Raw genomic sequence first — 56207 nt, forward strand, 5'->3', positions numbered from 1 at the left:
AACGCGATTTCGATCACCCCGTGACCGTGGGTGAGATTGCGACGACCATCGGCACAGGGCTTGGCAAGGCAGCCTTGGCGGGCAAGGTCGATGGCAAGCTGGTGGACCTCAGCCACGTCGTGGACCACCATGCCGCCGTGGCCATCGTGACGGCCAAGGACGCCGAGGGCCTGGACCTGATCCGTCACTCGACGGCGCACTTGCTGGCTTACGCGGTCAAGGAGCTGTTCCCCGAGGCGCAGGTCACCATCGGCCCGGTGATCGAGAACGGCTTTTATTACGACTTTGCCTACAAGCGCCCCTTCACGCCCGAAGACCTGGTGGCGATCGAAAAGCGCATGACCGAGCTGGCCAACAAGGACGAGGTCGTCACACGCCGCGTGTTGCCCCGCGATGAGGCGGTGCAGTACTTCAAGGGGTTGGGAGAGCACTACAAGGCCGAGATCATCGCCAGCATCCCCAGCAACGAGGACGTTTCGTTGTATCGCGAAGGCGGGTTTGAGGACCTGTGCCGGGGCCCCCACGTGCCCAGCACCGGCAAGCTCAAGCACTTCAAGCTCATGAAGGTGGCAGGCGCCTATTGGCGCGGCGATCACCGCAACGAGATGCTGCAGCGCATCTATGGCACGGCCTGGGCCAGCAAGGATGACCTGAAGAACTACCTGCACATGCTGGAAGAGGCCGAAAAGCGCGACCACCGTAAGCTGGGGCGCGAACTCGACCTGTTTCACATCGACGAGCATGCGCCGGGCATGGTGTTCTGGCATCCCAAGGGCTGGGCGGTGTGGCAGCAGGTCGAGCAGTACATGCGCCAGGTTTACCGCGACAACGGCTACGAAGAGGTCAAGGGGCCGCAGCTGCTGGACAAGACGCTGTGGGAGAAGACCGGCCACTGGGACAAGTACCGCGAGAACATGTTCACGACCGAATCGGAAAAACGTGAATATGCGTTGAAGCCCATGAACTGCCCGGGTCACATCCTGATCTTCAAGCAGGGCATCACCAGCTATCGCGACCTGCCGATCCGGTATGGCGAGTTCGGCAACTGCCACCGCAACGAGCCGACCGGCAGCCTGCACGGCATCATGCGCGTGCGGGGCTTCACGCAGGACGATGGCCACATCTTCTGCACGCCCGACCAGGTGCAGGCCGAGGTGACGGCGTTCACGTCGCTGCTGCAGAAGGTTTATCGCGACTTTGGTTTCACCGACATCCTCTACCGCCTGTCCACGCGCCCTGAAAAACGCATCGGCAGCGACGAGAGCTGGGACAAGGCCGAGCAGGCGCTGGCCGATGGCCTGCGCGCCTCGGGTTGCGACTTCGAGTACCTGCCGGGCGAGGGGGCGTTTTACGGTCCCAAGATCGAGTACACCCTGAAAGATGCGCTGGGGCGCGAGTGGCAGTGCGGCACCATTCAGGTGGATCCGAACCTGCCCGAGCGGCTGGATGCCGAGTACGTGGGCGAAGATGGTGCCCGTCATCGCCCCCTGATGCTGCACCGGGCCATCGTCGGCAGTCTGGAGCGTTTCATCGGCATCCTCATCGAGCAGCATGCGGGCAGCCTGCCGGCTTGGTTGGCGCCGGTGCAGGTGGTGGTGGCCGGCATCACCGATGCGCAGGCCGATTACGTGCAGTCTGTGGCGCAAACGCTGCGTGCCCAGGGCTTGCGCGTGGCGTCTGATCTGCGCAACGAAAAGATTACGCTTAAAATACGCGAGCATTCGCTGCAAAAAGTCCCGTACATCCTCGTCGTTGGCGACAAGGAAAAGACGGCGGGTACCGTGGCAGTGCGTGCACGCGGGAATGTCGACCTGGGTGTGATGCCCATCGCGTCCTTCGCAGATCGCTTGCAAGACGAGATTGCATCCAAATCCTGACAACGCCCCAAGGCTCCATGTGGAGCCGCTGGCGTTTGTGAGCGCGCATTCCTTTTGATTCAACTTGTGGAGAATTGAACCATCGCTACCGAATTTCGTGATCGCCGGCACCGCGAGGAGCGCAAACACCGTCTGAACCGGGAAATCAATGCGCCCGAAGTGCGTCTATCGGGGCCAGAGAACGAGCCGCTCGGCATCGTGAGCCTGGCAGAAGCACTGCGCATGGCAGGTGAACTGGACGTCGATTTGGTGGAAATTGCCGCCATGGCCCACCCGCCGGTGTGCCGTCTCATGGACTACGGCAAGTTCAAGTATCAAGAGCAAAAGCGCGCTGCCGAGGCCAAGGCCAAGCAGACGGTCATCGACATCAAGGAAGTCAAATTCCGCCCGGCAACGGATGATGGTGACTACAACATCAAGATGCGCAACATCAAGCGCTTCCTGGCTGAAGGCGACAAGGTCAAGGTCACGCTGCGCTTTCGCGGTCGTGAAATCACGCACCAGGAGCTGGGTCTGGCCTTGCTCAATCGCGTGCGCGACGAGTTGAGCGACACCGTGACGGTGGAGCAGTTCCCCAAGCTCGAAGGCCGCCAGATGATCATGATGCTGGCCCCGGCCCGCAAGAAGGTCGTGGCCGGTGCGCCGAAGGGTGATGCACCCGCGGGTGACAAAGCAGAGTAAAATGCCGAGTTTCGCGCCAAAGCGCCGACCTCGCCGGGTCGGCCGCTGTGGCGCCAAAATTTTGCCGCAAGGGCATCCGCGTGCGCGATGTCCGGCCAGGCGAAACGTGGCGGGTGAAAGCCCGCCTCACAAGTGGCTCGGGGCCTTCAAGGCTGCAAGACGGTTTGCAGACGCCTCTCGAGCACAGCAACAGGAGCATGTCACATGCCCAAAATGAAGACCAAGAGCAGCGCGAAGAAGCGTTTTCGCGTTCGTCCCGGTGGCACCGTCAAGCGCGGTCAAGCCTTCAAGCGTCACATCCTGACCAAGAAGACCACCAAGAACAAGCGCCACCTGCGCGGTGCGGTGAATGTGCATGAGACCAACATGGGTCACATGGCACAGATGCTGCCCAAGGCTGGCCTGTAATCACTGACGAACAAGGAGAACATTCATGCCTCGCGTCAAACGTGGTGTAACGGCTCGCGCCCGTCACAAAAAGGTTCTGGCCCTTGCCAAGGGTTTCCGTGGTCGCCGTGGCAACGTCTTCCGCGTTGCCAAGCAAGCGGTGATGAAAGCCGGTCAATACGCCTACCGTGACCGCCGCAACAAAAAGCGCGTGTTCCGCCGCCTGTGGATCACGCGTATCAACGCAGCTGCACGCGAGTGCGGTCTGACGTACAGCCAGTTTGCCAATGGCATCCGCAAGGCTGGCATCGAGATCGACCGCAAGATGCTGGCCGACATCGCTGTGCACGACAAGGCAGCTTTTGCCGGCATCGTGGAACAAGTGAAGGCCAAGCTGGCTGCCTGAAGGTGAGCGAGGGCTGCTGTGAACCAGTGGCCGCTTCACCGAACGATCAAGGGGTTGAGGCTTCGGCGCTCAATCCCTTTTTTCTTCTCCGGGAGCCTTCGGAGGTCGAAGCCGGCACGGCCCAGCGGCCGGATTGCACGGGATGCCGGCCTTCGCCAAGCTCTCACCAACCGAATTTCGTGACGCCATGAACGAGCTCGATGCCCTGGTCGCCAGCGCCCAAGACAGTTTTGCGCAGGCCCATACGGCCGCTGATCTGGAAAACGCCAAAGCCCGCTTTCTGGGCAAGTCCGGGCAATTGACCGAGCTGATGAAAGGCCTGGGCAAGCTCAGCGTCGACGAGAAGAAGACGCGTGGCGCGGCGATCAACGTCGCCAAGCAGGCTGTCGAACAGGCCTTGCAGGCCCGCCGCCAGGCGCTGGCCGATGCCGAGCTCGCCGTGCAACTGCAGGCCGAGGCCCTGGACGTGACCCTGCCGGGCCGCCCGCGCGCGGTGGCTGGCGGCCTGCACCCGGTGCTGCGGGCCTGGGAGCGCATCGAGGCCATCTTCGGCAGCATGGGTTTCGCCGTGGGTGACGGGCCGGAAATCGAGAACGACTGGTTCAACTTCACGGCGCTCAACAACCCGCCCAACCACCCGGCGCGCTCCATGCAGGACACCTTCTACGTCGACCTGAACGACGAGCAAGGCCTGCCGTACTGCCTGCGCACCCACACCAGTCCGATGCAGATTCGCTTTGCCACGGCGCACGCCAAGCGCCACGCCGAGGCGCTGGCACGGGGCGAGATGCACGAGGTGCGGGTGATCGTTCCGGGCCGCACCTACCGGGTGGACAACGACGCCACGCACTCGCCGATGTTTCACCAAGTCGAGGGCCTGTGGCTGGGCGAGAACGTGAGCTTCAAGGACCTGAAGGTCACCTACCTGAATTTCTGCAAGGCTTTCTTCGAGACCGATGACCTGAAGTTGCGTTTCCGCCCCAGCTACTTCCCGTTCACCGAGCCCAGTGCCGAAATCGACATCCAGTTCCAGTCGGGCCCGCTGGCGGGCAAGTGGCTGGAGGTTTCGGGCTCCGGCCAGGTGCACCCCACGGTGGTGCGCAACATGGGCCTGGATCCCGAGCGCTTCGTGGGTTTTGCCTTTGGTTCGGGCATCGACCGCCTGGCCATGCTGCGGTATGGCGTGAATGACCTGCGCCTGTTCTTTGACGGTGACGTGCGTTTCCTGAGTCAATTCAAATGAAACGCTTCACGGAGTATGGCTGTGTTCCCGTTTGAAAATAAACGGTGGTAACACCATACTGCCTGATACCCGTCTTGGCTTCATTCGACATCTTCAATCGCCATGCAATTTCCCGAATCCTGGTTGCGCGAGTACTGCAACCCTGCGCTGAGCACCCAAGAACTGGCCGACGCCCTGACCATGGCCGGTCTGGAAGTGGAAGAACTCGACCCGGTGGCGCCGCCGTTCACCGGCATCGTGGTGGGTGAAATCCTCTCGGCCGAACAGCATCCCAACGCCGATCGCCTGCGCGTGTGCCAGGTCGACGTGGGCGAGGCGCAGCCCCTGTCCATCGTCTGCGGCGCGCCGAATGCGCGTGCCGGCATCAAGGTGCCGTGCGCCACGGTGGGGGCGGAACTGCCGCCCGGTGAGGACGGCAAGCCCTTCAAGATCAAGATCGGCAAGCTGCGCGGCGTCGAGAGCTTTGGCATGCTGTGTTCGGCGCGCGAGCTCGGCATCTCGGACGAGCATGGCGGCCTGCTGGAGCTGGCAGCCGATGCGCCCTTGGGGCAGAACGTGCGCGAGCTGCTGCAGCTGGACGACACGCTGTTCACGCTCAAGCTCACGCCCAACCTGGCCCATTGCCTCAGCGTCTACGGCGTGGCGCGCGAGGTCTCGGCCATCACCGGTTCGCCCCTCAAGCCCTTGGCCAGCGTGCCGGTGCAGCCGCAAACCGACGCCGCGCTGGCGGTGACCATCGCCGCGCCCGAGCTGTGCGGCCGTTTCTCCGGTCGTGTGGTGACGGGCGTGACGACGCAGGTGCAGACGCCGGCCTGGATGAAGGCGCGCCTGGAGCGCTGCGGTCAGCGCACCGTGTCGCCGCTGGTGGACATTTCGAACTACGTCATGTTCGAGCGCGGCCGGCCCAGCCACATCTTCGACCTGGACAAGATTCATGGTGGTCTGCAGGTGCGCTGGGGTCGGGCCGGCGAAACGCTGCAGTTGCTCAACGGCAACTCCATCACGGTTGACGAGCAGGTCGGCGTGATTGCCGATGACCAGGCGGTGGAATCGCTGGCCGGCATCATGGGCGGCGACGCCACGGCCGTGTCGGACAGCACGCAGAACATCTACATCGAGGCGGCGTTCTGGTGGCCCGATGCCATCGCGGGTCGTTCGCGTCGTTTCAATTTCAGCACCGATGCGGGCCATCGCTTCGAGCGTGGCGTCGATCCGGCGGGCACGGCCTCGGACATCGACTACATCACCGCGCTGGTGCAGCAAATCTGTGGCGGTCAGGCTGGCCCTCTGCATGATCAGCAGGTCAACATGCCAGTATCCACCAACGTCCGTTTGCGTGTTGAACGGGCCAACCGCATACTGGGTACCAAGTTGACGCAGGACCAATGCGCAGATGCCTTGGCCCGCCTGGGCCTGCCGCTCACGCAAGAACCCGGTGTCATCACCGTGCAGCCGCCCAGCCACCGCTTTGACCTGCGCATCGAGGAAGACCTGATCGAAGAGGTCGCGCGCATCGTCGGCTACGACAACCTGCCCGAGACGCCGCCGCTGGCGCCCACCGTGCCCAGCGTGCAGTCCGAGTCGCGCAAGGGCCGTTTCGAGCTGCGCCATCAACTGGCGGGCCGGGGCTACCTGGAAACGGTGAACTTCAGCTTCGTGCCGCCCGACTGGGAGCGCGAGCTGGCAGGCAACGCGAACCCGATCAAGCTGCTCAACCCCATCGTCAGCCAGATGAGCGTGATGCGCTCGTCCTTGCTCGGGTCGCTGTTGCAGGTGCTGAAGTTCAACGTCGACCGTCGCGCCGACCGGGTGCGTGTGTTCGAGATCGGGCGCGTGTTCCGCCGCGATGCCCAGGTGGCGACCACCGACAGCACGGTCGCCGGCGTGGATCAGCCCATGCGCGTCGCGGGCCTGGCCTACGGCGCGGTCGAGCCGCTGTCGTGGCGTGGCAAGCAGGCCAGCGTCGACTTCTACGACGTCAAGGCCGACGTCGAGTCGTTGTTGGCACCGCGCCAAGCCGTGTTCGCCGCGGCGGAGCACCCAGCCATGCACCCCGGCCGCTGCGCCAGTGTGTCCGTCGATGGCATCGTGGTGGGCCATGTGGGCGAGCTGCACCCCAAGTGGCGCCAGCAGTGGGAACTGCCGCTGGCACCGGTGGTGTTCGAGCTGGACATGGAGGCCGTGCTGCCACGCGCGTTGCCGCAGGGGCAGCCGCTGCCCAAGCAGTTGCCTGTGGAGCGCGACCTGGCGTTGATCGTCCCCGAGGCGGTCACCCACGCCCAATTGATGCAGGCGGTCACGTCGGTCAACCGCGCCGGCCAGCCGCAGGTGTTGCAGGACGCCGTGCTGTTCGACATCTACCGGCCTAAGCCGGGGCAGGGTGCAAGTGGCCTGGCCGAGGGTGAAAAGAGCTTGGCTGTTCGCCTGACCCTGAGCAAGGGCGATGAAGCCATGACCGATGCCGACATCGACAGCGCCGTGCAAGCGGTGGCGGCGGCCGTCGCCGAGCAGTTGAACGGCCGTTTGCGCGCTTGAGCTTGGGTGCGCAAGTGCGTGATTGGTATAGTGTTTGACCGCCACGCGCGCACCCAGCATGCGCCTCACACCCGGGCCTGATCCCGCCTGATCAGGCCCCACGAGATACCCTCAACCCATGGAACTTTCCGTCGCCAGCATCGACACCACCGCCCTGACCAAGGCGCAATTGGCCGAGCTTCTGTTCGATCAGATCGGCCTGAACAAGCGCGAGGCCAAGGACATGGTGGATGCGTTCTACGCCGTGATCGCCGCTCGATTGGCGGCGGGCGAAGAGGTCAAGATCTCGGGCTTCGGCAATTTTCAGGTGCGCACCAAGGCCCCGCGGCCGGGTCGCAACCCGCGCACCGGTGAGCTGATCCCCATCGAGGCGCGTCGCGTCACCACCTTCCACGCCAGCGCCAAGCTGAAAGAGCTGGTGCAGGATGGCGCCGCGCCTGCCAAGCCGCTTTGAGTCAAGGACCGGGTGTCTGCATGCATACGGCGTCCAAACCGTCCAAAGCCCTGCTGCCGGCCATCCCGGCCAAGCGCTACTTCAGCATTGGTGAAGTGGCCGAGCTGTGCGATGTGAAACCCCATGTGCTGCGCTACTGGGAGCAGGAGTTCACCCAACTGCGGCCCGTCAAGCGCAAGGGCAATCGGCGTTACTACCAGCACCACGAGGTGCTGATGATTCGCCGCATCCGCGAGCTGCTGTATGAGCAGGGGTTCACGATCTCGGGTGCGCGCAACCGCTTGCAGGAGCAGGCCGGGCGGGGCGCTGCCACGTTGCAGCAGGAGCCTGCCGTGGTCGAGGCAGACAGCGCTGCGCAAGGGCACAAGGCCGCCGATGAGGCGGCTCGTGCCGGGGCCACGCTCAATGCGCAGCAGGCGCAATGGCTGGCCGACGAACTGCGTGCGATCCGTTTTCTACTTTCTTTGCAGTGATTTGGAAAAAAGCAAAAAAACGGTATAGAATACATGTTTTCGGCGTGTAGCGCAGCCTGGTAGCGCACTTGCATGGGGTGCAAGGGGTCGCGAGTTCGAATCCCGCCACGCCGACCATTTATTCCTCTGGAATGCCAAAGACCTAGCTTCTTTCGAAGCTAGGTCTTTTTTTGTCCGCATCTTGTTGATCAGAGGTTGGCTTGAGGGGCGGCTCAGCGGGCAGGCGGTCGGGCTGGCAGTTGATTTAAGCCATATTGATGCAGGCAGTATGGGGATGCTTCCGATTTAAAGCCAAAGGAGACTGACACATACTGCATTGAACAATGGTGAGCACGTGTGCTGGCTTGCGGGGGTTGTATGGCCCCTGTCTGTGCACCGCTGTACCCATGCTCGCGTGCGCTTTGCCCTGGTACGCCCACGCAAGCGGACACCGTGAGCGATGCGGGCCTGCGCAGACGCCGATGCCGACGGCGCTGTGGACCGAGGCAGCCGCGGGCGATTGCGTGGATGCTGTTGCGGACCTTGGTGAGGAGCGCTCGGCCAACTGATGCCGGTTGGGGCTCAGGGCGCTGCGAGAGAGGGCTGAGTGGGCAGCACCGCATGCATGCCAGCCACGCAACGGAGGCGGCCATGTTGAAGGGCTGATGTGTTTTGCGAGGTGCCGGTAGCCTTGAGGGCAGTACGGGCCAGACTTCAATTCATTCACATCGACAACTACGCCATACTGCCCATCTTCACCGCCGCACCGATCCCCGCCATTGCATGCACACCATGCCCCCCATCGCCATGGCGCCGCCGAGCAGCAAGGAGGGGGTGAGGGGTTCGTCCAGCCACAAGCCGGAGAACAGCATGCCAAACAAGGGCACCAAGGCCATGTAGGCGGCAGCAGCGCCAGCGCCCAACACCTTCACCCCGCGCAAATACCAGGCATAGGCGAGGGCCGTGGCGCCCAGTGCCAATGCCAGCAGGCTGCACCAAGCCACCTTGGGTGCGTGGGCAAGCGTGATCCAGGCTGCAGGGCCCTCTGCAACCCAGCTGGCCCCCAACAGCAACACGGCCCCCATCACCGCAGTGACGGTTGAGGTGGTGAGTGCATCGAGGGTGGTCAGCACCACGCGCCCCACCAGGGTGTAGGCGACCCAGCAGCCCGCACACCCCAGCAACAGCACTTCTCCGCTGCCGGCGGTACCCGGCCTCAGTGCATTCAGGGAGCCGCCCGTCAGCGCCCAAAGCGCCCCCGCGACGGCCAACAGCAGTCCCCCCACCGTGCGCCAGTTCAGCGGCTCACGAAACAGCCACGCCGCACACAACAGGGTCAGTACCGGATTGAGGGCCACCACCAGGGTCGCCTTGCCAGCGGGCACGCGCTGAAGCGCCAGCAAGAAGAAGATCGAGTAGCCCAGCACCCCGCACGCTGAGGCGCACGCCAGGCCCCGCCACTGCGGCCCACGGATGGCCCGCAACGTAGCCATGCGGCCGCTGCCGAACAGCCACAGCACAAGGACGAGGCTGGCCAGCGCGAATCTCACACAGGCAGCAGCCAGCGGCGGCATGGACAGGGCCACCACCCGGCCCCAGGGCCACGAGGCGCCCCACAAAGCCGCCATGCCAAGCAAACCCAAGTGTGTGGTGTATCGAAGAGAGGTCATGGCAGTACTATCTGCTTGATCTCTTTCATAGTCGAATGAGCAATTACTCATGACCTTCACGCAACTGGACGTGTTCGCCACCTTGGCTCGGGTGGGGAGTTTTTCTCGGGCTGCCGCCGCCCTGGGCATCACCCAAAGTGGTGTCAGCCACACCATCAAGCAGTTGGAAACCGAATTGGGGGTGAGCCTGCTGAACCGTGACGGTTCGGCGCCTGCGCTGACGGAGGTCGGCGCCAGGTTGCTGATTCGGGCCAATGACATGCTTCAGCAAAAGGAGGCCTTGCTGCAAGAGGCGAATCTCGAGCGCGGCGTGGCCCGAGGCAGCTTGCGCATCGCCTCGTTTGGCACCACGTCATCCCTGCGTTTGCTGCCCGCTTTGATGGCCCGCTACCAACGTGCTCACCCGTTGGTGGACGTGCAAATCGACGAGGTAAAGGATGACGCGGTGGTGCAGTGGCTGCTAGAGCGTCGGGTGGAGCTGGGCTTTGTGGTGTTGCCCGAAGCGCGTTTGGACACACTCCATGTGCTCACGGATGAGTTGGTCGCTGTGGTGCCCGCCGCCCACCCCTTGGCCGCTCGCTCGGGGATTCGGGCACGCGATCTGGAAGGCGAGTCATTCATCCGGACGGCCGCGGGCTCCGGGCCTCAGATTGACCAGTTTCTGACCGCTGAAGGTGCGGTGCCTCATGTTCGGTATCGATTCGAACAGCTGTCATCCATGTTGGGCTTTGTCGCGCAGGGCTTGGCCATCACCGTGGCCGCACGACTGGCCTTGCCCGAGCCTCCTGAAGGGGTGGTGTACCGCAGCCTCAAGCCCGCCAAACCCAGAGAAGTGGCCTTGGCGGCATTGAGTTTTGCCAAGCTTTCTCCCGCTGCTGCCGCGTTTGTCGAGGTGGCCAGGAAGATGGGCAAGAGGCTGCTGGGCTGATTCGCAAGATGCTGGCCAATGGGGGCGGACTGAGCCCCACGTCCCTCAGGGGGCGTCTTGCGAACCTCGTCCAACGTCCGGTGGCCTTCACCGGCCGGCCAGCGCGGGTGCCTCAGCCACCGGTCTGGGCCGTCACGGGCCTGGCCGGCTTGCCAGGCCATCCCCCGGCCAAGGTGGCGTAGAGCGCAAGGCTGGCCCGAACTGCGCTGATCTGGCTGTCCGCTGTGGCTTCTTGGGTGGTCAGCTGATCGCGTTGCGCCTCCAGAACTTCGAACATGCTCAGGGTGCCGCCGCGGTACATCCGCTCGGCCAGATGCGCGGCCTCGTCGCGCTGCTGCATGGCGGCGAGCTGGGCGCGCCATGTTTCCTGGCTGCGATGTGCGCGAACGAGGGCGTTCTCGGTTTCTTCCAGCGCCAGCAGGACCGTCTGCTGGTACTGCGCCAGGGCTTCCTGGGCGCCGGCTTCACTGGCGGCAATGCGGGCCCGCACGCGGCCCACGTCCAGGAAGGACCAGTCGATGCCCAGCACCACCTGACGGGTCGCCCTGTCGGCGTCGAACAGGCGCGACCCCTCGAAGGCAAAGCTGCCGAGCAGGCCACCGATCGATAGCCGGGGAAAGAGGTCGGACGTGGCGACGCCGATGCGCGCCGTCGCGGCGTGCAGCCGCGCCTCTGCGGCCGCCACGTCGGGCCTGCGTCGCAATACATTGGCAGGGGTATCGGGCTGTACCGATGGTGGGATGATCGGCAGCGGTTTGATCTCCTCCAATTGAGCGATGAGGTGTTCAGGTGACAGGCCTGACAGCACGGCCAGGCGGTGCTGCAGCTGCGCCACCTGGGCCTGCAGCTCGGGCACCCGTGCCTGGGTGCTGCGCAGCAGGGCCACGGATCGTCTGGCATCGAGATCGGTGCCCATGCCGGCATGCAACCTGCGCGCCACGAGCTCGGCGGTGTGCTGCTGGTTCTGCGCATGGGTCTGGACGATCTTCAGACGCAGTTGCGTGCCGCGCAGCTGGGTGTAGGTGTCTGCCACCTGCACGGCGATGGCCACTTGCAGGGCGACCAGGTCTGCTCGCGAGGCCTGCGTCTGCGCCTCCTGGGCTTCGATGCTGCGTCGCACGCGGCCGACCAGATCAAGCTCCCAACTGGCGGCCAGGCCGACGCTGTGGCTGCGGGTGGATGGGGCCTGACCGGCACCCAGCTGGTCTGCGCTCAGCCGTTGCTGCGTGAGCTGGCCATTCAGGGTGACGGTGGGCAACCGGTCCTTGCGCACCAGGCTCAGCATCGATTCGGCGGCCTGCAGCCGCGCCAGCATCCCCGCCACGTCGTGGTTGCTGCGCAGGGCTTGTTGCACCAGCGCGGTCAACTCCTCATCGCCGAACTGCCGCCAGAAGGCTGCGTCGCGGACGTCGGTGATGGTGAGCGCAGCCGCGCCGGGCCCAGGCTCGGGCGCTTGGCGCGCGAACGCGGCAGGCACCGCGTCGATGTCGGGCCGCTGAAAGTCGGGCCCGACCGCGCAGCCCGTCACGAGCAGGCAGGTGGCGGCGGCGACGGCGTGCCATGTGGCGGCCTTAAGCATGGTGGGTCTCCTCACGAGGGTGGGCGTTGTGGGTGGCCGGGTCGACAGCCTGGCGGGGTGTGAGTTGGGTGCCGCTGAGCTGGCGCAAGGTCACGTAGAACACCGGCGTGAGGAACAGGCCAAACAAGGTCACGCCCAACATGCCGGAGAACACGGTGATGCCGGTGGCGGCACGCACTTCCGCCCCGGCGCCATGCCCGACCAGCAGGGGCACGGCCCCCGCGATGAAGGCGATCGAGGTCATCACGATGGGACGCAGGCGCAGCCGGCAGGCTTCGCGTGCCGCCGCCAAGGTGCCGACCCCTTGCATTTCCAGCTCGCGCGCAAACTCCACGATCAAGATGGCGTTCTTGCATGCCAGACCCATCAACACCACCAGACCGACCTGCACAAAGACGTTGTTGTCGCCCCCTGCCAGCCACACCCCGAACAGCGCTGCGCAGATGCACACCGGCACGATCAGGATGACGGCGAACGGCATGGTCCAGCTTTCATACAGGGCGGCCAGCACCAGGAACACCAGCACCACGGCCAGGACGAAGACGATGGCTGCCGAATGGCTTTGCTCGACCTGCTGGTGGCTCATTTCCGTCCAGGCCAGCTCGATGCCGGTCGGCAAGGTGCGATCGGCGATTTCGCGCAAGGTCGTCAACACCTGACCAGAGGACAGCACCCGCGGGTCGGCATCGCCGATGAGGTCGGCGGCGGGGAAACCGTTGTAGCGCAGCACCGGGTCGGGACCGAAGCTGGGCACCACGGTGACCACGGAGGCCAGCGGCACCATGTCGCCCTGGGCGTTGCGGGTTTGCAGCCGGCCGATGTCTTCGGCCGTTTGGCGGTGGTCGGCGTCGGCCTGCAGCATCACGCGATACACACGGCCAAAGGCATTGAAGTCGTTGACATAGACCGAGCCCAGGTAGGCCTGCAAGGTCTGGAAGACGTCGTCCAGGGCCACGCCCTGCGCCTTGGCCTTGAGGCGGTCCACCTTGACCTCGAGCTGCGGGATGTTGGATTGGTAGGCGCTGACGGGGTAGTGCATGCCCGGCGTCTTGGCGATCTCTCCCTGGAAGGCACTCAGGGCCTGCTGCAGCGCCGCATACCCCAGGTTCCCGCGATCCTCCAGGAACAGCGAGTACCCCGAGCCGTTGCCCAGGCCTTGAATGGGGGGCGGCATCAGGGCGTAGCCAAAGCCGCCCGCCATGCCGGCCAGGCGGCTGTTCAGTTCCGCGCTGATGTCGGTGGCGCTGCGTTGCCGTTCCGAGAATGGCTTGAGGATGACGTAGGCACTGGCCAAATTGGGGGTGTTGGTGCCTTGCAGCGCATTGAGCCCCGCAAACGCAGGCACCGAGGCCACGCCCTCGACGGCCAGGGCGCGGTTCGTCAACTCCTGCGTCACCTCGTTCGTGCGCTGCAGCGAGGCGCCCTCGGGCAGTTTGGCGCCCGCAAAGAGGTAGAGCTTGTCCTGCATGGGGATGAAGCCGCTGGGCACCTGGTTGAACAGCAGCACGGTGCCGGCCAGCAGGGCGGCATACACGCCGAACACCGTGCCCCGCAGCGAGAATGACCGACCCACCACGCGCTCATAGCCCTGCGCACTGCGGTCGAACAGGCGGTTGAAGCGCTTGAAAAACCGGCCCAGCACGGCGTCCATGGCGCGCGCCAGCCCATCCTTGCGGGTGCCACGGCCCTGCAGCAGCCTGGCGGCCAAGGCGGGCGACAGCGTGAGGGAGTTGATGGCGGAAATCACCGTGGAGATGGCGATCGTCACCGCGAACTGCTGGTAGAACTGGCCCGTGATCCCGTCGAGGAAGGCCATGGGGATGAACACCGCGCACAGCACCAAGGCAATGGCGACGATGGGCGCCGAGACCTCTTGCATCGCCCGGTGGGCCGCCTCGTGCGGGCTGTGCCCCTGTTCGATGAAGCGCTCGACGTTCTCCACCACCACGATGGCGTCGTCCACCACGATGCCGATGGCCAGCACGAGGCCAAACAAGGTCAAGGTGTTGATCGAATAACCCAGCAGGTACAGCCAGGCGAAGGTGCCCACGATGGACACGGGCACGGCCAGCAGGGGAATGATGGAAGCGCGCCAGGTCTGCAGAAAGACGATCACCACCAACACCACCAACACCACCGCTTCGATCAGCGTGTGCTGAACAGCCTGGATGGAGTCACGCACGAACACCGTGGGGTCCCACAGGTATTCGAAGGCGGTGCCCTGGGGCAGATCGGCCGACAGGCGGTCCAGGGTGCGGTAGACCTCGTCGGCGACGCCCAGGGCATTGGCGCCGGGTGTCAGGAAGATGCCGATGGCCGCCATGTCCCGGTTGTCGAGCGAGGCGCGCAGGGTGTAGTCGCTGGCCCCCAGCTCAAGGCGGGCCACGTCGGACAGCCGCACCACCCGGCCATCGCTGCCGGTCTTGAGCACGATGTCGCCAAACTCCTCGGGGTTTTTCAGTCGGCCCTGCACGTTGATGGACAGGAGCTTGTCCGTGTGCTGGGTGCTGGGCTCTGCCCCCAGCTGGCCGGCCGACACCTGCACGTTCTGTTCGCGCACGGCGGCGATCACCTCACCCGCGGTCAGCTGGCGGGCGGCCACCTTGCTGGGGTCGAGCCAGATGCGCATGGCGTAGTCGCCCGAGCCATAGACCTGCACGTTGCCGATGCCGGGGATGCGGGCCAGCTCGTCCTTGACCTTGAGCGTGACGTGGTTGCGCAGGTACAGCGTGTCCAGGCGACCGTCCAGAGACGCCAGACCCACGTACATCAGCGGGGTGGCCGATTGCTTCTGGGTGCTGATGCCGTACTGCCGCACGTCCTCCGGCAGCCGGCTTTGTGCCTGGCTGACGCGGTTTTGCACGCGCACGGCGGCGTCGTCGGGGTCGGTGCCGGGGCGGAAGGTGGCGATGACCTGCAAGCTGCCATCGGACGCCGCCACCGACTTCATGTACATCAGGCCCTCCACCCCGTTGATGGCTTCTTCGAGGGGCACGGCCACCGATTCGGCAATCTCCTTGGGGTTGGCACCGGGGTAGGTGGCGCGCACCACCACGCTGGGTGGCACCACCTCGGGGTACTCGCCAGAAGGCAGCTGGGGGATGGCGAGCAGCCCTGCTGCGAACAGCAGGACCGACAGGACGACCGCAAAGATGGGGCGGTCGATGAAGAATTTGGAGACGTTCATCTCAGCCCCTGATCACTGCCGGGATGCGGAGGCCGAGGCCGCCGCGGGCTGGGCTTCGGTCGAGGCGGCTTGGCCGGACACCTGGGGCGCCAACGGCATGCCGGGGTAGTGGATGCGCTGCAGACCGGCCACCACCAGCAGGTCGCCGGCTTGCAGGCCGGCGGTCACCACGCGTTGGCCCTCGTGCAGGCGACCAAGCGTCAACTCGCGCCGCTCCGCCCGGTTGTCGGCGCCCACCACAAAGGCGTACTTGCGGTCCTGGTCCGTCAACACGGCCTTGTCGTCGATCAGCACCGCCTGGAACGGCGTGCGATCTTGCATCTGCACGCGCGCGAACATGCCCGGGGTGAACAGCCCACTGTCGTTGCGCAACGTGGCCCGCACGCTGATCGTGCCCGTCTGCGGGTCCAGGCGGTTGTCGAAGAAATTCGCCTCGCCCGCATGCGGAAAGCCGGCATCGCTGGCCAGGCCCACCCGAACTGGCACCACGCGGGACGGCGCGCCTGCCTCCGCCGGGGTGGTTTGCCGGTGGCGCAGCAGGCTTTGCTCGTCGGCGTCGAAGTAGACGTACACGGGGTTGTCCGACACCACCGTGGACAGCACACTTTGATTGGCCTGTGCCAGGTTGCCGGGTGTCAGCAGCGCTCGGCTGGCGGTGCCGTTGATCGGGGCGCGCACCTCGGTGAAGCTCAACTCCAGTTGCGCGGACGACACCGCCGCTTCGGCGGCCTGCACGTTGGCCAGGGCTTGCGCGAGGGTCGCGGCACGGGTGTCTGCTTCCTCGGTCGAGATGGCGCGGTCCACCAGCAGGTCGCGGGCCCGCTGGTCCTGCGTGCGGGCCAGCGCGGCCGCGGCCCTGGCCCGCTGCAGCTGTGCCTGGGCGTTGGCCAGCGCAGCCTGGTACGGGCGGGCGTCGATGGTGAACAGCACCTGGCCCTTGCGCACCGCTTGTCCCTCGCGAAAGCTCACGCGGTCGATGTAGCCCGTGACCCGGGGCCGGATCTCGACGCTTTCCTGTGCGGCGATGCGGCCATTGAAGGTGTCCCATTGCTGCACCTCGTGCACGGCCACCCGGGTGACGGTGACCTTGGCCGGGGGCGGTTCAAGCGGGGGGCTGGCGGGCTTGTTGCCGTTGGCCTGGCCGCAGGCGGCGACGGTGAGCAGAACGGCCGCGGCGGCGGCGAACGAGGCCGCGCGAACGATGCCGCGCGGCGGGGGTGATGAGGTCATGGTGAATCCCGTGAAGTGAAGGCATCGCCCACCGAGGCGCGCATGGGCGCGGGTGGGGGAGACGTTGCAGACCGATATTCTTCAAGTTAAAGTAAACTTTAAGTCAAGCACGCACGGAGAATGACACCATGGACCCTAGGGATGATGACCTGCTGGTCATTGGCGCGATTGCACAGCGCAGCGGCGTCAAGGCCTCGGCCTTGCGCTACTACGAATCACTGGGGCTGATCGAATCGGTGCGCAGCAGCGCCGGGCATCGCCGCTACCACCGCTCCACGCTGCGGCGTGTGGCTTACATCGTGTTCGCGCAGCGGCTGGGTTTCCAGCTGGACGAAATCGCCTCGCACCTCGAGGGCCTGCCCAAGCACCATGCGCCCACCGGCGCGGACTGGAGCAGTCTCTCGACGCTGTGGGTCAACCGCGTCGATCAGCGCATCGAGGAGTTGATGCACCTGCGCCGCAGCCTGGAGTCCTGCATCGGCTGCGGCTGCTTGTCGATGAAGGTGTGCAACGTCTTCAACCGCGCCGATCACATCGGGCAGCATGGCCCCGGCCCACGCGTCTGGCTGGGCGACACGCTGGATGCCCAGGGGGACGAATGAGGCGTTGGGTCGGCGCGGGCCGACGGGTCTTCAGCCCGCCACCAGCGGCGCGGCACGCTGGGCCATGGCGCGGCGGAACAGCTGCATGAAGCGCGGGGCGACGTTGGCGATGTGGTAGCGCTGGCCGGTGGCGATGGCCGCCTGCGCATAGCGGGCCCGACGCGCGGGATCGGCCCGAAGCTGGCGGATGGCCTCGATCCAGGCGTCGTCCTGGTCGGGCACCAGCAGCCCGTTCACATCGTGCTGCACCAGCTCGGGCACAAAGCCCCAGTTCGAGGCCACCACGCAGCCGCCGCGGGCCAAGATCTCCATCAACCCCCAGTTGGCCACGCCGTGTCGCAGCGGGTAGAGGAAGAGGTCGACATCGGCCAGCAAGGCGGCGAACTGGGGGTAGGGCAGGTGACCCGGAAACGCCACCACGCTGGCGGCCGGGTAGACCTTCAGCAGGTGGTCCCGGAAGCTGGCCACCTTGCCGTTGTAGCGCCGCTCCACCCACTGCTGCTCATAGCCGTAGGTGCTGGCAGTCGGATCGCCAATGGCGACGAAGCGGGCCCCCGCGCCGTCGCCTTCGCGCACCAGGCGGTCCACCAGGCGCATGTAGGTTTCAAACCCCTTGGCGCTGGACAGGTCGCGCGCGGAGAACGCGATGGTGAACGGGCGCTCGCCCGTGGGCGGTTCGGCCGGCTGGCCCGCCTCGCGCAGCGGCGGCGCGATGTCGAAGCCCTCGAACTGCACCGCGATCCGGTCTTGCAGCAGCGGCGGAAACATCGCCCGGGCATGGGCGCTGGGCACGATGGTGAGGTCGCTGCACAGCACCTGGTGGAAGTTCAGCATCTCCGTGTTGCGGTCGCTCAGGCGCTGCGCCATGTCCGGCGGGTAGGCCGCGTCCCAGCCGTGGGCCAGGTAGCTTGGAAACTCGATGTAGCTGACGATGGCGGCCTGCAGCTCGCCATACAGCCAGTTGGGCGCGCCCCACAGCGAATGCGCCACCACCACGTCGATGGGGCGGCCCTGAGCCTGCTCAAAGGCCTGCAGCGCCGGCAGCACCCCGCGGCAGATGCGCGCCGAGCGCTCGACCTTGCTGGAGTAGTAATAGCTCTGAGGCCCGACGATCTTGCCGTCGGGCTGGAAGGCGAGCAGGTGGTCGCAGTGCTGCTCGTGGTTGGCCTTGTGGCCTGGCGTGGTCATGAACCAGGCATCGGCCTGGCCGGTGGCCCGCAGGTGGCTGCAAAGCAGGCTGTACTGGCTCGGGTAGACCGCGCCGACGAAGACGATCAGGGGTTTGTCCATCGTGCTCGGGGAGTCGTGGCTGGCGCGGGGCCAGCCTAGGGGTGAAGGCGGGTCGGGGGCCCGCTCGGTGTGTCATCGTTCAGCATGCAGCGGTGTGTTGGAGTATGGCTTCACTACCGTTTCATCCACAACAGGAATGGTTGGATACTGCTTGAAATTTAGGCATTGACTGTGCAGCCGATCATGGCCGCGGTTGGCGGCCAGCGGCCTGCCGGGGTGTCGATCCGGCTGCCGCAGGCCAGGCTCAGCCGTCCTCCAGCGGTGCGGGCACGGTGGGCTCGCCATCGCTGATCTGGTACTTGCGCATCTTTTCCCACAGCACCTTGCGGCTGATGCCCAGCTGCTGCGCCGTGTTCTGGCGCTTCCAGTCGTTGGCGTCCAGGGCGTCGATGATGCGGTTGCGCTCATCCAGGTCCCAGTTGCTGCGGTTGGCCAGTTGCGGCTCGGTGGAGCTGACCTCCACCGGAAACGTCGCCGCCGACAGGCTTTGCGCCTGCGACAGGATGCGCTCGGTGGCGCCGTCCGCGCGCCAGTCCCGCGTCTGGCGCACCGCCACGCCGATGCGCTCGGCCAGGTTGCGCAGCTCGCGCACGTTGCCGGGGTAGTACATCTCGGCCACCGCGTCGTGGATGAAGAACGGGGGCTCGCCCAGGGTCTGCTCCAGCTCCTGGCCCACCACCTTGCGCAAGATGGCGTAGAAGATGGCGAGCTTGTCGGCTTCCCCGCGCTCTTCCAGGCTGGGCACCTGCAGCTCGATCACGGCCAGGCGGAAGAACAGGTCGGCCCGGAACTGGCCGGCATGCACCAGTTCGCGCAGAGGCTTGTTGGTGGCGGCGACGAGGCGGAAATCCAGCCGCACCGCCGAGGTCGCGCCCAGCCGCGTGACCGTGCGCTCCTCCAGCACGCGCAGCAGCTTCACCTGCTGGTACAGCGGCAGGTCGGCGATTTCGTCGAGGAACAGCGTGCCGCCGTTGGCCTGCTCGAAAAAGCCCTTGTGGGCCGTCACCGCGCCGGTGAAAGAGCCCTTGGCATGGCCGAAGAACAGCGACTCGAACAGCCCATCGGGAATGGCGCCGCAGTTCACCACCACAAAGGGACCTGCGCCGTAGTGCGTGTTGCGCTCGTGCAGGCGTTCGGCGATGCGCTCCTTGCCCGTGCCGGTCTCGCCAAAAATCAGCACGCTGTGCTCGCAATCGGCAAAGGTGTCCACGTCGCGCAGCAGGCGTTTCATGCAGTCGGCCTCGGCGATGATGTCGTCCGAGGCCTGCACCTGGCGCTGCGTGCTCTGCAGGCGACGCAGGATGTGGACCAGCATGGCGCGCAGCTCCGCGCCCGTGAAGTCGAACGGCAGCACATGCGAATACTCGGTCGCGTAGGTGCCGGGGTTGGTGCAGCGCCCATTGGCGCTGACCCACAGCACCGGCAGGCCGCCGAAATTGCCCTCGACCCCCTGACGCGTGAAGCGCGCGCCTTCGAGCACCGTGACGCTCACCACGGCAATGGCGGCGCCCCCGGCCGCATCGCCCGCGCCCGGTGGCAGACCCAGGCCATCGGCGCGCACCACGTCCACGTCCATGCCGAGCATGCACCGCTCCACCCGCTCGGCAATGTCGGCTTGACCTTCCCAGACGTAGATGACCAGATCGCTTGGATTCACTGCAACGGTTTCCTTGGCTTGTGTTGTGTAGAGGGTTGTGGGTTCAATGGACGAGTTGGGCGGTGTCGCATTGGATGTCGAGGACTTCTATCGTCGTGCGCCCCAACTGGATGCCCAAAATCTCCTGAAGGACGGTGCCAGAGAGGAAGCTACCTAACCCGTTCAGTATGGGAACCAAAGCTGGTTTCAATATGGCGCCAACCAGATCTGTCACAGGGGCCAGGTTGATTCCAATGAGCCTAAGTTCCAGGTTGTCGATGAGGCTGCTGACCGTGCTTCCGATTTGCAGGTTATTGGCTTGGCTGTCTTTGGGCGTGTCAACGGGGATGTCGGTGATTGTTTCACTGGATGCGGGCAGCAAATTGGCCTCTGCTTTCACAGTTACCAAACCCAAGAGAACTTGAGTTGGTTCGCAATTCGTGCCATTACGTTTACCGAGGCAGATTTTTCCGACAGAAGATTGAACGCTGATGTCCGCCGTTTTTGGCGTCTGCTGGCAAGAGATTTTTTCCAAGGTGCCTTCGCCGTTCACCAAGTCGACAGACAAGTCGAGGGGCAATAGGCTGCCCAGCACAGGAAGCCCGCCCATGCTGAGAAGCTGTAGGTTTAGACGAACCTGCGCGTTATATGCCTTGGTAATCGCTGGCTTGGCTGGCCCAACAGCCAGAGCAGGCGGTTCTACGATGGTCAAGTTGATTTCGGCAAGGCCGGGAATACCGGTGTTCGTCAACGCCACGCTGTTCGTCCCATTTGCAATCGCCAGCTGGGTGCGCACCAAGTCGGCCAGGTCAACGACGGCATCCAGCCCGGCGCCGATGGGCGAGGCGTTGCCACCGGCAGAGATCATGGCCAGCAGGCCGTTGTCGCCTCCCAGAGGCACCTTGACGTTGGCGAGCTGAAAGGCGGCCAGGTAGGCCCGCAGGTTCACGAGCTCCGCGAGGTCCACGCCGGCGTTCAGCAGGTTGTCGCCAGCGTTGATGGCGGCGTCGATCAGGTCCAGCACCGACGCATCCACGTTGGCCAGGTCATTGGGCGTCAGCAGCGCCAGGTCGTTCACGCCCACGGGCAGGCCCAGAAACTGAAGCAGGCCGGCGGGCGTGATGCGCGCGTTGGCAATGCCGTCCTTGTCCAGCACGGTCAGGCGCGTGATGTCCAGGCCCACCCGTTGTGCGATTAGCCCCAGCACGCTGTCGCTGTTGAACCGCAGCAACTGCGAGCCCACGGTGAATGCGGCCACGGGTTCGTCGTTTTTGGCCGCCGTGGCCGTGGCCGCCACCACGCGTGAGCCGGTGAAGGGCAGCAGCTGCAGGGTTTCGCCCTGCAGCGTCACGCGGGTGGCGTTCAGGGGCCGGGTGGGCGCGTCGCCGTAGTTGGGGTTGAAGCGCGAAGCGTCGGCGAGGCTGGCGTTCCAGTGGCCGCAATCGATAGTGCGCACCTCGTCGTCGAGCGACAGGCGCTGCTGGGCGTTCAGGCTTTGCGTGGCAGCGGCCTGGGCGTCGGGGCAGGTGCTGGCCACGCCGTAGGCCAGGGCATTGGTGGCTTCCAGCGCGGCGATGTCGGCCATGCGCTGCAGGTCGCGCTTGGCGTAGTACATGTAGCCGATCTGCACAGCGCCCAGCACAGCGATCAGCAGGGCGGCCAACAGCGCGAACTGCACCAGCACGGCGCCGCGCTGTGCAGCCGGCCGAGCGGCGAACGGCCGAACCGGGGTTGTCCCGGGGGAAGCGGTGCGGTGAGACGGCATGGCGGTGCTCCTCCTTACAGCAGGGTCGCGAAGTGCAATTCGCTGGCTTCGTGCAGCGTGCAAGGCTCGCTGAACCAGGCGTTGCTGCAGTTGCCGCCCAGCAGCGGGGTCAGCGTGTAGGTCAGCTCGAAACGGGCGCTGCTTTCGCCGCCCGAGGGGCAGCTGCCCCATTGCAGGGCACCCACGGTCAGCTGCTGCAGCACATCGCCGGGCATGGCACTTTGCTGCAGGCTGCGCGAGACGGTTTGGGTCACCCGTTGCTGAATCGCGGCCTTGTTGGCCGCCGCGGTGGTTGGCGTGGGGTGGCAATGCGTGATGCCGGCGGCAATCAGCGTGTGCGCCGCGCGCGCGCCATCGCCGGCGGCGCGGGTCAGCGACTGCTGGGCCTGAAAGGCGCGCCAGTACACCAGGCCGCCCAGCAGCATGACGACCATGACGATGGCGATCAGGGCGAACTCGATCGCGGCGAGCCCGCGTTGCGCGCGTTGGGGTGGGCGTGGCGTGATCACAGCATCCTCCGGTCGACGAGGATGCTGGCGTGGGCGTCCAGCGTGGCCGGCAGGATCAGGCCCAGCCCGGGGATGGCTGGCGCGATGGCGTTGCTGGCGTAGTCGTCGATCTGGTAGGACACCAGCACCACGCAGGGCATGTTCATGTCACACACCAGCGTCGTGTCCAGCGCCGTTTGCGGGGTGCAGGCGGTGTCGTTCAGGCGGCAGACCGTGAACGTGATGTCGCTGGCACTGGGCTGGAGGCCGGCAGGCAGCCAACCCAACGCCTGGGCAGCGGTCTGGCGGGCTTCGGTGCTGCGGTGGGTCCAGGTGGGCGCAGGTGCGCCGGCGAGGGTCGCGGTGCTGGGGTGGCGCAACGCCGCCCGCGCGCCTTCCTCGACCGCGAACTGCATGGACTCGCGCACCAGGAAGGTCAGGCCATAACAGATGATGGCGTACAGCAGCGCGAAGAACACGGGGAAGATGATCGCCCACTCCAACGCATACACGCCGCGCTGCAGCTGGCGTCGGGTGGTCCGATGGCGGGGTGGGCGAGGGGGCGCAATCATGGCGTTCTCCCGTGAAGGGCGGATCACTGCTTGACGTTCAAGCCAGTCTCGAAGCGCTCGGGAATGGTGGTTTCGAAGCTCTTGAGGTAGCGCTGGTAGCTGCGGCTGGCCTGCTCGCCATCGATGGCGCGCGGGTGGGCGCTTTGGGCCGTGCGCTGGGCCTGCAACAGCGCCTCGGTCGCGCTGCCGATGTCGATGCGCCGCTCGAAATAGGGCTCGCCGGAGGGTTCGCCGTAAGGCTCGCCGGCCGCATCCACAGACGCCTCGGTCGCCGGCGCACCCGCGCTCGGCGCGGGCGCCACCTGGGCTTCGACCTGCGATTCAGCAGCTAAAGCGGCGGCCGGCGGATTGGCCGCTGCGGCAGCCTGGGCCGCGCCGGCGCAGGCCAGCAGCAACGCCGCGAACAAAGGGGGGGCAACGAGGCGGAGGAGGGACATGGTGAACCTCATGGCTGGGGGGCGGGTGGGGTGGCGCCGTGCGGGGCGGCACTGGCGGTCTCGGTCACCGGGGTGGTGGCGCCGGCCATGCGCTGGCGCATGGCCTGCTGCACCACGGCGAGTTGACCGTGCAGGGTCTGCACCGAGCGGTCGTCGATCAGGGGCGGGGCGTTGCGCGCCTGCGGCTGGCGCAGGCGCGCCAGCAACTGCTGGGCCTCGGCATCGCGGCCGCTGGCCAGCAGGTACAGCGCCAGGTTGAGCTGCACGCGGGGGCTGTTTGGGGCCAGCTGGGCCGCCTGCATGACCGGCAACTGGCTGCCGGCCAGATCGCCCTGGAGCAGGTGGGCATAGGCCAGGTCGCTGAGCACGTCGGCGTCGATGGGGTTGAGCTGGCGGGCCTGTTCGAGCTGGGCAATGGCTTGCGGGTAGCGCCCCTGCTGTGCGTGCAGCAGGCCCAGGCCGCGCCGTGCGCGGGCCACGGTGGCCGTGTCCGCATCGCCCAGCAACGCCTGGTAGCTCTGCTCGGCCTGTGTGCGCTGACCGGTGTTGCGCTGGGCATCGGCCCGCAGCAGGCGCACCGTGGGCGTGCTGCCGTGCTGGCGCTCGAAGGCATCGGCATGTGCCAGCGAGGCATACCACTGGTTGGCCTCCTGCATCTGCCGGATCAGGTTGAGGTAGGTCTGCTGCGAATCGACCTGGTTCAGCTGCTCGGCCTTGTCCATCTGCTGCTGCGCCTGGGCGGCGGTGTCCTGCTGCGCGGCCACGCCATAACCTTGCGGGGGGCTGATGCAGCCTGCCAGTATCAGCGGAATGGCGATGATGGATGAACGGAAAATGGTGGATACTGCTGTAGTCATCAGCGACCTCCCAGGGACGACAGCGAACGGATCACGGCGGTGAAGCCCGGGCCGGCGGTGATCACCAGCAGCGCGGGCAGCAGGGTCAGCACCATCACGCCGGTCATCTTCACGGTGATGGTGCCGATCTTTTCCTTGAAGCCGGCCTGACGCTTTTCGCGCAGGCGCACGCTGAACTCCCGCAGTGGCTCCTGCACGGCGCCGCCATGCCGATCGACCTGAACCAGCAGGTTCACGACCGCGTTCATGTCGTCGTCGGCGCCCAGGGTGGCCAGCCGCTGCAGCGACTGTTCGCGCGTGCGGCCGCTGCTGTAGAGGCGGTTCGCCAGCCCCAGCTCGCTGCTGATGATGCGCAGCACGCTGCCGAATTCGCTGGCCAGGATCTGCAGGCTCTGGTCGATGCTGAGGCCCACCCCCTGCAGCAGGCGCAGCAGGTCGACGAACAACGGCAGCTCTTCGACCACCTGCGCACGGCGCTTGCCGGCCTTGGCGCGCAGCCACCATTTCGGCCCCATGATCCCCAGCGCCAGGCCGAAGAAGCCATAGCACAGGGCCATGACGCCCTTGGGCTGAAGCAGCGCGATGAGCAGGATGGGCAGCAGCACCGCCAGCAGCGTTCGCGTGACGACGAAGGTCAGCCCGCCGCGCACCAGCTCGAGGCCGGCCTGGTCCAGCAGCTTGCGGTCTTCGTCGGCCAGCAGGGCCTTGGCGATCGGCGACTCCAGCCAGGCGGGCGGGCGCAGGCTGTCGGCCACGGCCTGCTGCTCCGCTGCCGCGCTCGGGCCGTTGTCCGACGGGGTCAGGCCGGCCAACGAGGCCGAACCCATGGGGAAGGGCAGGCTGGTCGCCGCGGCGCGCGCCTGCTGCACCTGATTCAGGCGCGCCTCGGCGCGCGACGCGCGCAGCAGCCGCCACGCCAGCACGCCGGCCAGCAAGGCGATGCCGAGTGCGGCCAGCACCAGGCTCACGGTCCACAGGTGTTGCGGGTTCCAGGAGGCGGGCAGGGACAAGGGCATGGCGTGGCTCCCCGATCTCATTTCAGCCGGGCCAGCCGGTACAGGAAGAACGAGCCCAGCGCCTGCAGCGCGGCGGCGGCCAGGATCATCTTCTGGCCCACCGGGTCGTTCCACATGCGCATGAAGTAGCCCTGGTTGAGCACCATGATCAGCCCGCCCACCAGGATGGGCAGCAGCGCCAGCACCCAGGCCGACAGCCGCACCTCGGCCGACAGCGCGTGCAGTTCGCGCTCGGCGGACTGGCGATCGCGGATGTAGGCGGACACGCGTTCGAGCACCTGGTCGGCCCGCCCGCCATAGCGCGTGCTCATGCGGAACACCGCGGCCAGCAGGCCGAACTCGGGCAGCTTCCAGGTGCGCTCGAGCTGGGCCATGGCCTGGCCCAGGTCGGGCGACACGTTCAGGGCGGCCGACACATCGCCTAGCGCACGGCCCAGGGGCTCGGGCACGTTGCCACTGGCGAACTTGAACGCTGCATGCGGCGAGTTGCCGATGGAGATCAGGCGCACCATGTTGTCCAGGAAGCTGGGCAGTTGCGAGAGCATCTTGGCGCGCCGTTTGCTCAGCCGCAGCCAGATGCCGAAGCAGCACAGCAAGCCATACGCCAGCGCCACCAGGGCACCAATGGCCAGGTCGCCCTGCAATGCAACCAGGGTGGCCAGTAACAGGCCGCCTGCGATCAACAGGCCGATTACCCCGGGCGATACCCCCCATGCGCTGTAACCCAGCCGGTCGTCCAACCATTGCTGCAGCGTGCTGGGCGCGGGCAGCACCGGCGCAGCGGATGCCATCAGCGGCGGCGCGGCGCCCGTCACGGGCAGGCTGGCCGGGGCGGCGGCCGCCTGCATCTCGCGCTGGATGTCCAGGCTGCGTTGGAGGTTGCTGGCGATGGCCTGCTGGGCCTGCTGGCGCTGCGCGCGGGCAAACAGCCACAGCGCCAGGGCCAGCAGCGCGCAGGCCAGGGCGCCCAGCACCAACATGGCGGCTGTCATCGCGGGCCTCCGGCGGTGTTCTGCTGTGCCTGGTGGGCACGCCACCAGGCCAGCAGCTTGGGCGAATGGGGCGAGATGCCCATGGACACCCATTGGTCGATTTCCTGGCCGTCGGGGCCGATCTGGGGTTCGTAGCGGTACAGCTCCTGCATCGAGATCACGTTGTCCGTGATGCCCGTCACCTCGGTCAGCGACAGCAGGCGCCGGCGCCCGCTGGACAGCCGCCCGATCTGCACGATGAAGTCCACGGCATTGGCGATCTGGCGGCGCAGGCTGACCTCGCTGCCCTGAAAGCCCGCGAAGCCGGCCAGCATTTCGGCGCGGTACAGGCATTCGCGCGGCGAGCTGGCGTGGATGGTGCCCATCGAGCCGTCGTGGCCGGTGTTCATGGCCTGCAACAGCTCCAGCACCTCGCCGCTGCGCACCTCGCCCACGATGATGCGGTCGGGCCGCATGCGCAGGCTGTTGACCAGCAGGTCGCGGATGCTGACGTGGCCCGAGCCGTCGAAGCTGCCCGGGCGGGCCTCCAGCCGCACCACGTGGCTGTGGTTGAGCGACAGCTCGGCCGTGTCCTCGATGGTCACGATGCGTTCGCGGCTCGGGATGAAGCTGGCCAGCGCATTGAGCAGCGAGGTCTTGCCCGAGCTGGTGCCGCCGCTGACCAGGATGTTGCAGCGCGCCTGCACCGCCATCTCCAGGATCCGGCAGATGTCCTCGTTGAAGGTGCCCAGCTGCACCAGGTCGCGCGGGGTCAGCGGGTCCTTGCGGAACTTGCGGATCGACACCGACGGGCCGTCGATGGCCAGCGGCGCGATGATGACGTTGATGCGCCCGCCATCGGGCAGGCGGGCATCCACCATGGGGCTGGATTCGTCCAGCCGGCGGCCCAGCGGGGCCAGGATGCGGCGCACGATGCGCAGCACGTGCTCGTCGTCGCGGAAGTGCACCGTCTCGCGCTGCAGGATGCCGCCGCGCGACACGTACAGGTCCTGGTGGCCGTTGACGAGGATGTCCTCGACGTGGGGGTCGTCCAGCAACGGTTGCAGCGGCCCCAGGCCCGTCAGCTCGCGCGTCAGGGCGTTGGCCACCTGCTGGGCTTCGCGCTCGTTGACCGGCACCGCGTGCAGGCGGATGAAGCTGTCCAGCTCCAGGGTCACGAACTGGGCGATGGCCGCCTGCGACCAGCGGCCGAACTCGGCCCCCAGCTCTTCGATGCGCGAGAGCAGGTGGTCGTAGGCGTGGTTCTTGAGCTCGACGAACAAGGGGTTGTGTTCGAACTCGTCGGTGGCGTTGGCCGAAGGCGTCATGGCGTTCGTCATGTCAGCCTTTCGTCAGCCGCCCGAAGGCGATCGAGGCCGGGAACCGCACGAAGCGGCGGGGCGTGGTGGCCATGTCAGGTCCTGCGGATGCGTTGGAACAGTTGGGTCAGCGGGCCGGCCGGGGTCCGGTGCGGTGGCGCGTCCGGGTGGTGGCCGTGCACCAACAGGGCCACCAGCTTCTCGATGGCCTGCACGTAGGGGTCGCCCTTTTGTTTGGGGGCGAGCAGCTTGCCGTGGTTGACGGCGTCGGCCAGCTCGCGCCGGCGCTCGGGCAGGGTGGCCAGCAGCGGCAGTTGCAGCCGGCTGGCGATCTGCTGCGCGTCCAGCGCCAGGCGGCTGTCGTGGCGGTTGACGATGAGGCGCAACCGGTCGCGCGGGATCTGCAGCGCTTCCAGCTGACTCAGCAGCGCCATGGTCCACACCACGCTGACCACGTTCTGGTCGCACACGACCCAGATCTCGCTCGCATCGGGCAGCAGGTCGGCCAGCAGCGGCGCGGGCGTGTGCGCGCCCAGGTCCAGCACGATGTGCTTGAAATACTGGCCCAGGCGGGCCATCAAGGCCCGCACCTCGCCAGGCGGCAGGGTCGGCACCTGACGTGGCTGCGGCAGCAGCCGCAACCCGCTGTCGTGCCGCGCCAGCGCCGTTTGCGCCATGCGGCGATCCAGGCGGCGCTGCTGGGCCACCGCATCGGTGAAGCTGAACTCCCCCGGGGTGTTCAGGTAGATCGCGCAGTCGCCCCCTGAGCCGCCCGAGCCGCCCAGCTCGACCAGCAGGCCGGCCAGCACATCGTCGCCCGCCGGGCCCGCCAGCGCCTGCTGCAGGTACCAGGCCAGGTGGGCCGCGAGCACGCTGCACCCCAGACCGGCACGCGCGGACAGGATGGCCAGCTGCGGGGCCGGGCTGTGGTGCGGCTCGGCCTCGGTGTGCTGCGGCCGGCTCAGCAGGCCCTGCACGATCTGTTGGCTGGTGGCGATGGCTTCGTCGATGTCGAGGAAATCGTGGACGCCCGCGCGCAGCGCCGCCAGCATGCACTGCGGGTGCTGGGCGCGGCTCACGGCCACGCGCACGACCTCGGGGTACTGCGCCTGCAGTTGCGTCGCCAGCGCCACGGCGGTGTCCAGCGTGTGCAGGTCGAACTCGATGAGGATGGCCTGCGGCTGCAGCAAGCGCACCTGCTCGGCCACGTCTTCCGCCCGTGCGGCGTGCGGCAGCTGGCCGTCGAGCACGCGCTGTGCCCAGGCGAGCAGCAGGGCATCGGAGGAGACGCCGGTCAGGGCCAGCAGCAGCCGCGCCTTGGCGGGCGAGGCGCCACCCGTTTGCGGGGCGGCGTGGTGCACGGCCGCGGCGTCGGAGGCGCGCACCGCCAGCAGCTCTTCGAGGGAAGGCGCGGCGGCGTCGCTCGGGGCGTGAGAGGACTCAGGATGCATGGTGGTGGCCCCTCAGTACGAAAACCCGGGCAGGGCCGAATTCATGTAGGTCGCCCCCAGCGAATAGGGCCACCACACGCCGCCGGCGTTGCGGTGTTCCTGTCGCTCGCCGGGCAGCACGGCCTGCAGGTCGGTGCCGGCCGGCAGCGGCTGCACCAGGCGCGGGGTGACGATGATCACCAGCTCGGTCTCGTCCTGCGAGTACTCCAGGTTCTTGAAGAAGGTGCCCAGGATGGGCAGGTCGCCCAGCAGCGGCACCTTCTTGACGTTGGACATGGTGCTGCGGCTCACGAGGCCGCCGATGATGAAGCTCTCGCCATCGGCCAGCTCGACCAGGGTATCGGCACGACGTGTGCGCAGCGCCGGAACAGAGATGTTGTTGATCGTCACACCCTGTGTGTAGTCCAGGTCGCTGGCTTCCGGCGCCACCTTCAGCGCGATGCGCTCGTTCGAGAGGATGGTGGGGGTCAGCTGCAGCTTGACGCCGAATTCCTTGTACTGGATGGAAATGTTGTTGCTGGCCCCGCTGGGCACGGGAATGGGGATTTCTCCGCCGGCCAGGAAACTGGCGCTTTGACCGGTGTGCGCCACCAGCGTGGGTTTTGCGAGCACCCGCGCCAGGCCATTGCCCTCTAGGAAACCCAGTTGCGCGGTGATGCCCTGACCGCTGAACGCACGGCCAAAGCCCAACACCAGGTTCATCGCGCTGACGATGGCCGACGTCCCGCTGTCGGCACTGCCACCGCTGCCGCCACTGTTGTTGCCTGCTGAACTGCCGCTGCCGTTGCTGCCCGGTGTGTAGACGCCGAATTGAAACCCGTGGTCGTTGGGCCCACCGCTGTTGAGCTGAACACCGGAGCGGCGCAGCGCCGACTTCTTGAACTCCACCACCTGCACGTCGACCTGCACGGTGTTGCTCGTGACCTGGACCTGCGAGCGGTCGTCCACCACCGCGTCCTTGGGCAGCGACAAACGGGCTTCGCGCAGGGCCTGGGCATGCTCGGGCACCGAGGCCAGCCGCCGCGCCAGCACCAGGTGGGGGCCGCGCACGGTCACCTGCCAGTGCCGCGGCGCACCGCCCGATGCGGGCCACACGGCCAGCGTGGTCTGGCCGGCGGCTTTGGGCGTGAGCAGCAGCTCGGCCGCCTGCGTGGCCTTGCCGGCCGACAGGTCGCGCAACACCTTCACGTCGAGCACGGCCGGATCGCCCACCGCGATGCGGGCCACGGCGGTGCCGGGCTGCAGCAGGTGCTGTTGGCCGGCCGAGAGCTCCAGCGCCTGAGCGAGGTGGGCGACCGGGCTGGCCTGCGTCTGGGCCGAGGCGGGCAGGGCACAGGCGAGCAGAGACAGCAAGGCGATCTGCGCGAGTGGCGGTGTTCTCATGGTCGATTCCCTCTGTAAAGCGTCTCCCTGTTCTTATTCTGATGGGAGTATGCTTGTATTGCCGTTTTTATATCAACGGGAATGTACGCATACTCTCATTGAAATGCAGGGGGTTCGAACGTTGTCGGTCAGTAGCTCACGGTCTGCACAGTGGCGCCCTGGTGCACCTCGACCGAGCGCAGGCGCGGTGCTTGCGGGGCGGCGGGCAGGGGCATGGGGGCCACGGCCGGCGGGCGGCGGGCGTTCCGGGCGTCGGCGCCGGTGGCCAGGTCCTTGAACCGCAGGCCGGCGTAGGCGCGGTCGGCGCCCTGCAGCTGCTCGCCCTTGCCCAGCTTGCCGGACACGGGTTGCAGCGCGGTGGGCAGGGCGGCGAACAGGCTGGGGTCGGGCACGGCGGTGTCGTCGGGGTGGCGCAGGGCCAGCGTCAGCTGGCCGTACTTCTCGGCCAGGGTCAGGCGCTCCACGTCTTCCAGCGGCACGGCCAGCACGGCCGTGTTGGCCACCGCGTTGCCCTGGCCCGAGCCGCCGGACTTGCGGGCGGTGGCCACACCGCCCTTGCCGGCCTCGGCCTCTTGTTGCGCCTTGCGTTGTTGCTCCGCCGTGGGGGGCGGGTTTTCGACACTGGCCTGGCCGTAGGCCAGTACGCGGCTGCGGGCCAGCAGCAGCCGCGTCTGGGTGTCGACCTGGGTGTGCTCGTTCTGGTTGTCCAGGGTGAAGAACACGTCCACGAAGTCGCCGGGGCGCACGTGGTGGCCCGCCGCCATGGGTTCCTTCACGGCGATGGACACGGCCCGCTGGCCGGCGTCGATCTGCAGGGCCAGGCCGTGGATGAGGTGCTGCTCGAACACCGGCGCGTCGGCCGCCAGCGCCACCACGGTGGTGCGGTCCAGCAAGGCCTCGGGGCGTTCGAAGCTGCCGGCGATGGTGGCGGGCATGGCGGTCACCTTCAGGTCCTCGGCCACCAGGCGCTGACCCGCGGCAATCGGCCGGGCGGCCACGACCACGGGGTGCTGGGCGACGGGCTGCTGCGCGGTGGGCGCCGGTTGCGCCACCGGGCGCGCGGGCTGCCGGCCCAACATCCAGGCCCCCACGCCCAGCGCCAGGGCCAGCACCAGCAGCAAGATGGCAAACAACTTGGTGAGGTTCATGGCTGAAGGCTCCGGTGAAGGTGGCAAGAGAGAGAGTAGATGGGGGTACAGAGGCTTTGCGATGACCGCGTCTTGCAGTCAGGGCGAAACTCCCGCCGTGTGGTGACGTGCTTCATGCCGTTGTGGCCCAGTGAGGCCCTGCGCGCAGCAGCACCCAGATGGCAGTGATGGCCATGTAGCCGGCGTAGGGCACGCTGCGCGAGATGCCCTGAGGGTTCAGCGTGAGCTGCAGGCTGCCCACCAGCCATTTGCGTCGCGCCAGCACGACCAAGCCGTGCAGGCCGGCCAGCAGGCTGCCGCCCAGCCAGATGACCAGCAGGTCGGGCGAGAGCCCGAACCACAGGCCGACCACCGCGGCGAATTTGACGTCCCCCGCTCCCATCCAGCGCATGGCGTAGAACGGCAGCAGCGCGGCAAACGCCACCGCCATGCCGGCCAGCCCGTTCCAGGCCGAAACCTGCAGGGGCTGTACGCCACCGAACAGTGCCGCCAGGCCCAGGGCCAGGCCCAGCAGCACCATCCAGTTCTTCACCTTGCGGCCGCGCAGGTCCATGACGGCGATGGCGGTGAGCCATAGCGTCAATGCCAGCATGGGAGCGACTGCGAACATGGCTTAGGCAGGAACAGCGCCTGTCAGCTGCTCGTCGATGTACTCGAACACGGCCTTCAACTTGTCGCCGATGTCGCCAACTGCCACGATGATCGCCACCGCAATCAGCCCCGCAATCAGCCCATATTCAATGGCCGTTGCGCCTTCTTCGTCCTTCAGGAAGTTCGTGATGAACTTGGTCATGTCAGTCTCCAGTCAAACAGCCCAGGGAGGAAACAGCGGTGGTCACGGGCCAGTTGCCCACCGCTGGGAAAACGTCTACCAGCGCGCTCGTCCCGACGGCCCGCTGGCCACCGCGGGCAGGGTCATCCCCGGCCAGGAGAGGCCTTGCGGGTCCAGGCGGGTGGCCAGCTTGAGCTGCACCGGCGCCAGGGCCAGGTCGACCGAGGCGGCGGGTGGCTGGTCTGGCCGGGCCTGGGCCTGGGCGCTTTGGGTCGCGGGGGCGAACAGCTGATCCAGCCAGTGCGCGGGCAGGTCGCGCGGCAGCAACTGGCCGGTGGTGCGGGCCAGGCGCAGGGCGTTGATGTGCTGGTCGTAGATGGCGTCGGCCTCGTCGAGCATCAGGCGCTGCATGTCGAGCTGGGCGTCGAGCACTTGCGACAGGCTGCCGCGCCCCATTTCGAGCAGTCGGCGGTAGCCCTCGAAGGCGCCGCGGGCCTCGCGCACGGCCTCGTGCAGCTGGGTTTCGCGCTCGCGTCCGGCCTGCCAGCGGCCCCAGGCGGCGGTGACGGTTTCGTGCACGGCGCGGCGCACGGTCTCCTGCTGGGCGAGCTGCGATTGCAGCTCGTTGGTGGCCTTGAGGATGCGGTCGCGCAGCTCGAAGCCGTTGCCGAAGTTCCAGTTCAGCTCGACGCCGTAGCGCGTGCCTTCGGTGTAGAGCACACCCTTGGGGTCGCGGGCGTGCGAGACCACGGCGGCCACAGTGGGCCAGCGTTCGGCCTTGGCGCGCTCGACCTCGGCCTGCGCGCGTTCGATCTGGTGATTGGCTTCCTGCAGCTCGCTGCTTTGCGCTTCGGCGGCTTGCCGCGCGGCCTCTTCGCTGGCGGGCAGCCAGTGCACGGGCAACTGGGGCTGGGGCAGGCCCTGCTTGCCCGGGTGGTAGTTGAAGTAGCGCACGAAGCGCGCCTGCGCATCGGTGCGCTGGGCTTCGAGGGCGTGCTGCTGCGACAGGGCGCTGGATCGCCGGGAGGCGGCCTGGCGCAGGTCGTTGCGGCCCACGGCCCCCAGTTCGGCGCGGCGTTCCTCGACGCGCGCGAGCTGGCCGATGATGGCCGCCGACTCGGCGGCGATGCGGGTTTTGCGGTCAAAGCGGTGCAGCTCGAAGAGCGCGGTCAGGGCTTCGAGCAGCACGTTCTGGCGCGTGCTGTACAGCACGCTGGTCTGGGCCGATTCCTGCGATTCGGCCGAGCGGATGCCGGCGTTGATGGCGCCGCCATCGAGCAGCTTCATGCGCACTTCGGCGTTGATGCTGTTGTAGGACTCGCGCCGGGCGCCTTGCCCAACCTGGGCGCTGCCGCTGGACGTGCCGATTTTGAGGCTGGGCCAGCGGGCCCCCTTGGCGGTGTCGAGGTCGTGGCCCGCTGACTCCAGCGCGGCGCGGGCGCGCAGCACGTCGGGGTGCTCGCCCAGCATGGCGTGCAGCGCCTGCAGCAGTTGCTGTTGCGCGCTGCTGCTGGCAAGCGAGCCTGGGGTGAGCTGCGGGGCCAGTTGCAGGTCTGCGGACTGGCCATGGGTGGCAGTGGGCAGGGCGAGCGCGGTGGCGCAGACCAGGGTGGGAAGCAGGCGTGCGGTCTGCATCGTCAGGGCTCCCGGAAGGCTTCGCTCTGCACATGCAGCACGGGGCGCAGCAGGTACCAGATGAAGGGCTCGTGCCCGAGCAGCAGGTCGAGGTCGGCCTGCATGCCGGTGGTGATGCGGTTGTCGCTGCGGCCGACCCAGGGCTGGTCCAGGCTGGCCTGGATGCGGAAGTACGAGGGTGCGTTGGGCTGGTTGGGGTCGTGGTCGGCATCGGCCGCCACCAGCGTCACCTTGCCGGGCACGAAGCCGTAGCGCAGGTAGTCGTAGGCGCTGATCTTGGCCTTGGTGGCCTGGCCCGCATGGACATAGCCGCGGTCGGACGGGTTCAGCCTGGCCTCGATGATGACCTCGTCCTTGTCGGGCACGATCTCCAGGATGGCTTCGCCGGGTTTGATGACCCAGCCGGCACCGCCGCTGCGCAGCCCTTTGACGATGCCATCGGTGGGAGCCAGCACCGCCGTGCGGGTGCGCTGGCTCTGCGCCCGGGTGAGGTCTTCGGCAATGCTGGCGAGGTCGCGTTCGGTCTGTGCCAGCTCTTCGGAGGCGCGGCGACGGAACGCCCCTTGCGTTTCCAGCAGCTTGGCCTCGGCCTGTTCGATCTTGGCGCGGTTGCTGACCAGGGTCTGCCGCGCGGCGGCCAGGTCGGTGCGCACGGCTTCGAGGGCGCGTTGCTTGTCGATGACTTCCAGCTGGCCGATGAGCTGCTCCTTGGCCAGCTGGTTGGCGATGTCGGCTTCCTGCTGGTGCAGGCGCAGGCTGGTCTCCAGCCCCGCGATGCGAGCCTGCACCTGCGCCACATCGCCCCGGGCCTGCAGCAGCAGGGCCTGGGCAGAGGCGATGGTGCCCTGGTACTCCAGCGTGCGCGCGGTGAAGGCGCCGAGCTCGGCCTGCACGATCTTGGCTTCGAGGTCGGCCGGGAAGTCGCGCGCCTGGAGCGTGCGCCCCTCGCTCTCGGCCGCCAGCCGTGTCTTCACGGCCTGCGCGGTGGCACGCCGGGCTGTGAGCTGTTCCAGGTTCAGGCTGGTGCCGCCGAGGTCGATGTCGAGCAGCGCTTGGCCCCGCGTGACGGCTTGCCCCTCTTTGACCCGCACGGCGGTGACGATGCCGCCTTCCAGGTGCTGCACGGTTTGAACCCGGTCGGACGGGATGACCTGGCCGCTGGCGACGACGACGTTCTCGACCGGGTAGAACAGGCTGAGCAGCACCAGCGTGGCGACTACGCCGGTGAGCACCTTGCGCCGGCGCGAGGTGGCGGCCACCTGGGCGGGCGGCAGGGCGTCGTTCAGCTTGTCGCCGTAGGCGTCGCGCAGGACTTGAGGCAGGTCGCGCTGGGTCATGCGGCCTCCTGGGTCTGCACCGCAGCGTTGGCGCTGGGGGCGCTGCGCAGCGTGATGCCGAAGAGCAGCGGCAGCATCTTGTCGGGCAGGCCTTGATCGACGCCCCCATCGCCGCGCACGTGGTAGACGTGCTGGGCCTGCGAGGCGACGCGCGCCGAATGGGTGACGACGATGACGGTGTGCTTCTGTGCGATGTGGCGCAGGGTTTGCAACAGGGCGGTTTCGCTGTCGAAGTCGAGGTCGTTGCTGGGCTCGTCGAGGATCAGCACGGACGGGTTGCGCAGGAACAGCTGCGCGAGGCCAAGCTTGCGCAGCTCACCCGCCGACAGGCCTGCGCCGCCTTCGCCCAGCTCGGTCTGGTAGCCCTGGGGCAGGCGGCTGATGAAGGCGTGGGCGCCCGACAGCTGACTGGCGGCCAGGATCTGCTTGTCATCGGCCTCGGGGTTGACCAGGCGCAGGCCTTCGACGATGGGGCCGCTGAACCAGTAGGTCTGCTGCGCGAGGCAGCCGATCCAGCGCCCCAGGTCGGCGCGGGCAAACTGGGCCAGGTCGTACTCGTTGAGGGCGATGCTGCCCTGCGTGGGCTGGTACAGCCCGGCCAGCAGCTTGGCGAGCGTGGACTTGCCCGCCCCGTTGCGCCCCACGATGGCGTGGATGCCGCCGGGACCGATCTGCAGGGACACGTTGTCCAGCGCCATGTGGCCGTTGGGGTACTGGAAGCTGACCTGGTCGAGCCGGAATGCGCCGCGGGGCCGCGGCAGTTCCAGGGTTTGGGCTTCGGGCTCGACGGGTTCCTGCAAAGCCGCCTGCAGGCGCGCGGTGGCTTCGTTGGCACGCGCCAGCGAGCGCCAGTTGCTGGCAAGCTGGGCAATCGGCCCCAGCGCTTTGCTGGACAGCAGGTTGACGGCCATCAGGCTGCCGATGCTCATCCACTGCGCGTTGATGGCAATGGCCCCATGGTGATCACCGCGACGGAGAACAGCGTGAGCAGCACATGGCTGGTCTCGCGGGCGTTTTCCATCTCGCCGTTCTTGCGAAAGCTCTCGGCCAGCCAGTGGTCGTAGCCCGACTGCCACGCGTCCCGCGCGGCACCGTCATGGCCCAACACCTTGAGCGTGGCGCGGGCGTTGCAGAGTTCAGCCGTGCCGCGGTCGAGCAGGCGGGCTTGTTCGATCTCCTCGACGCGGCCGCTGCGGACCTCGTCGGCCCACCACCAGGCGAGCACGCCCAGGATGACCATGGCCCCGAAGATCACGGGCAGCACGGGCCAGGCAATGATGCCCACGACGACGAGGGCAAACAGCGCCATGGGCAGGTCGAGCATGGCGGTGGCGAGCCCGCCCGCAACGCAGGAGCGCATGGCGCCGACGTCGCGGAACAACTGCAGCCATTGGCTGGCGGGACGTTGCTCGAGCGCGATCAGGGGGCGGCGCAGCATGGCATGCATCAGCGCCTGGCTGACGTCGCGGTCGATGGTGGCGCCGGCCTCGCGCAAGGCGCGGGCGCGTCGTCGGCGCAGCCAGATCTCCAGCCCCAGAAAGCACAGCACGCCCGCCACCATGGCGATCAGGGTGGCGTTGCCACCGCGCGAGATGACGCGGTTGTAGACCTGCAGCAGGAAGATGGATGGCAGCAGGCCGAGCAGGCTGATGGGCAGCGACAACCAGGCGGCCTGATGCAGGTGACGCGAGGCACGGCTGAAGGAGCGCGCAATCGCGGAGGAATAGCCATGGCCTGCATCGCCCACCACGTTGCCGCCTGTGAGCGCCTGTTGGGCGCTCGCAGACAGCAGGTGTCGGGGAAGCAGGTACTCGATCATGGCGAACACATGGCGGTGCGGTGGAAGGAAGGGGTCGGGCTCGCTGGGTTGATTGCTGATTTCAATTGGTAACAATAAAAATTAGCCATTAACGCAGTTTTTGGAGTTTTATTGATACCGCGCAAGCAGATGTGAAGAAAAGTGTAATTCAAAAGCCGTACTTTTAGACGCTTGTTAAGAAAGTTACGCAGAAGCGAGGCCTGATCCTGTAACACGTGGTGCATCAGGTCCGCGCCAGGTGCTGAAGCGCCAGCGCGGCGAGCAGAACCTGCACGGTGGCGCGCCGGGATGTCACCACCTCGGCCGTTGAGGGGGCGGTCAGGAATGCGGCCCGATGGCGCCAGGACGGGGGCAGGAACAAGCCGAGCTCGGGCACCACGATGCGCTGGGCGATGTCCGTGAGCAGGTGGCGCGCCGTCGCTTGTTGGTGGGGCAGGGGCGGTGACAGGACACTTTGTTCGATCGCGGCGATGGCAAGGCAGGCGACCACCTCCAGCGCGCGGCCGTCGCCGTGGCTGGCCATGTGGGGCTGCAGCTGCAAAAACGCGTCCACCAGCGCGTGGGCCTGTCCTTGGCAGGAAGGCTGACTGTGCTCAAGCGCCTGCTTGGTGAGTGCGTGCCAGGGGCTGTCACCCGTGCTCGCGGCGTTGCGCAGGTCGCGGTTCAGCATGTCCAGGTGCGCCGAGCTGAGCGTGCACGGGGTGTCGGCGTGCATGCGGGCCGTGCAGCGTGTGAGCGTGAGCAACCGCAGCGCGGGCGCCATGTGCCAGCCCAGGTCGGTGCGCTCAAGCGGGAAGCCGGTCGAATGCAGCAGGTGGACGGTGGCTTGGTCAATGGCCTCGACGAGCGCTTCGGTGGCCAGGCCCGAGAGCATGGCATGCTGGTGCAACAACAGCAGGGCATAGGTGGCACACACGTGGTCGAGGCCATGGGCGTCCGGCCAGCTGCCATGGTCCAACGGGCTCAGCTGATGCCAGATCGCCTGAAAGGCCAGGGGCAGGGGGGCGCGTGCGGTGGTCCAGCGCGGCAGCAGGGTGCGTTGTCCCTGAGGATCGATGTGGATGCCGTGCAGGTGCAGCTTGCGGGTGAACAAGGGCCCCGGACGTTGTAGCCGTGTGGGTTCCAGATGCTCGTGCAGGGTGCTGGCTCGAGTGGGCAGCACCAGCTCGGCCTGTTCCAGGTCGTCGTCGGCCAGTGCCCAGGCCACGCTGCCGGCGCCGGCTTGGCTGGCTGGCGCCCACGGGGTGATGTCGCGGGCCCAGTCGATGCGCAGGTCGACCGCAGGGAGCTTGCGCGCCCACGCCCATTGCCGCACCCGCGTGGCCCCTTCGCGCCATGCGGCCTCGAAGGTGGTTCGGCGCACAAAGAACGTTGCGACGTCCTGGTCCGGCGCAGCCACGCTGAAGAACAGCACACAGCTGGCGTACGGCTCGGCCAACGGCAGGACGAGCGGTTCCAGATGCTCCAGGCAGGCGGCCAGTTGCTGGGACAGCGTCACGCCAAACCCGGGAGGTGTCTCCCTGGCGCCGCCGGCGAGGGGCGGGAATGGGGCAAGGCGTGCTTTCATGGCGCAGTGGAGCGAGGTGCAGGCGTCAGCGGTAGTCGAACTCCACGCGGCGATTGAGCTGGTGAGCCGCTTCGCTGGTGCCTTCATCGGCCAGGCGCTCTTTGCCGTAGCTCACGGCTTCGACGCGTTGGGGGTCGATGCCAAAGACCTGCAGGCTTTGACGGACGGCCTCGGCGCGCTTCTGGCCCAGAGCCAGGTTGTATTCGCGCCCACCGCGGACATCGGTGTGGCCCGGCAGACGCAACGATTGCCCAGGGTGCTGGCTGAGCCAGCGGGCATGGGCTTCGACGATGGCGCGGTCCTCTGGCCGCACGGTGTAGGCGTCAAAGTCAAAGTACACGACGTGTGCCACAGCGGCGGGGCCGCGCCGTGCCGCGGGCGGGTTGACGACGACAGGCGCCACACCGGCGGCGGCGGTCTGGGGAGCGCTGGGCTTGCCAAAGGCGTATTGGTGCTCGTCGCGCTTGCTGGAGGTGCTGGTGCCGCAGGCCGCAAGGCTGGCCGTGAGCAGCAGGGCGAGGAGGTGGTGGTGCCGGAACATGGCGAGCTTCCTTGGAAAAACAGGGGTGTGGGGAGTCCAGGCGCTTCGGCCCTTGACCAAAGCGCCTGGCGCCCACGCGCTGGCAGTCACGCGGGGGCGTGCCCTCAAGCGGCTTGCTGGTGATGCAGCAACGCGCTCAAGGTGTCGACCAGGCCCTCGTTGCCGGCGTCTGCATGGCTGCTGATGGCGGCTGCCACCGGCTGCGTGTCCGCCGTTGCGGTCACGGTCGACGTACCGAGCAGGCCACCACCGAGCAGACCGCCCAGCAGGTCCTGGACGTCGGTGGCGATGAGGCCATCCTCGCCGAGCAGGTGGCCCACCAGGTCGGACACCGCACCCTCATCGCCCAACAGGTTGTCGAGCAGGCCGCTGTCGCCGGTGAGGCCAGCCAGCAGCTCGTCGGTGGCGCCGTCGCCGAGCAGGCCATCCACCAGGTTGGCGACGCCGTCCGTCACGAAGTCGACCTGCGTGTTGGCGTGGGCCAGCACGGTGTCGAGCGCGTGGTCGCCCAGCAGGCCATCGACCAGTGGCGAGGCCACGTCGCTCACGCCCTCGGTGAGGTGGGCGACCGCGTGGTCCACTCCGTCGAGCGCGTTGTCGGCATCGGGCTCGAATGCACCGCCCACCAAGGGGGCGAGCCCGTCGCTCAAGGTGTCCGTCAGGTGGGCGACCAGGTCGCTCACCGTGGTGAGCGTGGCGTCGAGGCCCAGGTCCTGAACGAGCGGCAGGTCGCCCAGGGTGTCCGTCAGGTCGGCGGCCAGGTGATCCGCGGGGGCCAGCAGGCTGCCGTCGCTGTCCAGGCCAAGCGCGGATGTGACGCTGTCCACCTGGGCGGCCAGGGTTGGGGTGCCACCGGAGAGGCCGCCCAGCAGACCACCGAGCAAGCCACCCACCAGGCCATCGTTGCCCACCAGGTCATCCAGCAGCCCGGTGACGACCTCGCCCAGGTCGCCGCTGCCGGACCCCGGCGTGCCGCCCAGCAGACCGCCAAGCAAGCCGTCGTCGCCCAGCACGCCATCGAGCAAGCCGTCCTGGCCGCCGAGCAGGCTGCCCAGCAGTTCGTTGACGAGGCCGTCCTCGCCCAGCAGGCCATCCAGCAGGCCGCTGTCGCTGCCGACCGCCAACAGGCCGCCGAGCAAGCCGTTCAGCAGGTCATCGTTCACGGTGCCATTGCCGCCCAGCAGGCCGCCGATCAAGCCGCCGTCGCCCAGCAAGCCATCGAGCAGGCCCTGATCCCCCAGCAAGCCGGACAGCAGACCTTCGTTGCCGCCGAGCAGACCGCCCAGCACGCCGCCCTCGCCGCCGAGCAGGCCGCCCAACAAGCCATGGAGCAGGTCATCCAGGCCGCCGCCGTTGCCACCCAGCAGGCCGCTGAGCAGGCCGTCCTCGCCGAGCAGTGCGCTCAGCAGCCCGTCGTGGCCCAACAAGCCATCCAGCAGCCCATTGCCCAGCAGGCCGCCAAGCAGACCTTCGTCGCCCAACAGGCCCGCCAGCAGACCCCCTTCGGTCAGGCCGCCCAGCAGTCCCCCGCCGCCGAGCAGGCCACCGAGCAGACCCTCGTCGCCCAGCAGGCCTTCCAGCAGGCCGCCCACCAGGTCGCCGTTGTCACCCCCCAGCAGGCCACCGAGCAGACCGCCGTCGCCCAGCAGGCCGCCGAGCAAGCCGTCCTCGCCCAGCAGGCCGGCGAGCAGGCCGCCATCCGTCACGCCGCCCACGCCCTGGCTCAGCAGGCCGGTGAGCAGGCCGTCCTGACCGATCAGCCCCACCAGCAAACCGCCGATCAGGCCCTGATCGCCCAGCAGGCCTTGCAGCAGGTCACCGCCCAGCGCACCGCCCAGCGCGTCGTCACCCAGCAAGCCGGTGAGCAGACCGTTTTCGCCCACCAGGCCACTCAGCAGCTGGCTCACCGGCCCCTCGTTGGCGAGCAAGGCGCCCAGCAGCGCATCGCCGGTCAGGCCGTCCTGGCCCAGCAGGCCGGTCAGCACACCGTTCTCGCCCAGAAGCTCCTGCAGCAGGCCACTGGCCAGGCCGTCCTCGCCGAGCAGACCGTCCAGCACGCCGTCGAGCACGGGATCCAGGCCCAGGGAGCCGGCCAGCTCGGACACCAGCGGGGTCAGCAGGTCGGCGAGTGCATCCGTCACGCCGCCCAGCAGACCTTCGGAGCCGATGAGCGCGGCCAAGAGGCTGCCCTCGTCGAGCAACAGGCCGTTGAGCGCGCCGTTGTCCCCCAGCAGGCCATTGAGCAGGTTGTTGTCACCCAGCGCATCGCCCAGCACGTTGCCCAGCAAGGTGTCGTCCGCCAGGATGGCACCGAGCAGGCCGTTCAGCACACCGCCTTCGGCGAGCAGGCCGCCGACTGCGCCGTTCTCCCCGAGCAACTGCCCGACCACGCCGTTCTCGTTCAGCAACTGGCCCACGACACCGTCATCGGCCAGCAAGCCACCCACCAGGCCGTGTTCGGCCAGCAGGCCACCCACCAGGGCGTTTTCGCCCAGCAAGCCGTTGAGCACACCATCCAGCGCACCCCCTTCGCCCACCAGGTGACTCAGCGTGCCGTTCAGTCCCAGGCCTGCGAGCAGACCGCCCAGGAAGCCATCGGTCAGCAGGTTCGCCACCCCATCGGTGAGGTAGTCGACCTGCAGGCCCAGCAGATCGGTCAGGGTCTGCGACAGGCCGGCGGGCAGGAGGCCGGACAGCAAGGGATCCAGCAGCTCTCCCACGCGATCGGCAACGCTGCCGATGGTGTCGTCCAGCTTGTCCAGGCCGTTCGGGTCATCGGGCTGGAACTCGAACCCCAACAGGTTGCCCAGCGCATCGCTGATCAGGTTGGACACGTCGCCGGTGGTCGCCACCAGGCCGCTCAGCTGGCCATCCAGGCCCAGCAGGTCGTCCAGGCTGTTGATCAGCTCGGCCGCCAGCTCCTGGCTGGGCGAGAGCAGGGGATCCCCCGGCGAGTCGGTGGTGTCCGTGGGGTCGGTCGAGTCGGTGGGGTTGGTGGTGTCTGTGGGATCCGTCGTATCCGTCGGATTGGTCGTATCCGTCGGATTGGTCGTATCCGTCGGGTTGGTCGTATCCGTCGGGTTGGTCGTATCCGTCGGGTTGGTCGTATCCGTCGGGTTGGTCGTATCTGTCGGGTTGGTCGTATCCGTCGGGTTGGTGGTGTCCGTTGGATTGGTCGTGTCCGTGGGATTGGTCGTGTCCGTCGGATTGGTCGTATCCGTCGGGTTGGTCGTATCCGTCGGGTTGGTCGTATCCGTCGGGTTGGTCGTATCCGTCGGGTTGGTGGTATCCGTTGGATTGGTCGTGTCCGTCGGGTTGGTCGTATCCGTCGGGTTGGTCGTGTCCGTCGGGTTGGTGGTGTCCGTTGGATTGGTCGTGTCCGTTGGATTGGTCGTGTCCGTTGGATTGGTCGTGTCCGTTGGATTGGTCGTGTCCGTCGGATTGGTCGTATCCGTCGGATTGGTCGTATCCGTCGGGTTGGTCGTATCCGTCGGGTTGGTCGTGTCCGTGGGATTGGTCGTGTCCGTCGGGTCGGTCGTATCCGTGGGGTTGACCGGCCGCGAATCGTCGTCATCGTCGTCGCTGTTGGCCAGGGCGGCCACCAGCCCGGCGCCGCCCAGGCCGACCAAGGCGCCCAGCAGGAAGTCGCCCGCGGTCATGCTCTGGCTCTCCTGGCTGACGACCACACCGGCGGCCGAGTCGGTATCGGACTGGGCGGGCTGAACGTCGACGTGACCGGATGCCAGGTCCAGTTCCATGGCACCGCCGGCTTCGGCGGAGCGCTGCGTCAACGTGGCCTCGGTGCCCCCGGAGAATGTGCCCACGAGCGCCTGGCCACCGTTGCCGACAAACAGTGCTTCGGCGCTGCCATTGGCGGGGACGATGACTTTGTCGCCGGGCAGCAGCTGGCTGCCAGGCTGGGCTGCAAGCGCTTCGCCATTGCGCACGATCTGCACGCCCGGGCTCGCTTTGGACAGTTTGGCGGCGGTGGCGCCAGCGGGTGGTGTTGCGGGATTGGTCATGGCTTTCTCCGGGAATGAGGGTCTTGGGGCAGCCTGGAAACCGCCAGGCGGCCTGCGCCCCACATGTGTGCAACATGTGTGCCACATGTGCGCAGCACCTCTTTGTTACAAATATTTTGGATAAGCCGATGTTTTTGAAGCAGTTTTTTTTCAGAGTCGGCCGAGCGGCCGGGTTTTTGTTGCGTGTTACGTCCGGTGTTACGGTCGATGTAACGTAACGTGGGCCGCTTGTTGCCGTAGCCTCAGGCCGCCGCGGAGGACACCGGATCTGCCACGAATGAGGCTGGTGTTCGCGAGCGTGCTCGATACAATCAATTAACCGATTCGGGTTAATGCATCGGCCACGCACTTGAGGGTGCGCTCCCATCGAAATGCGGCGCCGTGTGTACCCATGGGCTCGAGTCTTGCTGCCGCTGCTCGCTCTTCTTTCTACCAGTATCCTCTTATGCCGATTGCGCCACGTGCCTTGCCACGCGTATCCTTGTATACCTGCTCCCGGGTGATCCGATCGGCGACCTTGGGCTGGATGGCGCTCCACCTGGCGTCGGCGCACGCCTTGAGGCCGGTCGATGAAGTGTCTCAACTGCTCGAGCAGGGCAAGATGGACCAGGCGGCCAAACAGGCCGACGGCTACCTGAAACAGAACCCCGGCGATGTGGAAATGCGTTTCCTGCGCGGCGTGATCGCGACCGAGCAAAAGCAGAACGCACAGGCCATCAAGATCTTCCAGGGCTTGACGCGGGACTACCCCAGCCTGCCCGAGCCCTACAACAACCTGGCCGTGCTGTATGCCGCCGAAGGCCAGGAGCGTAAGGCGTCCGAGGTGCTGGAGCAGGCCATTCGCACCAGCCCCAGCTACACCACGGCCTATGAAAACCTGGGTGACCTCTATGCGCGCATGGCCAGCGAGGCCTATGCCAAGGCGCTGCAGTTCGATGGTTCGCGGCAGGCCATCAACCCCAAGCTGGCGCTGATCACGCAGATCGTCCCGACGCAGAACCGCACCGTGGGGGCGGATGCCACCCCGGCCCCCAAGCCGCTGGCAGCCCCGAAGGCCGAGCCCAAGCCCGAGTTGAAAGCCAGGCCCGAGCCGGCCTCGGTGGTCCGCCTGCCCGAAGCCGCGCCGTTGGCCCGGGTGGCTTCGGCGCCCAAGCTCGATCCCAAGGCAGAGGCCAAGCCTCGGCCAGATCCTCAACCGGTCGCCAAGGCTGCCGAGCCGGTTGCTGCTGGGGGCAAGGTGGCGTCGGCCCCCAAGGTGGAGGCCAAACCCAACCCCAAGCCCGAGCCAACACCCGCGGTGCAGGCCAAAGCCGCCGAGCCGCCCAAGCCGGCCCCGCAGGTGATCGCCAAGGCTGCGGAACCGGCCAAACCTCAAACCCCACCGGCCGCGAAGCCGACCGAGCCCACGACACCAGCGGCGAAGCCGGCGCCCCAAGCCACCGCGAGCGAGACCAAGGCAGCTGTGGCCAACGCCGAGGCGCCCGTGGAGGCCGCCGTCAAGGCCTGGGCCGATGCCTGGGCACGGCAGGACATGACGCGTTACCTGGCGGCCTACAGCGACGCCTTTGATCCGGCCGATGGCAGCAGCCTCGCGGCCTGGAAAGAGACGCGCCGCCAGCGCATCGTGGGCAAGAGCCAGATCAAGGTGGGCGTGCGCAACCTCAAGGTCTCGGTCCAGGGCGATCAGGCGACGGCGGTGTTCCGCCAGGACTACGCGGCCGGCAGCCTGAAAACGACGACCCGCAAGACGCTGACGCTGCGCCAGGAAAAAGGCCAGTGGCGCGTCGTGCGCGAGGTCACCGGCGGGTGAGCGGCGCCATGCGGTGGGATACGCTCGGCCCGTGGGCCGTGGCCACACTCCTGATGGTCGGTGGGGCGGGGCTGGCGGAGCGGGCCAGTGCCCAGCCGCGCAAGGAGACAACCCGGCCGCCTGTGCAAGCGGGCAAGCCCGACGGTGCGTCGGGTCCGACGAAGGTGGCCCGCGCGCCGCGCCCGGCCGATCGGCAGGCGGCGGCACAAGGCGGCCCCGCAAGCACGCGCTTTGCCGCGGCGAGCCCTGCGAAAACCGGCGCGGTCGGCTGGCCCAGCGATGCCGAAGCCCGCTTGCTGGCCGTGATTCGCCTGGTCGAAAACCAGCAGCTGAACGCCGCGCTGTTGGCCGTGGCCAGCCTGACCCACGACGTGCCGAACTTTCAAGCGGCGCAGCTGGTGTATGCCGACCTGTTGCGCTTCAAGGCCGGCAAGGTGGGTGATGCGCCGGCACGCAGCGGTGGCATGCGGGTCAGCTACCACCCGGCGCCGAAGGCTGCCCAGGGCAAGGAGACCCAGGAATGGCAGACCCGCCTGCATGCGCTGCGCGACGAGCTCGTGCGCCGTGTGCATGGCGCCAATGGCCTGCCGGAGCCGGGCCGCATGCCAAGCGAGTTCCTGGCCATGCCCTCAACGGTCCGCCACGCCATCGCGGTGGATGCGAGCAAATCCAGGCTCTACCTCTTCACGCAGGAGGGCGGCACGCTGCGCCTGACGGGCGACTTCTACGTCTCCATCGGCAAGCTGGGCATGGGCAAGCTCGAAGAGGGCGATCAACGCACGCCGCAGGGCGTGTACTTCGTCGGCCGGCAGATCGAAGGCGCCCGCTTGCCCCACCTCTATGGCAAGGGCGCCCTGACGCTCAACTACCCCAATGACTGGGACCGGGCGGCGGGCCGGGGTGGCAGCGGCATCTGGCTGCATGGCGCACCGCCCGAGCAGTTTGCCCGTGTGCCGCAGGCCAGCGACGGCTGCATCGTGTTGTCCAACCCCGACCTGTTGCTGCTGATGGGCACCGTCGATCCCCAGACGCCGGTGCTGGTGCGCGAGCGCCTGCACTGGGTGGCGGCCGACGACGCCAAACGCCGCCAGGCCGCACAGGCCTTTCAGCCGGTGCTGGCTGCCTGGCAGCAAGGCTGGTCTGGCGCCGACCCGCAGGCCCGCGCGCGCCTCTACAGCGACGAGCTGGCCGCGTCGCCCGCGCAGCAGGCGCCGCAACGCCGCCTGGCCGCGCTGTTCCGGCATGGCGATGCCGCCGTGGAGGACGTGTCGGTGTTTGCCTGGAAGGATGCGCAGGGCGAAATCCGCATCGTCAACCTCAAGGTGACGGCCCGCGCCGCGTCCGCTCTGACCTTGCGGCAGTACTGGCGCAAGACCGGCGACCGGTGGCAGCTGTTTTCCGAAGACATCCTGAGCTGAATCGGGCTGGGCTGGGTGGCGAGCCGCTCGGGCACGGGCCGTTTTGGCGCCCTCTGCATGCAACGGGTCGGGGCGGCGGGGCGGCCGTGCAGCGCCGCCGCCAACGTCCGCATCGGTGCTCAGTCCCAGCCATCCGGGGTCGCCGCTGCACGACGCAGACATCCGGCGCTTTCGTCCTCGCTCTCACCAAATCGAAAGCTCATTCAATGGGGTATGCGGCCATTTCCATTGAAAGAGAAGCGGGAGTGGCTGCATACTCTATCCATCACACCACGATGGGCATCAGCGCGCCATCCATGGCGAGCACCGCGCCGCTGATGTAGCTGGCGCGCGCCGAGGCCAGGAACAGCACGGCGTCGGCGATTTCTTCGGGCGTGGCGATGCGGCCCAGGGGTTGGCGGGCGGTGGCTTCCTCCAGCGCCTGGTCGGGCGACACGCCGCGCAAGCGGGCATCGGCCGCCATGCCTTCGGACAGCCGCTCGGTCAGCGTGGCGCCGGGGTTGACCACGTTCACGCGCACGCCGTGCTTGGCGTAGGCATTTGCCAGGCCGACGCTGGCCAGCATGAGGGCGGCATTGGCCGCGCCGCCCGCCAGGTGGATGGGCGAGGCGACCTTGCCGCCGGCGCCGACCACGTTGACGATGGCGCCTGTGCCGCGCTGCCCCATGCGCTTGATGAGCGGGTCGATGACGTGGATGTAGGTGAAGTACTTGGCGTCCATGGCGGCGCGCCATTTGTCGGCCGACAGTTCGGGGTAGGGCGTGCGCTGTGCGGCGCCGGCGCTGTTGACCAGCACGTGGATGGGGCCGTTGGCCGCTTCGATGGCGCTGACGGCATCGGCGGCGGCCTCGGGCTGGCGCAGGTCCACGGGCATGGTCGAGGCGACCGAATCGGGGCGCAGCGCCAGCAGGGTTTCGCGCGCGGCATCCAGGGCCTCGCGGTTGCGGGCCAGCAGGCTGACGCGGGCGCCTTCGCGCACAAAGCCCTGCGCGCAGGCCAGGCCGATGCCTTTGCTGCCGCCGGTGATGAGGACGTGTTGTCCGTTGAGGTCGAGGTTCATGGCGCGTGCGGTGTGGTGACGATGGCCACATGCTGCAGCGGTGCGGGCGCTTCGCGCAAGTGCGGGCTGGCGCCTGGGGAACCCCCGGAGTGGGGCGCCTGGATGCGCCGCGCGGCTTGGGATGCGGCATCCGCGTGGCGCCTCAGGATGCAGTTGGCCGCCGTCAGGCCGCGCGGGCCGTAGGCAGGTCGAACACCAGGCAGGTGGTGGTCGCGTGGGCGTACAGCGTGCCGTCCGGCCCGACCAGCCGCGCTTCGGCGGTGGCCAGCTGGCGCCCGCAGTGGATGACGGTGCCGGTGGCGCGCACGCGCGGCACCTGGGGGGTGATGGCCTTGACCATGTTCACGCCCAGCTCGGCCGTGGTGTAGCCGCGGCCGGGCGGCATCAGCGTGTGGATGGCGCAGCCCAGGGCCGAGTCCAGCAGCGTGGCGAACCAGCCGCCATGCACGGTGCCCATGGGGTTGAGGTGGCGCGGCGAGGGCGTGCCCTGGAACACCGCGCGGCCCGGACCCACGTCGACGACGAGGAAATCCAGCGTGCGCGCGATTTCGGCATAGGGCAGCTCGCCCGCCAGCATGGCCTGCATGACGGCCAGCCCCGTCTTGCCCGCGATCTGCGCCGGCGTGGCCACGCCGGGGCCGGCGCCGGCATCCAGCCGGGCCTGGATGCGGGCTTCATCGGCCAGCCAGTGTTCAAGTTCGTTCGACATGTGACCCTCCTTGGGTTGCATATACAATTGTTGCAGGTACAATCATAAACCATGGACACCGTCATTCGCCCCCAGGGGTGCACCCATTTCAAGCTGCGCCAGCTGGCGCGGGTGGTCACGCGCCGCTACGACGCGGAGCTGGCGCAGGCCGGCCTCAAGACCTCGCAGTACTCGTTGCTGACCCACGTCTTGCGGCTGGGGCCGCTGCGCCCGGTCGACCTGGCGCGCGAGATGGAGCTGACCCCCTCGACCCTGACGCGCAACCTGCAGCCCATGGTGGCGGCCGGCTGGCTTGAGCTGACCGAGGGCGCCGATGCGCGCAGCCGCCTGGTGCGCATCACCGAGGCGGGGCGCGACAAACGCAGCGAGGCGCAGCGCCGCTGGCGCGCGGCGCAAGAGGCGCTGAACGCGGAACTCGGTGTGCAGCGCGTGGCGGCGCTGCATGCCCTCATCGACGAGTGCATGGGGCGGATCGCCGGCCCCCAAGGAGAGCGACATGCGAGATGAACGTGCCGTGAAGGGTGGAAGCTGGCCCCCGGTCTGGCTGGTGTTGCTGGCGGCGGCCGGTGCTTTTGCGCTGACCATGGGCGTGCGGCAGACCATGGGCTTGTACCTGTCGCCGCTGAACACCACCACGCAGCTGGGGCTGGGCAGCATCAGCCTGGCGTTCGCGTTCGGGCAGCTGTGGTGGGGCCTCACGCAGCCGTTCGCGGGGGCGATGGCCGACCGCATCGGCACCGGCCGCACCATCCTGGTCGGCGTGCTGCTGGTGGCGGTGGGCACGGTCATCACGCCCTGGATGACCAGCACCGCGGGCCTCATCTTTGCCATTGGCGTGCTCGCCGCCGGTGGCGCCGGCATGGCCGGCCCGTCGGTGTTGATGGGGGCCACCACGCGTCTGGTGCCGGCCGAGCGGCGCGGGTTCGCCACTGGCGTGGTCAATGCAGGCGGCTCGTTCGGCCAGTTCATCATGGCGCCGGTGGCCATCACGCTGACGGCGGCGGTGGGCTGGGCGGCCTCCATGCAGTGGCTTGGCGTGCTGGTGTTGCTGGCCCTGCCGGCCGCCTGGCTGTTGCGCGGCAATGCCAAGGCCCTGCAGGCGTCGGCGGGCGCACCGGCCCTGTCGGCGCGGGCGGCGATCGCGCAGGCGCTGGCCACGCCCAGCTACCGCTACCTCTCGGCCGGGTTCTTCGTCTGCGGCTTCCACGTGGCCTTTCTGGCCACGCACCTGCCGGGCGTGATCGCCGCCTGCGGGCTGCCGCAGGAAGTGGGCGGCTGGGCGCTGGCGATGATCGGTCTGTTCAACATCGTGGGCAGCCTGCTCATGGGCTGGGCCGTGGGCCGCTGGCGCATGAAGTCCTTGCTGGCGGGGGTGTACGCCACGCGCGCCATCGCCGTGCTGCTGTTCCTGCTCTTGCCCAAGACCGCGGCGGTGGTGCTGGTGTTCGCGGCCGTGATGGGCGTGAGCTTCCTGTCCACGGTGCCGCCCACGGCCGGCCTGGTGGCCAAGATGTTTGGCCCGGCCAACATGGCCATGCTGTTCGGCCTGGTGATGCTGGCCCACCAGCTGGGCGGCTTCCTCGGCGCCTACCTGGGTGGCCAGGTGTTCCAGGCCACGGGCAGCTACGACTGGATGTGGTATGCCGACATCGTGCTGGCGGTGGGCGCGGCGCTGGTGAACCTGCCCATCCGTGAGTCGTCGCCGCGCCTTGGCGCGCAGCCCGCTTGAGCCGGCGCAGCAGGGCGCACGCTGACCTGCGCTGATGAGGCACGGCGGCGGGGTTCAACCCTGGGGCTGCTTGTCGCGCGGCACGCGGCCCATCAGGTAGAACTCGGGGTTGGGCTGCATGTCCGTCGCGCTGGCCATGCGGTTGGAGAGGCCGAAAAAGGCCGTGATGGCGGCGATGTCCCAGGCGTCCTCATCGCTGAAGCCGTGCGCGTGCAGGGCCTCGTAGTCGGCGTCGCCCACCTCGTGCGAGCGCTGGCACACCTTCATCGCGAAATCCAGCATCGCCCGCTGGCGCGGCGTGATGTCGGCCTTGCGGTGGTTCACGGCCACCTGGTCGGCGATGAGCGGGTTCTTCTCGTAGATGCGCAGGATGGCGCCGTGCGCGACCACGCAGTACAGGCACTGGTTGGCCGCGCTCGTGGCCGTCACGATCATCTCGCGCTCGCCTTTGGTCAGGCCCGAGGCCTCGTTCAGCATCAGCGCGTCGTGGTAGGCGAAAAAGGCGCGCCATTCGGCGGGCCGGCGGGCCAGGGCCAGGAACACGTTGGGCACGAAGCCCGATTTCTCCTGCACGAGCAGGATGCGCTCGCGGAGGTCGGCGGGCAGCTCGTTCAGGTCGGGCAGGGGAAAGCGGGCGGGCATGGCAGTCTCCAAAGGTGATGAAAGCGCTTCATCTATTGATGGGGGTATGCTTGTATTTCCGTTGTTTGAAAAACGGCAGTGGCAGCATACTTCGATTGAATCCGTCTTGACGCATGAGGTGTGTTCGGCGGCCGCTTCAGGGGCTGGCCTTCAGCCTCGTTTCAGAAAGCCCCGCGCCAGTTCGTAAAATCGGCCTCAAACACGTCTCATTCCCACCCATTGTGCCGCCCGACCCAATACGTCTGCGCGGCTGTTTTGCATGACATTGGATCAATGGCCCAGCCACGTCCCCGCCCGGGTGCGCGAGCTGGCAAGACCGTCCAGCCAGGATTTGCGCGACCTGGTGCTGCGTTTGACGGAAATCGGCTTCGTGCCCGGCGAGGTCGTGCACATCATGGCCACCGGGCTGTTGGGGCGTGAACCCCTGGCCGTGCGGCTGGGCCACACCACCTTTGCCCTGCGCCAGCGCGAGGCGCAGCTGGTCGACGTGGAGGCGCTGGATGCCGGGGTGGCCGGGCCCGGCCGGGAATGGCCATGAACCAGGCCACCGTGTTCGTGCAGGCCGCGGCGACGGCCGCGCCCCCCCAGCGCATCGCGCTGCTGGGCAACCCCAATTGCGGCAAGACCGCCTTGTTCAACCAGCTGACCGGCAGCCGCCAGAAGGTGGCCAACTACGCCGGCGTCACCGTCGAGCGCAAGACCGGCGAGCTGCGCACGCCGCAGGGGCGCAAGCTGGCCGTGCTCGACCTGCCCGGCGCCTACAGCCTGAATGCGGTGTCGCTTGACGAGGTGGTGACGCGCGACGTGGTCACCGGCAAACACCCCGCCGACCAACCCGACCTGCTGGTCTGCGTGACCGACGCCACCAACCTGCGCCTGAACCTGCGCCTGGTGCTCGAGGCCCGCCAGCTGGGCCTGCCCATGCTGCTGGTGGTCAACATGACCGACATGGCCAAGCGCCAGGGCATCGAGGTTGACACGGCCGTGCTGGCGCGCGAGCTGGCCATGCCGGTGGTCGAAACCGTGGGCGTGAAAAAGGGCGGCGCCGCCGCCTTGCTGGCCGCGTTGGATGCGCCCGTGCCGCCCGCGCGGCCGCTGCCCTACGAGCCCGCCACGCTGGACGAGGTGCTGAGCACCCAGCGCGAGGTGCGGCGCATCCTCGACCTGGCCGTGCAGCACCCGCAGGGCAACATGCAGGTGTCCGACGGCATCGACCGCGTGGTGCTGCATCCCGTGTGGGGCCTGCTCATCCTGGCGCTGACGCTGTTCCTGATGTTCCAGGCTGTGTTCACCTGGGCGCAGATCCCCATGGATGCCATTGATGGTGCAACGCAGGCGCTGGGGAACTGGGTGCAGGCCCACATGGCCGACGGGCCGCTGCGCAGCCTGCTGGCCGATGGCGTCATCGCCGGGGTGGGGGGCGTGATCGTCTTCCTGCCGCAGATCCTCATCCTGTTCTTCTTCATCCTGGTGCTCGAGGATTCGGGCTATCTGCCGCGCGCGGCTTTCCTGCTCGACCGCTTCATGGCCAGCGTCGGCCTGTCCGGGCGCTCGTTCATCCCGCTGCTGTCCAGCTTTGCCTGCGCCATCCCGGGCATCATGGCCGCGCGCTCCATCAGCAACTGGCGCGACCGGCTCACCACCATCATGATCGCGCCGCTGATGACCTGTTCGGCCCGGCTGCCGGTGTACGCGCTGCTGATCGGGGCCTTCATCCCGCAGCGCACCGTGGGGCGCTGGTTCAACCTGCAGGGCCTGGTGCTGTTCGGCCTGTATGTGCTGGGCATCGTCGGTGCCATGGCCGTGGCCTGGGTGGCCAAGCGCTGGCGGGGCAAGGCCGTGCAGTCGCCCCTCATCATGGAGCTGCCGCCGTACCGCTGGCCCAGCCTGCGCGACCTGGCGCTGGGCCTGTACGAGCGCGCGGCCATCTTCCTCAAGCGCGTGGGCACCGTCATCCTCACCGTCACCATCCTGCTGTGGTTTCTGGCCAGCTACCCGGGCGCGCCGGCCGGCGCCACCGAGCCCGCCATCACCTACAGCCTGGCCGGCACGCTGGGCCGCGCGCTGGAAACCGTGTTCGCGCCCATCGGCTTCAACTGGCAGATCGCCATCGCCCTGGTGCCCGGCATGGCCGCGCGCGAGGTGGCCGTCAGCGCGCTGGGCACGGTGTACGCGCTGAGCGGTGGCGACGATGCCGCCGCTGCGCTGGGCCCGATCATCGGCGCGCAATGGTCGCTGGCCACGGGCCTGTCGCTGCTGGTCTGGTACGTGTTCGCGCCGCAGTGCGTGTCCACGCTGGCCACGGTGCGGCGCGAAACCAACTCGTGGCGGCATGTGGCAGGCATGGCGGCCTACATGTTCGCCCTGGCCTATGGCGCCTGCTGGGTCACCTACCAGCTGGCGCGGCACCTGGGGGCATGACGATGCAGCAGCTGATGGTGGGGCTCATCGTGGGGGCGGCGGCCATGTATGCGGTGTGGCACTGGCTGCCTGCGCGACTCAAGCGCCGGGCCGCGCAGGCCATCGCACACGGCAGCGAACGCCTGGGTGTGACCGATGCCGCCGGCGCCCGCCAGCTGCAGCAGAGCCTGCAGCAGCCTTCCGGCTGCGGGGCTTGCGCACGCTGCGAGCCCGCGTGCAGCACCCAGCCTCGGGCCGAGGCCGAAGCCGAGGGCACGCGCGACCCTGGCGAGCCACGGCGCAACGCGCCGGTTTGAGGCTGCGCGGCAGGTGGTGCGAGCTCGGGCGCCCAGGTCGGCGTGGGTTTGAGGCAGCGGAACCCGCCGATTGGAGGCGGCGTGGCGCGACGAGGCGGCTTGCGCGTCCTGTCGTTCGTGGCGACCTTGTTGGGCGGGGTTCATGGGGGGCGCCGGCCCATGGTGCTAGGCTGTGGCCTGCTGGCGCCGTCACCGCAGGGCAGGGCCCAGGCCGTCGGGCGCCACCGTTCCCCACCCGTTTTCATCCCCTCTCCGAAAGACTCCCATGCGCATCGTCTTCAGCTTGCTGGGCCTGGTGATGGTGTTGGCCATCGTGAGCTGGTTGGTCACCCGGCAGCTGAACCCGGCGCCTGCCCCGGCCGCGCCGCGCGCAGGCCAGGCCGAAGTCCCCCAGCTGCCCGTGGTGACGCCCGGCAACGCCCGCCAGGTGCAGGATCAGGTGCGTGCCGAGCTGGACCACGTCATGCAGCAAGCCGCTTCGCGCGAGATGCCGTGATGGCCGCGCCGCCGACCCGGTCCGCGGCAGGCCTGCCGCGACTGCGCCGCCCGCACGCTGCGCCGGCCGTGTGAACCGCCGGCTCGCCAATCCCCGTTCATTCCACCTGTCCGTGAGTCCGCCATGAACGACGCCTGCTTCACCCCCGCGCGCTGGCTGCGCCTGTGCGATGCGCTGGCCGTGCCGCCGGCTCATGCCGCGCGCACGCGGTTCGCCGACCTGCAGGCGGCCTATGCCGAGCCGCAGCGCCACTACCACACGGCCCAGCACATCGGCGAATGCCTGACCCTGCTGGACGGGGTGCGTGACCTGCCGCAAGGCGCCGATGCGGCTAGGCCAGGAAAGGCCCGGCCGGGAGCGGCCCAGCCAGGAGCAGCCTTGAACGACCCGGCGTTGATCGAAGCCGCCCTCTGGCTGCACGACGTGGTCTACGACCCGCAGGCCAAGACCAACGAAGCGCAGAGCGCGGCCCTGGCCGCGCACTGGTTGGCCGGCGCCTTGAGCGAGGCGCGCCTGCAGCGGCTGTGCCGCTGGATCGCGGCCACCCAGCACCACGACGCTGCGCCCGACGACGCTGACCTGCAGGCGCTGCTGGACATCGACCTCGCCATCCTGGCCGCGCCGCCGGCGCGCTTTGCCGAGTACGAGGCGCAGGTCGCCCGCGAATACGCCCACGTGCCCGCCGACCTGTTCCGCCAGGGGCGACGCGCCTTCCTGCTCAGCCTGGGGCAGCGGCCGCGGCTGTACCACCACCCGGCTTTCCTCGCGCTGGAGGTGCCGGCACGCCGCAACCTGGCGGCCGCCGTGGCCGGCTGAGGTTGGTCGGAGCCGGTGTGCCCGCATGACTCGGGGCAGGGCACCACGGCCGGCCTTCCGCAGCCGGCTGAACCCGGCGCTGACCTTCAGCACGCTGGTGGAGGGCTCGGCCAACCGCATGGCGCGCGCCGTGACCGTTCCCGCTTGCAGGCGAGGCGGCTTCGGCACGGCTTTCGGCGTGGGCGCGCAGGGTCTGCGGCGGCTGGCCGAAGTCCTCGGCTCGGCCGAATGCCCAGGTGTCAGCAGGCCGGGTTCTGTTCAGATGGCCCGCTCACGGTGTCGCCAAGTGTGTGCAAGTTTAAAGGCAGTATGGCCTGGTTGCCGTTTCAAATGAAACGGCAACCAGGCCATACAGGTCAAAGACAATGTTCCGCTCTCGCGGACGGACGCCAGGCGGTCAGATCACGCCGCGGTCGCGCAGGCCCTGAATCTGCTCGGCCGTCAGGCCCAGCTCCTGCTGCAGCGTGGCGTCGGTGTGCTCGCCCAGCAGCGGCGCCGACTTTTCGTACACCACCGGCGTTTCCGAGAACTTGAACGGGTTGGCCACGCCCGGTGCGTCCACGCCCACGCTGTGCTTGAGCGTGAGCTGCGTGCCGCGGTGCTTGACCTGCGGGTCCTCGAACATCTCGGGGATGGTGTAGATCGGGCCGCAGGGCACGTTGGCCGCTTCCATCAGCGCCATCCACTCGTGCATGGTCTTGGTCTTGAAGATCTCGGCCACCACGGGCACCAGGGCGTCGCGGTTCTCGAGCCGGCCCGAGACCTTGATGAAGCGCTCGTCCTCGGCCAGGTCGGGCCGATTGAACACCTTCACGCACAGGTCGCGGTACTGGGTGTCGTTGCCCACGGCGCAGATGATGTCGCCCTGTTTGCAGCGGAACACCTGGTAGGGAACCATGTTCGAGTGCGCGTTGCCCATGCGCCGCGGCGTCTTGCCTGACAGGAAGTAGTTGATGGCCTGGTACGAGCTGATGGCGGACACGCAGTCGAGCAGCGCCATGTCGATGTACTGGCCCTTGCCGCTTTCGCGCCGGTGCTCCAGCGCGGCCAGGATGGCGGTGGCCGAGTACATGCCGGTCAGCAGGTCCGAAATCGCGATGCCGACCTTCATGGGCTCGTCGCCCGGCGTGCCGTCGGGCTGGCCGGTGATGCTCATCAGCCCGCCCATGCCCTGGAACACGAAGTCATACCCCGGCTGCGGCGCGTAGGGGCCGGACTGGCCAAAGCCCGTGATCGAGCAGTAGACGATGCGCGGGTTGACCTCGGCGATGGACGCGTAATCCAGTCCATAGCGCTTCAAGGTGCCGACCTTGTAATTCTCGACCAGCACGTCGGCCGTCTTGGCCAGCTCGCGCACCAGGTTCTGGCCCTCGGGCGTGGCGATGTCGATGGTGACCGACTTCTTGCTGCGGTTGGCGCTCAGGAAGTAGGACGAGTCGTTGGTGATGTTGCCGTCGGCGTCCTTCAGGAAGGGCGGGCCCCAGGCGCGCGTGTCGTCGCCGATTTTGGGGCGCTCCACCTTGATGACCTCGGCACCCATGTCGGCAAACACC

At 67.7% G+C, this 56207-nt stretch carries 49 protein-coding genes and 1 tRNA gene (2 of these 50 running past the window's edge); 20 read left to right on the plus strand and 30 right to left on the minus strand.

Translation table 11 applies throughout. The features are described 5' to 3' along the window. The 9 genes from thrS to CCO03_RS06335 form a co-directional block, all read left to right on the plus strand. Positions 1–1877: the 3' portion of a threonine--tRNA ligase gene (thrS, locus tag CCO03_RS06295; protein WP_087278698.1), read on the plus strand. It extends 31 nt beyond the left edge of the window; 1877 of the gene's 1908 nt are visible here — the last part of the coding sequence; the start codon falls outside the window, past its left edge; its stop codon occupies positions 1875–1877. Between the two features lie 132 nt (positions 1878–2009). Further along, on the plus strand, positions 2010–2558 hold the full coding sequence (gene infC / locus CCO03_RS06300; protein ID WP_335583042.1) for a translation initiation factor IF-3: 549 nt from the start codon (positions 2010–2012) through the stop codon (positions 2556–2558). A gap of 204 nt (positions 2559–2762) precedes the next feature. After that, positions 2763–2966: a 50S ribosomal protein L35 gene (rpmI, locus tag CCO03_RS06305; RefSeq protein ID WP_087278704.1), complete on the plus strand. Its 204-nt coding sequence runs from the start codon at positions 2763–2765 to the stop codon at positions 2964–2966. Between the two features lie 25 nt (positions 2967–2991). After that, positions 2992–3351: a 50S ribosomal protein L20 gene (rplT, locus tag CCO03_RS06310; RefSeq protein ID WP_087278707.1), complete on the plus strand. Its 360-nt coding sequence runs from the start codon at positions 2992–2994 to the stop codon at positions 3349–3351. A 187-nt stretch (positions 3352–3538) separates the two neighbouring features. Continuing rightward, entirely contained in the window at positions 3539–4594 is a 1056-nt protein-coding gene (gene pheS, locus CCO03_RS06315) for a phenylalanine--tRNA ligase subunit alpha (protein WP_087284304.1), read from the plus strand. A 102-nt stretch (positions 4595–4696) separates the two neighbouring features. Further along, the gene (pheT, locus tag CCO03_RS06320; protein WP_087278710.1) at positions 4697–7129 is read left to right on the plus strand and encodes a phenylalanine--tRNA ligase subunit beta; all 2433 of its coding nucleotides are present in this window, start codon (positions 4697–4699) and stop codon (positions 7127–7129) included. A 118-nt stretch (positions 7130–7247) separates the two neighbouring features. Beyond that, the gene (locus CCO03_RS06325) at positions 7248–7583 is read left to right on the plus strand and encodes an integration host factor subunit alpha (RefSeq protein ID WP_087278713.1); all 336 of its coding nucleotides are present in this window, start codon (positions 7248–7250) and stop codon (positions 7581–7583) included. A gap of 20 nt (positions 7584–7603) precedes the next feature. Continuing rightward, positions 7604–8056 carry a MerR family transcriptional regulator gene (locus CCO03_RS06330; protein WP_087278716.1) on the plus strand — a complete coding sequence of 151 codons (453 nt, stop codon included), beginning with the start codon at positions 7604–7606 and terminating at the stop codon, positions 8054–8056. 40 nt (positions 8057–8096) lie between these two features. Continuing rightward, positions 8097–8173, plus strand: a tRNA-Pro gene (locus CCO03_RS06335). Between the two features lie 617 nt (positions 8174–8790). Here the strand turns inward: CCO03_RS06335 and CCO03_RS06340 are convergent. Beyond that, the gene (locus CCO03_RS06340) at positions 8791–9705 is read right to left on the minus strand and encodes a DMT family transporter (RefSeq protein WP_087278720.1); all 915 of its coding nucleotides are present in this window, start codon (positions 9703–9705) and stop codon (positions 8791–8793) included. A 49-nt stretch (positions 9706–9754) separates the two neighbouring features. On the opposite strand from CCO03_RS06340, the gene CCO03_RS06345 reads away from it, so the two are divergent. Continuing rightward, a complete protein-coding gene (locus CCO03_RS06345; protein WP_087278723.1) occupies positions 9755–10633 on the plus strand; it encodes a LysR family transcriptional regulator in 879 nt (292 codons plus the stop codon). A gap of 112 nt (positions 10634–10745) precedes the next feature. Here CCO03_RS06345 and CCO03_RS06350 read toward each other — a convergent pair whose 3' ends face one another. From CCO03_RS06350 to CCO03_RS06360, 3 genes are read right to left on the minus strand one after another with little or no spacing between them, the layout of a single operon-like run. Further along, a complete protein-coding gene (locus CCO03_RS06350) occupies positions 10746–12212 on the minus strand; it encodes an efflux transporter outer membrane subunit (protein ID WP_087278726.1) in 1467 nt (488 codons plus the stop codon). Continuing rightward, complete coding sequence (locus CCO03_RS06355; RefSeq protein WP_087278729.1) at positions 12205–15399, minus strand: efflux RND transporter permease subunit; 3195 nt, start codon at positions 15397–15399, stop codon at positions 12205–12207. The genes CCO03_RS06350 and CCO03_RS06355 overlap by 8 nt, the downstream gene beginning before the upstream one ends. Before the next feature lie 12 nt (positions 15400–15411). Beyond that, positions 15412–16629 (minus strand): efflux RND transporter periplasmic adaptor subunit, encoded by a 1218-nt coding sequence (locus CCO03_RS06360; protein ID WP_087278732.1) that lies wholly within the window; start codon positions 16627–16629, stop codon positions 15412–15414. Between the two features lie 128 nt (positions 16630–16757). On the opposite strand from CCO03_RS06360, the gene soxR reads away from it, so the two are divergent. After that, positions 16758–17231 carry a redox-sensitive transcriptional activator SoxR gene (gene soxR, locus CCO03_RS06365; RefSeq protein ID WP_087278735.1) on the plus strand — a complete coding sequence of 158 codons (474 nt, stop codon included), beginning with the start codon at positions 16758–16760 and terminating at the stop codon, positions 17229–17231. 30 nt (positions 17232–17261) lie between these two features. On the opposite strand, the gene CCO03_RS06370 is transcribed toward soxR, so the two are convergent. The 22 genes from CCO03_RS06370 to CCO03_RS06470 all read right to left on the minus strand — a co-directional run bounded on the left by CCO03_RS06370 (position 17262) and on the right by CCO03_RS06470 (position 43257). Further along, complete coding sequence (locus tag CCO03_RS06370; RefSeq protein ID WP_087278738.1) at positions 17262–18521, minus strand: glycosyltransferase; 1260 nt, start codon at positions 18519–18521, stop codon at positions 17262–17264. Positions 18522–18765: 244 nt separating this feature from the next. After that, positions 18766–20178, minus strand: a complete 1413-nt coding sequence (locus CCO03_RS06375) for a sigma 54-interacting transcriptional regulator (RefSeq protein WP_087278741.1) — start codon at positions 20176–20178, stop codon at positions 18766–18768. Between the two features lie 43 nt (positions 20179–20221). Continuing rightward, complete coding sequence (locus CCO03_RS06380) at positions 20222–21922, minus strand: TadE/TadG family type IV pilus assembly protein (RefSeq protein ID WP_157667532.1); 1701 nt, start codon at positions 21920–21922, stop codon at positions 20222–20224. Between the two features lie 14 nt (positions 21923–21936). Beyond that, entirely contained in the window at positions 21937–22431 is a 495-nt protein-coding gene (locus tag CCO03_RS06385) for a TadE/TadG family type IV pilus assembly protein (RefSeq protein ID WP_157667533.1), read from the minus strand. Then, positions 22428–22982 carry a TadE/TadG family type IV pilus assembly protein gene (locus tag CCO03_RS06390; protein WP_087278747.1) on the minus strand — a complete coding sequence of 185 codons (555 nt, stop codon included), beginning with the start codon at positions 22980–22982 and terminating at the stop codon, positions 22428–22430. The genes CCO03_RS06385 and CCO03_RS06390 overlap by 4 nt, the downstream gene beginning before the upstream one ends. Before the next feature lie 23 nt (positions 22983–23005). After that, the gene (locus CCO03_RS06395) at positions 23006–23419 is read right to left on the minus strand and encodes a DUF3613 domain-containing protein (RefSeq protein WP_157667534.1); all 414 of its coding nucleotides are present in this window, start codon (positions 23417–23419) and stop codon (positions 23006–23008) included. An 8-nt stretch (positions 23420–23427) separates the two neighbouring features. Continuing rightward, on the minus strand, positions 23428–24276 hold the full coding sequence (locus CCO03_RS06400; RefSeq protein WP_087278752.1) for a tetratricopeptide repeat protein: 849 nt from the start codon (positions 24274–24276) through the stop codon (positions 23428–23430). Beyond that, a complete protein-coding gene (locus CCO03_RS06405; RefSeq protein WP_087278756.1) occupies positions 24276–25292 on the minus strand; it encodes a type II secretion system F family protein in 1017 nt (338 codons plus the stop codon). Before CCO03_RS06405 ends, CCO03_RS06400 begins: the two co-directional genes overlap by 1 nt. 17 nt (positions 25293–25309) lie before the next feature. Continuing rightward, entirely contained in the window at positions 25310–26284 is a 975-nt protein-coding gene (locus tag CCO03_RS06410) for a type II secretion system F family protein (RefSeq protein ID WP_087278759.1), read from the minus strand. Continuing rightward, a complete protein-coding gene (locus CCO03_RS06415; protein WP_087278762.1) occupies positions 26281–27603 on the minus strand; it encodes a CpaF family protein in 1323 nt (440 codons plus the stop codon). The genes CCO03_RS06410 and CCO03_RS06415 overlap by 4 nt, the downstream gene beginning before the upstream one ends. A 74-nt stretch (positions 27604–27677) precedes the next feature. Next, a complete protein-coding gene (locus CCO03_RS06420) occupies positions 27678–29033 on the minus strand; it encodes a CpaE/TadZ family protein (protein WP_157667535.1) in 1356 nt (451 codons plus the stop codon). Positions 29034–29045: 12 nt separating this feature from the next. Beyond that, positions 29046–30416: a type II and III secretion system protein family protein gene (locus CCO03_RS06425; RefSeq protein ID WP_087278768.1), complete on the minus strand. Its 1371-nt coding sequence runs from the start codon at positions 30414–30416 to the stop codon at positions 29046–29048. 128 nt (positions 30417–30544) lie between these two features. After that, the gene (gene cpaB, locus CCO03_RS06430) at positions 30545–31564 is read right to left on the minus strand and encodes a Flp pilus assembly protein CpaB (RefSeq protein ID WP_087278771.1); all 1020 of its coding nucleotides are present in this window, start codon (positions 31562–31564) and stop codon (positions 30545–30547) included. 112 nt (positions 31565–31676) lie between these two features. After that, the gene (locus CCO03_RS06435; protein ID WP_087278774.1) at positions 31677–32174 is read right to left on the minus strand and encodes an A24 family peptidase; all 498 of its coding nucleotides are present in this window, start codon (positions 32172–32174) and stop codon (positions 31677–31679) included. Between the two features lie 3 nt (positions 32175–32177). Next, the gene (locus tag CCO03_RS06440) at positions 32178–32357 is read right to left on the minus strand and encodes a Flp family type IVb pilin (RefSeq protein ID WP_087278777.1); all 180 of its coding nucleotides are present in this window, start codon (positions 32355–32357) and stop codon (positions 32178–32180) included. 75 nt (positions 32358–32432) lie between these two features. After that, positions 32433–33971 carry a TolC family protein gene (locus tag CCO03_RS06445; protein WP_087278780.1) on the minus strand — a complete coding sequence of 513 codons (1539 nt, stop codon included), beginning with the start codon at positions 33969–33971 and terminating at the stop codon, positions 32433–32435. 2 nt (positions 33972–33973) lie between these two features. Then, on the minus strand, positions 33974–35308 hold the full coding sequence (locus CCO03_RS06450) for an HlyD family type I secretion periplasmic adaptor subunit (protein WP_087278783.1): 1335 nt from the start codon (positions 35306–35308) through the stop codon (positions 33974–33976). After that, positions 35305–36237 carry an ATP-binding cassette domain-containing protein gene (locus CCO03_RS20310; protein ID WP_236904051.1) on the minus strand — a complete coding sequence of 311 codons (933 nt, stop codon included), beginning with the start codon at positions 36235–36237 and terminating at the stop codon, positions 35305–35307. The genes CCO03_RS06450 and CCO03_RS20310 overlap by 4 nt, the downstream gene beginning before the upstream one ends. Beyond that, positions 36234–37127 carry an ABC transporter transmembrane domain-containing protein gene (locus tag CCO03_RS20315; protein ID WP_236904052.1) on the minus strand — a complete coding sequence of 298 codons (894 nt, stop codon included), beginning with the start codon at positions 37125–37127 and terminating at the stop codon, positions 36234–36236. The genes CCO03_RS20310 and CCO03_RS20315 overlap by 4 nt, the downstream gene beginning before the upstream one ends. 223 nt (positions 37128–37350) lie before the next feature. After that, complete coding sequence (locus CCO03_RS06460; RefSeq protein ID WP_087278787.1) at positions 37351–38625, minus strand: hypothetical protein; 1275 nt, start codon at positions 38623–38625, stop codon at positions 37351–37353. 94 nt (positions 38626–38719) lie between these two features. Beyond that, complete coding sequence (locus CCO03_RS06465) at positions 38720–39235, minus strand: OmpA family protein (RefSeq protein ID WP_087278790.1); 516 nt, start codon at positions 39233–39235, stop codon at positions 38720–38722. A gap of 104 nt (positions 39236–39339) precedes the next feature. After that, positions 39340–43257 carry a hypothetical protein gene (locus tag CCO03_RS06470; RefSeq protein WP_157667536.1) on the minus strand — a complete coding sequence of 1306 codons (3918 nt, stop codon included), beginning with the start codon at positions 43255–43257 and terminating at the stop codon, positions 39340–39342. Positions 43258–43831: 574 nt separating this feature from the next. Here CCO03_RS06470 and CCO03_RS06480 point away from each other — a divergent pair. Together CCO03_RS06480 and CCO03_RS06485 are read left to right on the plus strand one after the other, a co-directional pair. After that, entirely contained in the window at positions 43832–45067 is a 1236-nt protein-coding gene (locus tag CCO03_RS06480) for a L,D-transpeptidase Cds6 family protein (RefSeq protein ID WP_236904053.1), read from the plus strand. Positions 45068–45105: 38 nt separating this feature from the next. Beyond that, on the plus strand, positions 45106–46485 hold the full coding sequence (locus tag CCO03_RS06485; RefSeq protein ID WP_157667537.1) for a L,D-transpeptidase family protein: 1380 nt from the start codon (positions 45106–45108) through the stop codon (positions 46483–46485). 265 nt (positions 46486–46750) lie between these two features. Here the strand turns inward: CCO03_RS06485 and CCO03_RS06490 are convergent, their stop codons facing one another. Both CCO03_RS06490 and CCO03_RS06495 read right to left on the minus strand, forming a co-directional pair. Further along, the gene (locus CCO03_RS06490; protein ID WP_087278802.1) at positions 46751–47545 is read right to left on the minus strand and encodes an SDR family oxidoreductase; all 795 of its coding nucleotides are present in this window, start codon (positions 47543–47545) and stop codon (positions 46751–46753) included. Between the two features lie 163 nt (positions 47546–47708). After that, the gene (locus CCO03_RS06495; protein WP_087278805.1) at positions 47709–48275 is read right to left on the minus strand and encodes a PaaI family thioesterase; all 567 of its coding nucleotides are present in this window, start codon (positions 48273–48275) and stop codon (positions 47709–47711) included. 30 nt (positions 48276–48305) lie between these two features. Between CCO03_RS06495 and CCO03_RS06500 the strand changes: the two genes are divergently transcribed. Together CCO03_RS06500 and CCO03_RS06505 are read left to right on the plus strand one after the other, a co-directional pair. Next, a complete protein-coding gene (locus CCO03_RS06500; RefSeq protein ID WP_087278809.1) occupies positions 48306–48761 on the plus strand; it encodes a MarR family winged helix-turn-helix transcriptional regulator in 456 nt (151 codons plus the stop codon). After that, positions 48751–49983: an MFS transporter gene (locus CCO03_RS06505; RefSeq protein ID WP_087278812.1), complete on the plus strand. Its 1233-nt coding sequence runs from the start codon at positions 48751–48753 to the stop codon at positions 49981–49983. The genes CCO03_RS06500 and CCO03_RS06505 overlap by 11 nt, the downstream gene beginning before the upstream one ends. Positions 49984–50037: 54 nt before the next feature. Here CCO03_RS06505 and CCO03_RS06510 read toward each other — a convergent pair whose 3' ends face one another. Next, the gene (locus CCO03_RS06510) at positions 50038–50625 is read right to left on the minus strand and encodes a peroxidase-related enzyme (protein ID WP_087278815.1); all 588 of its coding nucleotides are present in this window, start codon (positions 50623–50625) and stop codon (positions 50038–50040) included. A gap of 259 nt (positions 50626–50884) precedes the next feature. Between CCO03_RS06510 and CCO03_RS06515 the strand changes: the two genes are divergently transcribed. From CCO03_RS06515 to CCO03_RS06535, 5 genes are all read left to right on the plus strand, one after another. Beyond that, a complete protein-coding gene (locus CCO03_RS06515; RefSeq protein ID WP_087278818.1) occupies positions 50885–51163 on the plus strand; it encodes a FeoA family protein in 279 nt (92 codons plus the stop codon). Beyond that, on the plus strand, positions 51160–53046 hold the full coding sequence (gene feoB / locus CCO03_RS06520; RefSeq protein ID WP_087284310.1) for a ferrous iron transport protein B: 1887 nt from the start codon (positions 51160–51162) through the stop codon (positions 53044–53046). The genes CCO03_RS06515 and feoB overlap by 4 nt, the downstream gene beginning before the upstream one ends. A gap of 2 nt (positions 53047–53048) precedes the next feature. Beyond that, on the plus strand, positions 53049–53342 hold the full coding sequence (locus CCO03_RS06525) for a DUF6587 family protein (RefSeq protein ID WP_087278821.1): 294 nt from the start codon (positions 53049–53051) through the stop codon (positions 53340–53342). A gap of 265 nt (positions 53343–53607) precedes the next feature. Further along, a complete protein-coding gene (locus CCO03_RS06530) occupies positions 53608–53838 on the plus strand; it encodes a hypothetical protein (protein WP_087278824.1) in 231 nt (76 codons plus the stop codon). A 123-nt stretch (positions 53839–53961) separates the two neighbouring features. Beyond that, complete coding sequence (locus CCO03_RS06535; RefSeq protein WP_087278827.1) at positions 53962–54654, plus strand: HD domain-containing protein; 693 nt, start codon at positions 53962–53964, stop codon at positions 54652–54654. A gap of 397 nt (positions 54655–55051) precedes the next feature. Here CCO03_RS06535 and CCO03_RS06540 read toward each other — a convergent pair whose 3' ends face one another. Then, on the minus strand, positions 55052–56207 hold the 3' portion of the coding sequence (locus CCO03_RS06540; RefSeq protein WP_087278830.1) for a CaiB/BaiF CoA transferase family protein. The gene runs 71 nt beyond the window's last position; 1156 of the gene's 1227 nt are visible here — the last part of the coding sequence; the start codon falls outside the window, past its right edge; its stop codon occupies positions 55052–55054.

This window comes from Comamonas serinivorans, assembly GCF_002158865.1.
Classification (GTDB): Bacteria; Pseudomonadota; Gammaproteobacteria; order Burkholderiales; family Burkholderiaceae_C; genus Comamonas_E; species Comamonas_E serinivorans.

What these genes read in the sequence shown, in the direction of transcription:
- rpmI (WP_087278704.1), top strand. Translation starts at nt 2,763, where the DNA reads ATGCCCAAAATGAAGACCAAGAGCAGCGCGAAGAAGCGTTTTCGCGTT.
- rplT (WP_087278707.1), top strand. Translation starts at nt 2,992, where the DNA reads ATGCCTCGCGTCAAACGTGGTGTAACGGCTCGCGCCCGTCACAAAAAG.
- pheS (WP_087284304.1), top strand. Translation starts at nt 3,539, where the DNA reads ATGAACGAGCTCGATGCCCTGGTCGCCAGCGCCCAAGACAGTTTTGCG.
- pheT (WP_087278710.1), top strand. Translation starts at nt 4,697, where the DNA reads ATGCAATTTCCCGAATCCTGGTTGCGCGAGTACTGCAACCCTGCGCTG.
- CCO03_RS06325 (WP_087278713.1), top strand. Translation starts at nt 7,248, where the DNA reads ATGGAACTTTCCGTCGCCAGCATCGACACCACCGCCCTGACCAAGGCG.
- CCO03_RS06330 (WP_087278716.1), top strand. Translation starts at nt 7,604, where the DNA reads ATGCATACGGCGTCCAAACCGTCCAAAGCCCTGCTGCCGGCCATCCCG.
- CCO03_RS06340 (WP_087278720.1), bottom strand. Translation starts at nt 9,705, where the DNA reads ATGACCTCTCTTCGATACACCACACACTTGGGTTTGCTTGGCATGGCG.
- CCO03_RS06345 (WP_087278723.1), top strand. Translation starts at nt 9,755, where the DNA reads ATGACCTTCACGCAACTGGACGTGTTCGCCACCTTGGCTCGGGTGGGG.
- CCO03_RS06350 (WP_087278726.1), bottom strand. Translation starts at nt 12,212, where the DNA reads ATGCTTAAGGCCGCCACATGGCACGCCGTCGCCGCCGCCACCTGCCTG.
- CCO03_RS06355 (WP_087278729.1), bottom strand. Translation starts at nt 15,399, where the DNA reads ATGAACGTCTCCAAATTCTTCATCGACCGCCCCATCTTTGCGGTCGTC.
- CCO03_RS06360 (WP_087278732.1), bottom strand. Translation starts at nt 16,629, where the DNA reads ATGACCTCATCACCCCCGCCGCGCGGCATCGTTCGCGCGGCCTCGTTC.
- soxR (WP_087278735.1), top strand. Translation starts at nt 16,758, where the DNA reads ATGGACCCTAGGGATGATGACCTGCTGGTCATTGGCGCGATTGCACAG.
- CCO03_RS06370 (WP_087278738.1), bottom strand. Translation starts at nt 18,521, where the DNA reads ATGGACAAACCCCTGATCGTCTTCGTCGGCGCGGTCTACCCGAGCCAG.
- CCO03_RS06380 (WP_157667532.1), bottom strand. Translation starts at nt 21,922, where the DNA reads ATGCCGTCTCACCGCACCGCTTCCCCCGGGACAACCCCGGTTCGGCCG.
- CCO03_RS06390 (WP_087278747.1), bottom strand. Translation starts at nt 22,982, where the DNA reads ATGATTGCGCCCCCTCGCCCACCCCGCCATCGGACCACCCGACGCCAG.
- CCO03_RS06395 (WP_157667534.1), bottom strand. Translation starts at nt 23,419, where the DNA reads ATGTCCCTCCTCCGCCTCGTTGCCCCCCCTTTGTTCGCGGCGTTGCTG.
- CCO03_RS06400 (WP_087278752.1), bottom strand. Translation starts at nt 24,276, where the DNA reads ATGACTACAGCAGTATCCACCATTTTCCGTTCATCCATCATCGCCATT.
- CCO03_RS06405 (WP_087278756.1), bottom strand. Translation starts at nt 25,292, where the DNA reads ATGCCCTTGTCCCTGCCCGCCTCCTGGAACCCGCAACACCTGTGGACC.
- CCO03_RS06410 (WP_087278759.1), bottom strand. Translation starts at nt 26,284, where the DNA reads ATGACAGCCGCCATGTTGGTGCTGGGCGCCCTGGCCTGCGCGCTGCTG.
- CCO03_RS06415 (WP_087278762.1), bottom strand. Translation starts at nt 27,603, where the DNA reads ATGACGAACGCCATGACGCCTTCGGCCAACGCCACCGACGAGTTCGAA.
- CCO03_RS06420 (WP_157667535.1), bottom strand. Translation starts at nt 29,033, where the DNA reads ATGCATCCTGAGTCCTCTCACGCCCCGAGCGACGCCGCCGCGCCTTCC.
- CCO03_RS06425 (WP_087278768.1), bottom strand. Translation starts at nt 30,416, where the DNA reads ATGAGAACACCGCCACTCGCGCAGATCGCCTTGCTGTCTCTGCTCGCC.
- cpaB (WP_087278771.1), bottom strand. Translation starts at nt 31,564, where the DNA reads ATGAACCTCACCAAGTTGTTTGCCATCTTGCTGCTGGTGCTGGCCCTG.
- CCO03_RS06435 (WP_087278774.1), bottom strand. Translation starts at nt 32,174, where the DNA reads ATGTTCGCAGTCGCTCCCATGCTGGCATTGACGCTATGGCTCACCGCC.
- CCO03_RS06440 (WP_087278777.1), bottom strand. Translation starts at nt 32,357, where the DNA reads ATGACCAAGTTCATCACGAACTTCCTGAAGGACGAAGAAGGCGCAACG.
- CCO03_RS06445 (WP_087278780.1), bottom strand. Translation starts at nt 33,971, where the DNA reads ATGCAGACCGCACGCCTGCTTCCCACCCTGGTCTGCGCCACCGCGCTC.
- CCO03_RS06450 (WP_087278783.1), bottom strand. Translation starts at nt 35,308, where the DNA reads ATGACCCAGCGCGACCTGCCTCAAGTCCTGCGCGACGCCTACGGCGAC.
- CCO03_RS20310 (WP_236904051.1), bottom strand. Translation starts at nt 36,237, where the DNA reads ATGAGCATCGGCAGCCTGATGGCCGTCAACCTGCTGTCCAGCAAAGCG.
- CCO03_RS20315 (WP_236904052.1), bottom strand. Translation starts at nt 37,127, where the DNA reads ATGATCGAGTACCTGCTTCCCCGACACCTGCTGTCTGCGAGCGCCCAA.
- CCO03_RS06465 (WP_087278790.1), bottom strand. Translation starts at nt 39,235, where the DNA reads ATGTTCCGGCACCACCACCTCCTCGCCCTGCTGCTCACGGCCAGCCTT.
- CCO03_RS06470 (WP_157667536.1), bottom strand. Translation starts at nt 43,257, where the DNA reads ATGACCAATCCCGCAACACCACCCGCTGGCGCCACCGCCGCCAAACTG.
- CCO03_RS06490 (WP_087278802.1), bottom strand. Translation starts at nt 47,545, where the DNA reads ATGAACCTCGACCTCAACGGACAACACGTCCTCATCACCGGCGGCAGC.
- CCO03_RS06495 (WP_087278805.1), bottom strand. Translation starts at nt 48,275, where the DNA reads ATGCAACCCAAGGAGGGTCACATGTCGAACGAACTTGAACACTGGCTG.
- CCO03_RS06500 (WP_087278809.1), top strand. Translation starts at nt 48,306, where the DNA reads ATGGACACCGTCATTCGCCCCCAGGGGTGCACCCATTTCAAGCTGCGC.
- CCO03_RS06505 (WP_087278812.1), top strand. Translation starts at nt 48,751, where the DNA reads ATGCGAGATGAACGTGCCGTGAAGGGTGGAAGCTGGCCCCCGGTCTGG.
- CCO03_RS06510 (WP_087278815.1), bottom strand. Translation starts at nt 50,625, where the DNA reads ATGCCCGCCCGCTTTCCCCTGCCCGACCTGAACGAGCTGCCCGCCGAC.
- CCO03_RS06515 (WP_087278818.1), top strand. Translation starts at nt 50,885, where the DNA reads ATGACATTGGATCAATGGCCCAGCCACGTCCCCGCCCGGGTGCGCGAG.
- feoB (WP_087284310.1), top strand. Translation starts at nt 51,160, where the DNA reads ATGAACCAGGCCACCGTGTTCGTGCAGGCCGCGGCGACGGCCGCGCCC.
- CCO03_RS06525 (WP_087278821.1), top strand. Translation starts at nt 53,049, where the DNA reads ATGCAGCAGCTGATGGTGGGGCTCATCGTGGGGGCGGCGGCCATGTAT.
- CCO03_RS06530 (WP_087278824.1), top strand. Translation starts at nt 53,608, where the DNA reads ATGCGCATCGTCTTCAGCTTGCTGGGCCTGGTGATGGTGTTGGCCATC.
- CCO03_RS06535 (WP_087278827.1), top strand. Translation starts at nt 53,962, where the DNA reads ATGAACGACGCCTGCTTCACCCCCGCGCGCTGGCTGCGCCTGTGCGAT.